General features: G+C 63.6%; 44 protein-coding genes (2 of these 44 only partly in view). 24 read left to right on the top strand and 20 right to left on the bottom strand.

The window, feature by feature from the left end; all coding sequences use genetic code 11:
- On the top strand, nt 1-88 hold the 3' portion of the coding sequence (locus AB5Y53_RS11030; RefSeq protein WP_368181991.1) for an ATP-binding cassette domain-containing protein. 701 nt of this gene lie to the left of the window's left edge; only the last 88 of its 789 coding nucleotides appear in the window; the start codon falls outside the window, past its left edge; its stop codon occupies nt 86-88.
- Nucleotides 88-729 carry an ATP-binding cassette domain-containing protein gene (locus AB5Y53_RS11025; RefSeq protein WP_368181990.1) on the top strand — a complete coding sequence of 214 codons (642 nt, stop codon included), beginning with the start codon at nt 88-90 and terminating at the stop codon, nt 727-729. Before AB5Y53_RS11030 ends, AB5Y53_RS11025 begins: the two co-directional genes overlap by 1 nt.
- Before the next feature lie 341 nt (nt 730-1,070).
- Here AB5Y53_RS11025 and hypB read toward each other — a convergent pair whose 3' ends face one another.
- Nucleotides 1,071-1,895: a hydrogenase nickel incorporation protein HypB gene (gene hypB / locus AB5Y53_RS11020; protein WP_368182014.1), complete on the bottom strand. Its 825-nt coding sequence runs from the start codon at nt 1,893-1,895 to the stop codon at nt 1,071-1,073.
- Here hypB and AB5Y53_RS11015 point away from each other — a divergent pair.
- Complete coding sequence (locus AB5Y53_RS11015; protein WP_368181989.1) at nt 1,776-2,156, top strand: hypothetical protein; 381 nt, start codon at nt 1,776-1,778, stop codon at nt 2,154-2,156. The genes hypB and AB5Y53_RS11015 overlap by 120 nt on opposite strands.
- On the opposite strand, the gene hypA is transcribed toward AB5Y53_RS11015, so the two are convergent.
- The 7 genes from hypA to AB5Y53_RS10980 all read right to left on the bottom strand — a co-directional run bounded on the left by hypA (nt 2,134) and on the right by AB5Y53_RS10980 (nt 11,346).
- Nucleotides 2,134-2,475 carry a hydrogenase maturation nickel metallochaperone HypA gene (gene hypA / locus AB5Y53_RS11010; RefSeq protein ID WP_368181987.1) on the bottom strand — a complete coding sequence of 114 codons (342 nt, stop codon included), beginning with the start codon at nt 2,473-2,475 and terminating at the stop codon, nt 2,134-2,136. The two genes, AB5Y53_RS11015 and hypA, sit on opposite strands and share 23 nt — an antisense overlap.
- 66 nt (nt 2,476-2,541) lie before the next feature.
- A complete protein-coding gene (hypE, locus tag AB5Y53_RS11005) occupies nt 2,542-3,546 on the bottom strand; it encodes a hydrogenase expression/formation protein HypE (protein ID WP_368181985.1) in 1,005 nt (334 codons plus the stop codon).
- Complete coding sequence (gene hypD, locus AB5Y53_RS11000) at nt 3,543-4,661, bottom strand: hydrogenase formation protein HypD (protein WP_368181984.1); 1,119 nt, start codon at nt 4,659-4,661, stop codon at nt 3,543-3,545. The genes hypE and hypD overlap by 4 nt, the downstream gene beginning before the upstream one ends.
- Nucleotides 4,655-4,906 carry a HypC/HybG/HupF family hydrogenase formation chaperone gene (locus tag AB5Y53_RS10995; protein ID WP_069652611.1) on the bottom strand — a complete coding sequence of 84 codons (252 nt, stop codon included), beginning with the start codon at nt 4,904-4,906 and terminating at the stop codon, nt 4,655-4,657. Before AB5Y53_RS10995 ends, hypD begins: the two co-directional genes overlap by 7 nt.
- Before the next feature lie 5 nt (nt 4,907-4,911).
- Nucleotides 4,912-7,323, bottom strand: a complete 2,412-nt coding sequence (hypF, locus tag AB5Y53_RS10990; RefSeq protein ID WP_368181983.1) for a carbamoyltransferase HypF — start codon at nt 7,321-7,323, stop codon at nt 4,912-4,914.
- A 478-nt stretch (nt 7,324-7,801) separates the two neighbouring features.
- Nucleotides 7,802-9,670 carry a low affinity potassium transporter Kup gene (kup, locus tag AB5Y53_RS10985; RefSeq protein ID WP_368181982.1) on the bottom strand — a complete coding sequence of 623 codons (1,869 nt, stop codon included), beginning with the start codon at nt 9,668-9,670 and terminating at the stop codon, nt 7,802-7,804.
- 596 nt (nt 9,671-10,266) lie between these two features.
- The gene (locus AB5Y53_RS10980) at nt 10,267-11,346 is read right to left on the bottom strand and encodes a phospholipase D family protein (protein ID WP_368181980.1); all 1,080 of its coding nucleotides are present in this window, start codon (nt 11,344-11,346) and stop codon (nt 10,267-10,269) included.
- 651 nt (nt 11,347-11,997) lie between these two features.
- On the opposite strand from AB5Y53_RS10980, the gene recR reads away from it, so the two are divergent.
- The 9 genes from recR to AB5Y53_RS10935 all read left to right on the top strand — a co-directional run bounded on the left by recR (nt 11,998) and on the right by AB5Y53_RS10935 (nt 21,790).
- Complete coding sequence (gene recR / locus AB5Y53_RS10975) at nt 11,998-12,600, top strand: recombination mediator RecR (RefSeq protein WP_010674419.1); 603 nt, start codon at nt 11,998-12,000, stop codon at nt 12,598-12,600.
- 443 nt (nt 12,601-13,043) lie between these two features.
- On the top strand, nt 13,044-14,957 hold the full coding sequence (gene htpG, locus AB5Y53_RS10970; protein WP_368181978.1) for a molecular chaperone HtpG: 1,914 nt from the start codon (nt 13,044-13,046) through the stop codon (nt 14,955-14,957).
- Nucleotides 14,958-15,195: 238 nt separating this feature from the next.
- Nucleotides 15,196-15,840: an adenylate kinase gene (gene adk, locus AB5Y53_RS10965; RefSeq protein WP_010674422.1), complete on the top strand. Its 645-nt coding sequence runs from the start codon at nt 15,196-15,198 to the stop codon at nt 15,838-15,840.
- Nucleotides 15,841-15,959: 119 nt separating this feature from the next.
- Complete coding sequence (gene hemH, locus AB5Y53_RS10960) at nt 15,960-16,934, top strand: ferrochelatase (protein WP_368181977.1); 975 nt, start codon at nt 15,960-15,962, stop codon at nt 16,932-16,934.
- A 64-nt stretch (nt 16,935-16,998) separates the two neighbouring features.
- Nucleotides 16,999-17,391 (top strand): MAPEG family protein, encoded by a 393-nt coding sequence (locus AB5Y53_RS10955; protein ID WP_104455791.1) that lies wholly within the window; start codon nt 16,999-17,001, stop codon nt 17,389-17,391.
- A 175-nt stretch (nt 17,392-17,566) separates the two neighbouring features.
- Nucleotides 17,567-18,871 carry an inosine/guanosine kinase gene (locus tag AB5Y53_RS10950; RefSeq protein ID WP_010674425.1) on the top strand — a complete coding sequence of 435 codons (1,305 nt, stop codon included), beginning with the start codon at nt 17,567-17,569 and terminating at the stop codon, nt 18,869-18,871.
- A gap of 162 nt (nt 18,872-19,033) precedes the next feature.
- Nucleotides 19,034-20,662 carry a methyl-accepting chemotaxis protein gene (locus tag AB5Y53_RS10945; RefSeq protein WP_039038910.1) on the top strand — a complete coding sequence of 543 codons (1,629 nt, stop codon included), beginning with the start codon at nt 19,034-19,036 and terminating at the stop codon, nt 20,660-20,662.
- Nucleotides 20,663-20,785: 123 nt separating this feature from the next.
- Nucleotides 20,786-21,148, top strand: a complete 363-nt coding sequence (locus AB5Y53_RS10940; RefSeq protein ID WP_010674427.1) for a DUF2750 domain-containing protein — start codon at nt 20,786-20,788, stop codon at nt 21,146-21,148.
- 147 nt (nt 21,149-21,295) lie between these two features.
- On the top strand, nt 21,296-21,790 hold the full coding sequence (locus AB5Y53_RS10935; RefSeq protein WP_010674428.1) for a hypothetical protein: 495 nt from the start codon (nt 21,296-21,298) through the stop codon (nt 21,788-21,790).
- Here the strand turns inward: AB5Y53_RS10935 and AB5Y53_RS10930 are convergent.
- Entirely contained in the window at nt 21,753-23,390 is a 1,638-nt protein-coding gene (locus tag AB5Y53_RS10930; RefSeq protein WP_368181976.1) for an EAL domain-containing protein, read from the bottom strand. The genes AB5Y53_RS10935 and AB5Y53_RS10930 overlap by 38 nt on opposite strands.
- 188 nt (nt 23,391-23,578) lie before the next feature.
- Here AB5Y53_RS10930 and glgC point away from each other — a divergent pair, with 188 nt between their 5' ends.
- Nucleotides 23,579-24,853, top strand: coding sequence for a glucose-1-phosphate adenylyltransferase (gene glgC, locus AB5Y53_RS10925; RefSeq protein WP_039038908.1), 1,275 nt, complete (start codon nt 23,579-23,581; stop codon nt 24,851-24,853).
- A 58-nt stretch (nt 24,854-24,911) separates the two neighbouring features.
- Here glgC and AB5Y53_RS10920 read toward each other — a convergent pair whose 3' ends face one another.
- Together AB5Y53_RS10920 and AB5Y53_RS10915 are read right to left on the bottom strand one after the other, a co-directional pair.
- Nucleotides 24,912-26,912 carry a hypothetical protein gene (locus tag AB5Y53_RS10920; RefSeq protein ID WP_368181974.1) on the bottom strand — a complete coding sequence of 667 codons (2,001 nt, stop codon included), beginning with the start codon at nt 26,910-26,912 and terminating at the stop codon, nt 24,912-24,914.
- A gap of 146 nt (nt 26,913-27,058) precedes the next feature.
- Complete coding sequence (locus AB5Y53_RS10915) at nt 27,059-27,610, bottom strand: lipoprotein (RefSeq protein WP_069784839.1); 552 nt, start codon at nt 27,608-27,610, stop codon at nt 27,059-27,061.
- Nucleotides 27,611-27,930: 320 nt separating this feature from the next.
- Here AB5Y53_RS10915 and AB5Y53_RS10910 point away from each other — a divergent pair, with 320 nt between their 5' ends.
- The 7 genes from AB5Y53_RS10910 (at nt 27,931) to amoH (ending at nt 43,490) form a co-directional block, all read left to right on the top strand.
- A complete protein-coding gene (locus AB5Y53_RS10910; RefSeq protein ID WP_368181973.1) occupies nt 27,931-29,118 on the top strand; it encodes an isochorismate synthase MenF in 1,188 nt (395 codons plus the stop codon).
- Between the two features lie 76 nt (nt 29,119-29,194).
- Complete coding sequence (amoE, locus tag AB5Y53_RS10905; protein WP_368181972.1) at nt 29,195-30,862, top strand: amonabactin biosynthesis (2,3-dihydroxybenzoyl)adenylate synthase AmoE; 1,668 nt, start codon at nt 29,195-29,197, stop codon at nt 30,860-30,862.
- Between the two features lie 23 nt (nt 30,863-30,885).
- The gene (amoB, locus tag AB5Y53_RS10900; RefSeq protein ID WP_368181970.1) at nt 30,886-31,797 is read left to right on the top strand and encodes an amonabactin biosynthesis bifunctional protein AmoB; all 912 of its coding nucleotides are present in this window, start codon (nt 30,886-30,888) and stop codon (nt 31,795-31,797) included.
- Nucleotides 31,794-34,895 (top strand): amonabactin biosynthesis non-ribosomal peptide synthetase AmoF, encoded by a 3,102-nt coding sequence (gene amoF / locus AB5Y53_RS10895; RefSeq protein WP_368181969.1) that lies wholly within the window; start codon nt 31,794-31,796, stop codon nt 34,893-34,895. Before amoB ends, amoF begins: the two co-directional genes overlap by 4 nt.
- Nucleotides 34,896-34,915: 20 nt before the next feature.
- A complete protein-coding gene (amoA, locus tag AB5Y53_RS10890; RefSeq protein WP_368181967.1) occupies nt 34,916-35,665 on the top strand; it encodes an amonabactin biosynthesis protein AmoA in 750 nt (249 codons plus the stop codon).
- Nucleotides 35,666-35,679: 14 nt separating this feature from the next.
- Nucleotides 35,680-41,949 carry an amonabactin biosynthesis non-ribosomal peptide synthetase AmoG gene (gene amoG / locus AB5Y53_RS10885; RefSeq protein WP_368181965.1) on the top strand — a complete coding sequence of 2,090 codons (6,270 nt, stop codon included), beginning with the start codon at nt 35,680-35,682 and terminating at the stop codon, nt 41,947-41,949.
- Complete coding sequence (gene amoH / locus AB5Y53_RS10880) at nt 41,946-43,490, top strand: amonabactin biosynthesis glycine adenylation protein AmoH (protein WP_368181964.1); 1,545 nt, start codon at nt 41,946-41,948, stop codon at nt 43,488-43,490. Before amoG ends, amoH begins: the two co-directional genes overlap by 4 nt.
- Nucleotides 43,491-43,574: 84 nt before the next feature.
- On the opposite strand, the gene AB5Y53_RS10875 is transcribed toward amoH, so the two are convergent.
- On the bottom strand, nt 43,575-44,513 hold the full coding sequence (locus AB5Y53_RS10875; RefSeq protein WP_322131550.1) for an iron-siderophore ABC transporter substrate-binding protein: 939 nt from the start codon (nt 44,511-44,513) through the stop codon (nt 43,575-43,577).
- Between the two features lie 185 nt (nt 44,514-44,698).
- On the opposite strand from AB5Y53_RS10875, the gene AB5Y53_RS10870 reads away from it, so the two are divergent.
- On the top strand, nt 44,699-45,430 hold the full coding sequence (locus tag AB5Y53_RS10870) for a 4'-phosphopantetheinyl transferase (RefSeq protein WP_368181963.1): 732 nt from the start codon (nt 44,699-44,701) through the stop codon (nt 45,428-45,430).
- Between the two features lie 90 nt (nt 45,431-45,520).
- Here the strand turns inward: AB5Y53_RS10870 and AB5Y53_RS10865 are convergent, their stop codons facing one another.
- The 5 genes from AB5Y53_RS10865 to AB5Y53_RS10845 all read right to left on the bottom strand — a co-directional run bounded on the left by AB5Y53_RS10865 (nt 45,521) and on the right by AB5Y53_RS10845 (nt 51,809).
- Complete coding sequence (locus AB5Y53_RS10865) at nt 45,521-46,339, bottom strand: amonabactin ABC transporter ATP-binding protein (protein WP_010674442.1); 819 nt, start codon at nt 46,337-46,339, stop codon at nt 45,521-45,523.
- A gap of 43 nt (nt 46,340-46,382) precedes the next feature.
- The gene (locus AB5Y53_RS10860; RefSeq protein ID WP_368181962.1) at nt 46,383-47,432 is read right to left on the bottom strand and encodes an amonabactin ABC transporter permease subunit 1; all 1,050 of its coding nucleotides are present in this window, start codon (nt 47,430-47,432) and stop codon (nt 46,383-46,385) included.
- Between the two features lie 12 nt (nt 47,433-47,444).
- On the bottom strand, nt 47,445-48,461 hold the full coding sequence (locus tag AB5Y53_RS10855) for an amonabactin ABC transporter permease subunit 2 (RefSeq protein ID WP_010674444.1): 1,017 nt from the start codon (nt 48,459-48,461) through the stop codon (nt 47,445-47,447).
- Between the two features lie 78 nt (nt 48,462-48,539).
- A complete protein-coding gene (locus tag AB5Y53_RS10850; RefSeq protein WP_042017256.1) occupies nt 48,540-50,513 on the bottom strand; it encodes a siderophore amonabactin TonB-dependent receptor in 1,974 nt (657 codons plus the stop codon).
- 60 nt (nt 50,514-50,573) lie between these two features.
- A complete protein-coding gene (locus tag AB5Y53_RS10845) occupies nt 50,574-51,809 on the bottom strand; it encodes an MFS transporter (RefSeq protein ID WP_368181961.1) in 1,236 nt (411 codons plus the stop codon).
- A gap of 215 nt (nt 51,810-52,024) precedes the next feature.
- Between AB5Y53_RS10845 and AB5Y53_RS10840 the strand changes: the two genes are divergently transcribed.
- Complete coding sequence (locus AB5Y53_RS10840) at nt 52,025-52,774, top strand: hypothetical protein (protein ID WP_103259986.1); 750 nt, start codon at nt 52,025-52,027, stop codon at nt 52,772-52,774.
- Nucleotides 52,775-52,783: 9 nt separating this feature from the next.
- On the opposite strand, the gene AB5Y53_RS10835 is transcribed toward AB5Y53_RS10840, so the two are convergent.
- The 3 genes from AB5Y53_RS10835 to AB5Y53_RS10825 all read right to left on the bottom strand — a co-directional run bounded on the left by AB5Y53_RS10835 (nt 52,784) and on the right by AB5Y53_RS10825 (nt 56,396).
- The gene (locus tag AB5Y53_RS10835; RefSeq protein ID WP_043155869.1) at nt 52,784-53,245 is read right to left on the bottom strand and encodes a DUF2919 domain-containing protein; all 462 of its coding nucleotides are present in this window, start codon (nt 53,243-53,245) and stop codon (nt 52,784-52,786) included.
- Between the two features lie 144 nt (nt 53,246-53,389).
- Nucleotides 53,390-54,337, bottom strand: a complete 948-nt coding sequence (gene corA, locus AB5Y53_RS10830) for a magnesium/cobalt transporter CorA (protein ID WP_005301617.1) — start codon at nt 54,335-54,337, stop codon at nt 53,390-53,392.
- A gap of 415 nt (nt 54,338-54,752) precedes the next feature.
- The gene (locus tag AB5Y53_RS10825) at nt 54,753-56,396 is read right to left on the bottom strand and encodes an electron transfer flavoprotein-ubiquinone oxidoreductase (protein ID WP_368181960.1); all 1,644 of its coding nucleotides are present in this window, start codon (nt 56,394-56,396) and stop codon (nt 54,753-54,755) included.
- Nucleotides 56,397-56,522: 126 nt separating this feature from the next.
- On the opposite strand from AB5Y53_RS10825, the gene AB5Y53_RS10820 reads away from it, so the two are divergent.
- Both AB5Y53_RS10820 and AB5Y53_RS10815 read left to right on the top strand, forming a co-directional pair.
- Nucleotides 56,523-57,272 (top strand): electron transfer flavoprotein subunit beta/FixA family protein, encoded by a 750-nt coding sequence (locus AB5Y53_RS10820; protein ID WP_368181959.1) that lies wholly within the window; start codon nt 56,523-56,525, stop codon nt 57,270-57,272.
- Between the two features lie 103 nt (nt 57,273-57,375).
- Nucleotides 57,376-57,671: the 5' portion of an electron transfer flavoprotein subunit alpha/FixB family protein gene (locus AB5Y53_RS10815; protein ID WP_368181958.1), read on the top strand. Its footprint extends 634 nt past the window's final position; only the first 296 of its 930 coding nucleotides appear in the window; the start codon lies at nt 57,376-57,378; the stop codon falls past the right edge of the window.

Genomic DNA, 57,671 nt, shown 5'->3' with positions numbered 1-57,671 from the left:
CCAGGGGCAGGGGAGCGAGATGCTCAGAGCCCACTGGCAGGCGCTGCCGGAGTTCAACGCGCTCTTCTCTGTGCCGGAGGTTTCCTGATGCTGGAAGTACGAAATCTCACTATCGTCCAGGGGGAACGTCCCCTCTGGCAGGGGTTATCGCTGACGGTGAAAGCGGGCGAGCGGCTCGGCATCTCTGCCCCCAGCGGTTATGGCAAAACCACCCTGGGGCGGGTATTGGCGAGTTGGCAACCGGTTGGGGCCGGCGGGCAGATCCTGCTGGATGGGCTGCCGGTGCCTGAACAGGTAAAAGGTTATAACCCCATCCAGCTGGTGCCCCAGCACCCGGAGCTCACCTTCAATCCCTATCGCACCACAGGGCTGGCGCTGTGGGATGTATGGCGCCCCGATGAGGCCATGCTGGCCCGCTTTATGGTCAAGCCTGAATGGCTCGGCCGTAAACCCGGCCAGCTCTCCGGTGGCGAGCTGGCCCGCATCGCGTTGCTGCGCGCCCTCGATCCTCGCACCCGACTGCTGATTGCCGACGAAGTGACTGCCCAGCTGGATCCGCAGATTCAGCGCCAGCTCTGGCGGGAGTTGATGGTTGAATGCGAGCAGCGCGGGCTTGGCATGCTTGTCTTCAGTCACCAGCAGGCATTATTGCGCCAGATCTGCCACCGGGTGCTGCGCTTTGGTGAGGAGACGGCTGAGCAGGAGGCGATGGCCCGTAGCGTGGCCTGAGGATTGGCTTCCCCCTCATCCCCAGCCCTTCTCCCGCAAGGGGAGAAGGGAGCAGAAGGTGCCATCTCACCACGCTCGGGGTTTAGGGTTTGGAGAACCTAGGGGTTTGAAAATATGGCTGGTTGTTATGCTCGGAGCGCCCCCTGAGGGGTTTGAGGGCGTCGTATAGTCGCGGCATCCACGAACCGGTCCCCTCTCCCTGGGGAGAGGGCCAGGGTGAGGGGACGCTGGCTACTCCGAACAGATAGCACGGCCGACAAGGTTCATAGACAAAAGAGAGGGAGGCATCAGCCTCCCTCTCTTTTATCTACCGTTATCAGCGGCGTTTAACCGGTTCTGGTTCAGGCCGTGGCCAGCCAGTTCAGCCAGGCATCCATCCCTTCGCCTGTGGTGGCGCTGACCTGGATCACCTGGATATAGGGGTTGACCCGTTTGGCGTTCTCGATACAGCGGGCGACATCGAAGCTGACATAGGGCAGCAGATCAGTCTTGTTGATCACCATCAGCTGGGCGGCGGCAAACATGTCCGGGTATTTCAGCGGCTTCTCTTCCCCCTCGGTAACGGAGAGGATCGCCACCTTGTACTTCTCGCCAAGATCGAAGCTGGCGGGGCAGACCAGATTGCCCACGTTCTCGATAAAGAGGATGCCTCCTTCATTGGCGGGCAGCTGGTGGCAGGCGTCGTGGACCATTTTGGCGTCCAGATGGCAGCCCTTGCCGGTGTTGATCTGCACGGCAGGCACACCGGTGGCACGGATGCGATCCGCATCGGCGCTGGTCTGCTGATCCCCTTCGATCACGGCGCAGGGGCGCTTGTCGGCCAGCTGGCGCAGGGTTTCGCACAGCAGGGTGGTTTTGCCTGAACCCGGGCTAGATACCAGATTGAGCACCAGCTGGTCGGCAGCTGTGAAGTGCTCGCGGTTGTGGGCGGCCAGCGCATTGTTCTTGGCCAGCACATCCATCTCGATGGCGATCAGCTGGCGCTGCCCCATGCCGGGCACCGACAGTCCCGCTTCCCCTTTGCCATAGTGCAGATCACCCTGCTGATGGTCATGGTCATGGTCATGGCTGTGATCATGGGGATGCGCGTGGGAATGGTCGTGGTCATGAGAGTGGGCATGATCATGGTGGTGCTCATGGGGGTGATCATGACCCTCATGGCTTATGGGAGCCCGCACCCCGTGGTAGTGGTGATGGACATCTCCCTGATGGTGATAGTGGTGGTGAATGATCAGGGTGCGCGGCGCACTCTGTTCGTTGGCATGATGGTGATGGGCGTCATGAGCATGATGATGGTCGTGCTCATGACCATGTTCATGGTGATGTTCATGTTCGTGATGATGCTCATGATCGTGCTCATGGCCGGCGATCCGCGCCTGGCCGCATCCGCATACGCTACACATATCAACTTACCTCGATGTCGGTGATGCGCAGGCTATCACCCTGCGCGACTCGTAATTTGTATCCGCCACACCCGGGGCAGGCTTGCCCGCGCTCGGTGAGGGTGACCGTCTGGTTGCAGTCGTAACACCAGGCTTCTGCCGTCTGGTGCTGAAAATGCAGCTGGGCGCCTTGGGCCACGGTGCCCTTGGCGGCCGCCTCGAAACAGAAGGCAATGGTGTCCGGGTCGACGCAGGAGAAGCTGCCGACCTCGAGCCAGAGGGCGGTCACCTTGGTAAAGCCCCGCTGGGTGGCCTGTTCGGCCGCCAGATCGATGGCGGCCATGGCCAGAGACATTTCGTGCATGGTGGCTCCTTAACCGATAGGGGGAGGAGTGACTCCCCCCTGTAATTGACGGAATGGCATGGCCGCTCAACAGATCCGCGGCAGCAGTTCTCCTTGCGGCAACTCCAGATAGCGGCGGCTGCCCCAGGGGTTGTTCAAGATCACCTTGTGGCGATCGCTTGCCTGCACCACGCCGATCTGGCTGGCGCTGGGGTTGAACTGCCGCAAGATGCCCAGCGCGTCCTGCGCCTGTTCGGCAGGCAGGGCCAGCACCATGGTCCCCTCGTTGGCGAGATCATGGGGCTCGAAACCGTAGAGTTCGCACAGGCCCCGCACCGGATCGCACACCGGAATGGCGGACTCCTCCAGTTCGATGGTCACCTGGGAGGCGCAACTCCATTCGTTGAGCACGGCGGCGAGGCCGCCACGGGTGGCATCGCGCAGGGCGTGAGGGGTAATGCCTGCCTGCAACAGCGCTTCAACCTGTGGCCAGAGGGTGGTGCAGTCGCTCTTGAGATCCGATCCCAGTTGCAGGGCGTCACGGGCCATCAGGATGCAGGCGCCATGGCTGCCGATATCCCGCGACACCAGGATGGCGTCACCGGCTTTGAGGCTCCGTACCGAGATGCCCCGGCTCTGTTCGGGCAGCGGGAAGGTGCCGACCCCGCTGGTGTTGATGAAGATCTTGTCGGCCGCCCCCTTGGGCACCACCTTGGTATCGCCGCAGACGATGCGGGCGCCGCTCTTGGCAAGTTCAGTCGCCATCGACTCGACGATGCGGGCGAGATCGGCGTAGGGAAAGCCCTCCTCGATGATAAAGCTGCAGCTCAGATACTCGGGCTTGGCTCCCATCATGGCGAGATCATTGACCGTACCGGCGATGGCCAGCTTGCCGATATCGCCCCCCTCGAAGAAGAGCGGCGAGACGGTAAAGCTGTCGGTGGTGAAGGCGACGGGGCCGCTGACCGGCAACAGGGCGGCATCTTCACCGCGCAACAGGATCTCGTTGCCAAAGTGGCGAAAGAAGAGCTGGTTGATCAGCTGGTTCATCTCCACGCCGCCACCGCCGTGGCTAAGTTGGATTTCTCTCATCGTTCCTGGATCCCCATATATCGGTAGTAGGCATTGCAGGCCCCTTCGGAGCTGACCATGCAACTGCCCATGGGCTGGGTCGGGGTGCAGCCCCGGCCAAAGACGTTGCACTGGTTCGGTTTGGCCAGCCCGCGCAGGATATCGGCGCACTGGCACGCCTTGTGGTCATCGATGGGAGTCTGATTGAGTTGAAAGTGGCGCTCCGCATCGCGTTTGGCGAAGACATCCCGCAGGCGCAGGGCGGAGGCGTTGATATCCCCAAGGCCCCGCCAGCGAAAGTGCTCGCGGGTCTCGAAAAAGCGCTCGACGAGCCGCTGAGCGGTTTTATTGCCACTGGCGGTGACCGCGCGGCTGTACTGCACCTCCAGGGCGTAGCGACCCTCCACCTTCTGGCGCACCATCATCAAGAGCGCCTCCATCACGTCCACCGGCTCGAAACCACTCACCACCACCGGCACCTGATAACGTTCGACGATGGGCAGGTAGATATCGGCGCCAGTGATGACGCTGACGTGGGAGGGGCCGATAAAGGCGTTCACCTTGGCCACCCCGTCGGCCATCACCGCATGAATGGCGGGGGGCACCAGCACATGGTTGATATGAAACAGCAGGTTCTCAATCCCTTGCTCTTCCGCAGCAGCCAAGAGCGCCGCTGTCATCGGGGTGGAGGTCTCGAAGCCGATGGCGAAGAAGACCACGGTTTTGTCCGGATTCTCTTTGGCGATACGCAGGGCGTCGAGGGGGTCATAGATGGGGCGGATATCGCTCCCCTTGGCGCGCTGCTGGGCCAGCGTACCCTTGGAGCCCGGCACCCGGATCATGTCCCCCAGGGTGACCAGAATGACGCTGGGCTGGCGGGCCAGCTCGATGGCCTGATCGATGCGCTCTTTGGGCATGATGCAGACCGGGCAGCCGGGGCCGTGGACAAACTCGATGCTGGCCGGCAGCAACTGGTGCAGGCCGTACTTCATGATGGTGTGGGTATGGCCGCCGCACACCTCCATCACCCGCAGCGGCTCGGGCAGATCTTTGGCCAGTTCGGTGATCTGGGCGGCGAGGGCGCGGATCACCTCGGGCTGGCGAAAGCCCTGAAAGAGATCATTCAAGGTCAGCATGGCAAGATATCCTGTTTGGGCATCAGGGCCACCATCTGGCGGAAGCTCTCGAGGCTGGCCTGCGCCTCCTCGTCGTCAATCTTGCTCATCACAAAGCCGATATGGAGCAACACATAGTCGCCAATGTTGAGAGGCTCTTCGAGCAGCATGCAGCTGACGCGCCGCTGCACCCCCAGGGTGTCGACGGTGACGCAGTTATCTTCGGGGTGCAGCTGCACCACCTGAGAGGGGATGGATAGACACATGAATTTCAGGACTCCGACAAGGTGGCACAACCGGTTGTGACAGGCTGGTGCGTGGCAAGATGGTGGATGGCAAACCAGAGCTGACCGGCGGCGATGCCACCGTCATTGAGCGGCAGGGTTTCGCTGGTCAATACCTGCCGGCCGGCCGCTTCGAGAGCGGGCACCAGCTGGTCCATCAGCACCCGGTTTTGAAAAACGCCGCCCCCGAGTACCACCGGATAGCCGGGGACGCGCTCGGCCAGGGCGATGACCAGATTGCTGATGGCGCGGATAAAGCCGGCGGCCAGGCTGGCGGTGGAGGTGCCTTTTCTCTGCTCGCTGACAAGGGTATGGATGAGCTCTGCCCACTCGATCTGCAGTGGCCCTTCCGCTGATTGGCTGAGGTCAAAGGCGAGGGGGAAGGGTTGTTCGTCGGGGGCCAGCTGCAAGGTGGCCGCTTCCAGCAGGAGCCCCGCTTCGCCCTCGTAATCGGGGGTGTCGATCACACCCAAGAGCGCCGCCACCGCATCGAACAGCCGACCGATGGAGCTGGTGTAGGGGGCGTTTCGACCTAGCTGCCAGAGCTGGTGCAGGTTGCTGATCCGCTTAAGGGGCAGTTGCTTGATCGCCGGTATATCGAGGGCGCTGATCTCCTCCACGCCATAGGATTCAAACAGCAGCCCCAGCAGCTGGCGCACCGGCTCGCGGATGGCGGCCTCGCCGCCGATCAGCTTGAAGGGTTTGAGGTGGGCAACGCGAGTAAAGCTCTGAACGTCTGCGAGCAGCAGCTCGCCCCCCCAGAGGGTGCCGTCATCCCCAAGGCCGGTGCCATCGAAGGCAACACCCAGCACCGGGCCTGTGATGTCATGCTCGGCCATCACCCCCAGCAGGTGGGCGTGATGGTGCTGCACCTCGAGGTGGGTTGCACCCTGATGGCGGCAATAGTCCCTGGCCCACTGGTGGCTGAGGTAGCCCGGGTGGCGATCCGATACCAGCAACTCGGGGTTGAGATCGTAGAGATCGCGAAAGGTCGCCAGGGTCTGCTCGAAGTGCTCCTGCATCGGCAGGCTGTGCAGATCGCCGATATAGGGGCTGTAGATGCGTTGGCGACCGAAGGCGAGCGCCAGCTGGTTCTTCTGCTGCGCCCCGACCGCCAGGAGCGGCACCCTGACAGCCTCTTGCAGGCTGGGGGTACAGGGGGCGTAGCCCCGGGCGAGGCGCAACGTCTGGCGCCGCCCGCCTGCCCACTGCACCAGACTGTCGTCGCAGGGGTGCAGGATGGGGCGGTTGTGATCCAGGATGCCGTCAATCTCGCTGCCGAGTTCCCTGACCACCGCCTCGCATTCGATGAGGATCGGGCTGCCGCGACCATTGGCGCTGGTGGCCACCAGCGGCATGGCGCAGGCATCCAGCAGCAACTGGTGCAGCGGGGTATAGGGGAGCATGACGCCAAGGTAGGGGATGCCGGGGGCGATCCCCTCGGCCAGCGGCGCGGCTGACGGTCCAGATTCTGAGTGCCGATCATCATTTTTGCGCTTGCGCAGCAGAGTAATGGGTCTGGCCTGAGAGGCGAGCAGCGTCCACTCTGCCTCGCAGCCGGTGACATGCAGTTTGGCCTCGGCAAGGGATCCCATCATCACCGCCAGCGGCTTGCGCGCACGCCGCTTGAGCATTCGTAATCTGGCAACACTCTGTTCATTGCGGGCATCACACATCAGGTGATAACCCCCCATCCCCTTGACCGCAATCAGAGCTCCCGCTTGCAGGACGCGGGCGGCGGCGTGCAGGGCCTCTTCGCGTTCGGCCAGCGCATTTCCATTGCCGCTGAGCCAGCTGAGACGGGGCCCGCACTCGGGGCAGCTCACCGGCTGGGCGTGGTAGCGTCTGTCCAGCGGGTTTTCATAGGCCGCCGCACAGCGCGGGCACATGGCAAAGCCCGCCATGGCGGTATGGGGTCTGTCGTAGGGGAGGCGGCGGATGATGGTGTAGCGCGGGCCGCAGTGGGTGCAGTTGGTAAAGGGGTAGTGGTGGTGGCGATCGTTGGGATTGGCCACATCCCGGGCGCACGCCTCGCACATCCCCTGATCAGGCGAGATGGCGACCGTGGCGGCGCTCTGCTGCTGGCTCGCTTTAATTCGAAACTGGCCATGAAATTGGCCATCGAAGTCGGGATCATGAGCAAGGGGCAGTTCCTGCTCGCTGAAATGATCGATACGGCTCAAGGGCGGCGCCAGTTCCCGCAGTTCGCGGGCAAAGCTGGCGAGCTGCTCGGGCGATCCTTCGGCGCCAATGGTGACGCCGTTGGCATCGTTCAACACATAACCGGCAAGGCCGTGGCGCAGTGCCAGCCCATAGACGAAGGGGCGAAAGCCGACCCCCTGCACGATGCCGTCGATATGAAATTCCCGGCGCAGTCGAAGGCGTGTCGACGTGGTCATGGCGCCATCCAAAGAGGGGCCAGCGCCCCTCCCTGATAACCGGGGGGCAGGGAACCCTCCCTCATGACAGGGAGGCTGGGGAGGGCCGACAGGGTCGGCCATCCGGCGATCATCCTGGGGGATGTCATGCGATATCGAACTCCCATCTGCTGGCCTGCCGCCACGGCATGGGCCATCGGGTGCAACGAACGGGGGGCAACGGGCTGCGTCGCGATAGAAGGGGCGTAGCCTGGGCAGGGGAGGGAAGCGGGCCTCTCATCCTGCCGCGGGGGCCAAGTTTACCGGGGCCCTGGTCCCCAATACCTTGATCTCGCCCCGGTTTGAGTGCCAGATGCGGCGCTTCTTTGCGATCCTGTGAGGGGCGCCACGTCCCCCGGCGGCTCGAGATCCCGGGCGGAAGAGAGAGGCGCTCAGCAATGAAAGAGGGAGGCGGTTGCCTCCCTCTTGCGTGCCATGACCTTGGGCCCGGCGCCCGCCATCAGATATCCACCTGGGATCCCAGCTCGATGACCCGGTTGGGCGGGATCTCGAACTGATCCGGCGCCCGCAGGGCGTTGCGCTGCAGCAGCATAAAGAGCTTGCCGCGCAGATAGAGGTACCAGGGGCGCTCCTTCATGATGAGGGACTCGTGGGCCATGAAGAAGGAGGTCTCCATCATACGGCAGCTCAGCCCCTCGGCGTTGCAGCGGTGGAAGATCTCCTCCATGTTCGGGGTCTCGCGCCAGCCGTAACTCGCCACCACCCGCCAGAAGGTGGGGGAGAGCTGCTCGATGCAGACCCGGCGCACGTTGTGGACACAGGGCACATCCTCCACCTTCAGGGTGAGCAGGATGACGCGCTCGTGCAGCACCTTGTTGTGCTTGAGGTTGTGCAAGAGCGCATGGGGGATGACGTTGACCACCCGCGACAGATAGACGGCGGTGCCCGCCACCCGGGTCGGCGGGGATTTTTCGAGCGACGCTATCATGGGCTCCAGGGAGTTGCCGTGCTCGTTCAGGCGGCGAATAAGCTGGAAGCGCTCGCTCTTCCAGCTGGTCATCAGGGTGAACATGACGGCCCCCAGGGTGAGCGGCAGCCAACCGCCGGAGAAGATCTTGGCGAGGTTGGCGGCAAAGAGCGGTACGTCGATGGCGAGCAGCAGGGCGAAGAGGGTGGCTACCAGCGGCTTGCGCCAGTGCCAGCTGTGGCGGGCCACCGAGCAGGAGAGGATGGAGGTGAGCACCATGGTGCCGGTCACGGCGATGCCATAGGCCGCCGCCAGGTTGCTGGAGTGCTCGAAGCTCATGATGACGATCACCACAGAGAGATAGAGCAGCCAGTTGATGACCGGAATATAGATCTGGCCGGACTCCTGCTCGGAGGTGTGCACGATGCGGATGGGTGAGAGATAACCGAGCCGCACCGCCTGCCGGGTGAGGGAGAAGACCCCGGAGATCACGGCCTGCGAGGCGATCACCGTCGCCAGGGTCGCCAAGAGCAGCAGCGGCAGCAGCGCCCATTTCGGGGCGAGCAGGAAGAAGGGGTTGGTGATGGCCTCGGGATGGGCCAGCAGCAGCGCCCCCTGGCCGAAGTAGTTGAGCACCAGGGAGGGCAACACCACCATAAACCAGGCGCGCCGGATCGGACTCTTGCCAAAATGGCCCATGTCGGCGTAGAGCGCTTCCACCCCTGTGATGGCCAGCACCACGGCGCCGAGAGCAAAGAAGGAGGCGGTCTGGTACTTGGCAAAAAAGCGCAGCGCCCAGATGGGGTTGAGCGCCCCCAGCACCTCGGGGTGCTGGAGGATGCTGCGAAGGCCCAATGTCGCCAGGGTCAGGAACCAGATCAGCATGATGGGGGCAAACAGCTTGCCCACGGCGGCGGTGCCGTGTTTCTGGATGGCAAACAGCAGGGTCAGCACCAGCACCGAGAGCGGCACTATGTAGGCGTCCAGGGAAGGCGCCACTATCTTCAGGCCCTCGATGGCCGACATCACCGACATGGCCGGGGTGATCACCACCTCGCCATAGAAGAAGCTGCCGCCGACGAGCCCCAGGATGATCAGCACCGGCGTCCATTTTTCCGGGGTGTTGCGGGTCGCGAGCGACATCAGGGTGAGTATGCCCCCTTCGCCCGCGTTGTCCGCCCGCATCACGAAGGCGAGATACTTGACCGAGACCACCAGGATCAGCAGCCAGAAGATCAGGGAGAGAAAGCCCTGGATGGAGGCGGGCTCCACCCCGAAACCGAACTGGCCGGAGAGGCACTCGCGCAGGGTATAGAGCGGGCTGGTGCCGATGTCGCCATAGACCACGCCGATCGCCGCCAGCATGACGCCGGAGAGGGCGGGTTTGTTAGTACAGTTCATGAAATTATCTTGTCTGATTGCCGGTGGCATGGCTGCAAACACAGGGGCCCCGCACTACCGGGAGTTCACGGATAGTCGTTCGGGAGGAGCTTCAGGATTGCGATGGGAGCGGGGGTTAGCTGGATATAAATAGGAGGCTCATCATGGACACAGTCTGTTTATCTGCGATTCAGCTTATGATGACACAGAGTCTGTGGGAGTATGTTCAGGTATAAATAATCAAAAAAGACTTTTGAACGAGGTTATTAATTACTCCTTGATTGAAATAGGCCCCCGTGCAGCGAGCAAGTGTTTGTTTTTGCTAAGCAGCCATTTTTAGCCAGTTTTTTCAATCAAACGGGTTGAAAAACGGGCGATAAAATGTTGACCAATAAATTATCGGCAGGAGCGACAGAGAGGGAAGGCTTGGGTAGCAATGGAGTCTTTATTTCATCGGCTGGATGGAGAATGGTCGGGAAGAGAAGTGACCGCAGTAAAGACAGCCACTATAAAGTGAGGGCATAAATAGAGGGTGGGAATGTAGGGGGCAATGAACGAAGTGAAATGCACCATTATTAGCGGTGAAATAAAATTCACTTATTACACTCCCAAAAACATCAATTATTATACTCTTCAATCTTAGATATCAAGAATTTTGCAAATACTTCAGAAAGCTGAACCTTATCACTACCCATGTTAATAGTTCCAAGAGTTAATCCTCCAGCGTAAGTTACAGACTTTCCTGGGTATTTATCATGGAATTCGGATAACATGTCTTGTCTTCTTAAATTATACTCCCACCATTTTCTTCCAAAATTAACGCTGTTGTTTCTCCCCTCTAGGTACCATGGCCAGCGTTCCATCCATGGATTAATTTTAACCTGAGAGTCAGTTACACTTTGCAAGCCGCTAGTAACTTTAAAATAGGACAATAATGATCCAGCTCCGATAGCTGTTGTAATGATGACATCACCTTTCTTTATTCCTTTGGGTTTCTTTTTTGAAAAGTGTAAATTTTGATGTAAATCTGAAAAATCACGTCTGTCATCCAACGTGATTGGGGAATTTTTATGGCCGATAGGTTTCAGATAGTATTTTGTTTCGTAGTTATTTGAATCGGAATCTGAGTATACAGAGCTTAATATATCATAGCTAATACTATCTTTTTCTATCCAATGAGGATTGTTTCCTAAATACACATCTGCAAATTGGCATGCTCGTTCAACTTGGAAACGAGTGACATCGGGGTATTCAATCAAATCGAATACTTGGTTCAATGCGTCTTCTATTAGGCTAGCATCTTTAACAAGCACTCCCCATTCATGGTTGTTAAATATACCGTTAGTGGTGAAGTTTCCTGATGTTAGTATTAGTTCTTTATTTATGCCAAGTGAAAAATATAATTTACCATGTAGACTGTTATCAATATGTACTTTGCAGGTAATATTCGGATGTTTCTCATCGAAAAAACTATAGAAGTCTCTTAGTTGAAATGGTTTTTTTATTTGTTCGATATCTCTTGGCTTGAACGTGGTTATTAATTCTATTTTTTTGGTTGATGAAAAATCAAAATGGTTGAGAAATGACTTCATGTCATCTGCAAGATATGGCGAAACGATAATAACTCGGTCACCACAGTTTTGAATGATACGTTTTAGATGCTCCGCTTGAAGATTATTTGTATTTGATAACAGCAATTTTCGTTTCCTTATTAAATATTTTTAATGGTTGTATATTATGAAGAAAGGAAGTAATGATGGTGTCCAATTTTTACTATTGCTCCTAAGTTCATTCCCACAGCCCGCGCATTTAGTCTGCACTGCAAAATCTTGCCGTTCCCTAGTAACGGCCTCAACGGAGCTGGTTGTCGCGTGAGTCATACTAATCGGCCAGTGAAAAAACAGAAGGGGGAGCCGTTGAAAACCGGCGCAACGTCATAAATCGGGACCTCAAGAGGGCATTTATTGTTTGGTTTTGTTAAACGATAACTAGTTATCGAATAGAAAAACCAAACAATGTGGGCCTGGTTTCTGGCCGTGCTGGCTTGTCTGGAGGCTGGTGGGGAGTGAGTTGGGGCAATCTGGGAGGGTTTCCCGGTTTCCCCGGAATTGGTTTGGCAATCATGGTGTGATCTGGGTTGTGGGGATAGGGGAGGTTGCCGCTCAGTGCAGTGCCCTGACCGGGGTGATGTTGGGCCGTCAGGCACTGTGGCGGGATCGGCCATTGGCGCCCGGGGTCGGCTCGGGTATAGTCCTGCGCCAACAAGATAGGTTCGGATGGAGGCGTCGGCGCCGCTGCAGGCAAGCGGGCCGACTCCTCCCTTTGGCGCGGCTTTAAAGGAAATTCCCATGAAATTCAGTCCCCTGCTCGATGAGATGATGAAGGCGCTGCAGGTCTTGCCGGGCGTGGGCCCGAAATCGGCCCAGCGCATGGCGTTCACCCTGCTGGAGCGCGAGCGCAGCGGCGGTCTGCGTCTGGCCTCCCTGCTCAATCGGGCGCTGACCGAAATAGGTCATTGCAGCCACTGCCGCACCTTCACCGAGAACGATCGCTGCGAGATCTGCGCCAATCCCAAGCGCGAGGAGAACGGCCTGCTCTGCGTGGTGGAGAGCCCGGCGGACGTGGCGGCCATCGAGCAGACCGGCCAGTTCTCCGGCCGTTACTTCGTGCTGATGGGCCACCTGTCGCCCCTTGACGGTATCGGCCCCGAGGAGCTGGGGCTCGATATCCTGGAGCGCCGCCTGCAAGAGGAGCAGATCAAGGAGCTGATCCTCGCCACCAACCCCACCATCGAGGGGGATGCCACCGCCTGGTACATCGCCGACATGGCACGCACCGCCGGGGTGGAGGTGAGCCGCATCGCCCATGGCGTGCCGGTGGGCGGGGAGCTGGAGCTGGTGGATGGCACCACGCTCTCCCACTCCCTGATGGGGCGCCAGCGCCTGAGCTAAAGACGCCACGGACCCCACCCCGGCCCTCCCCTTGGCAGGGGAGCAACCAATCCCACCCATTCCTCCCCGTGGCTGGGGAGAGTGCAACAGATCCCGCCCCATGCTTCCCCTTGGCTGGGGAGGGATCAACCAATCCCCCCCTCCCTTGTCAGAGGAGGGAGCAATGGACCCCACCCCAGCCCTCCCCTTGGTAGGGGAGAGCAAGGCTGACCCCGCCATTGGCTCCACGCTCGATCCCAATCTGACCCTCCTCGCCAGACAGGGGACGACGGTGCACCTCCCTCTTATGAAGGGGGAGGCCGGGAGGGGTTGCATGTGTGGGCCAAGCGAGGGGCCGGTGTGCAAATTTGCTCTCAAGTTTGCACGCAAGCCCCTTGATATTTGAAAGGCCAACCCCATCTAGCTTGGGAATCTGTTCAACCCGACGTTTTGAGGACTGGTCGATGACCCAAAGTGTTCACGCCGAAACCCACGGCTTTCAGACTGAAGTCAAACAACTGCTGAGCCTGATGGCTCACAGCCTCTACTCCAACAAAGAAGTATTCCTGCGCGAGCTGATTTCCAACGCCTCCGATGCGGCGGACAAGCTGCGCTTCAAGGCGCTTTCCGATGCCTCTTTGTTCGAAAACGACGGCCAGTTGCGCGTGCGCCTGGTGGTGGACAAAGAGAACAAGACCCTGACCATTTCGGACAACGGCATCGGCATGACCCGTGACCAGGTGATCGAGCACCTGGGCACCATCGCCAAGTCCGGCACCGCCGAGTTCTTCAAGCACCTCTCCGGTGACCAGGGCAAGGATTCCCAGCTGATCGGCCAGTTCGGGGTGGGCTTCTACTCCGCCTTCATCGTGGCCGACAAGGTGACCGTGGTCTCCCGCGCCGCCGGCACCGCGCCGGAGCAGGGCGTGCAGTGGGAATCACAAGGGGAAGGCTCCTTCACCGTGGCTGACGTGACCAAAGCCGGTCGCGGTACCGACGTCATCCTGCACCTGCGCAGCGATGAAGAGGAGTTCCTGGACGACTGGCGCCTGCGCTCCGTGGTCAGCAAATATTCCGACCACATCAGCGTGCCGGTGGAGATGTTCAAGGAGGGCACGCCGGATCGGGAAGAAGACGGTGAAACCATCGTCGGCACCCCGGGGGAGTGGGAGCAGGTCAACCGCGCCACCGCGCTCTGGACCCGCAACCCGAAGGACATCAAGGACGAGGAGTACCAGGAGTTCTACAAGCACGTCGCCCACGACTTCGAAGATCCGCTCCTGTGGGGTCACAACCGGGTGGAAGGGGCCCAGGAGTACACCAGCCTGCTCTACATCCCGGCCCGCGCGCCGTTCGATCTCTACAACCGCGAACAGAAGCACGGCCTGAAACTCTATGTGCAGCGCGTCTTCATCATGGACGACGCCGAGCAGTTCATGCCGACCTACCTGCGCTTCGTGAAAGGGGTGCTGGACTCCAATGATCTGCCGCTCAACGTCAGCCGTGAAATTCTGCAGGACAACAAGGTGACCGCCTCCCTGCGCAAGGCCTGCTCCAAGCGCGTGCTCACCATGCTCAACAAGCTGGCGAAAGACGATGCCGAGAAGTACGCCAAGTTCTGGAGCGAGTTCGGCAATGTGCTCAAAGAGGGCCCGGCCGAGGATTACGCCAACCGGGAAGAGATCGCGAAGCTCTTGCGCTTTGCCAGCACCGCTGGTGAGGGCGAAGCCCAGACCGTGTCGCTCGAGGATTACGTTGGCCGCATGAAGGAAGGTCAGCAGAAGATTTACTACATCACCGCCGACTCTTATGCCGCTGCCAAGAACAGCCCGCACCTCGAGATCTTCCGCAAGAAGGGCGTCGAAGTGCTGCTGATGTGGGAGAGGGTGGACGAGTGGCTGATGAGCCACCTGGCCGAGTTCGACGGCAAGCAGCTGGTCTCCGTCACCCGTGGCGAACTGGATCTCGGGGATCTGGAAGACGACGCCTCCAAGCAGGCGCAGGAGGAAGCTGAAAAAGCCAACGTCGGTCTGGTGGAGCGGGTCAAGAAGAGCCTCGGGGAGGCGGTGAAAGAGGTGCGCGTCACCCACCGTCTGACCGACTCGCCGTCCTGCATCGTCACCGACGCCCACGGTATGAGCACCCAGATGATCAAGCTGATGCGCGCCGCCGGTCAGCCGGTGCCGGAGCAGAAGTACATCCTGGAGCTCAACCCCGACCATGCCCTGGTGAAGAAGCTTGGCACCATCGAGGATGAGAGCCTGTTTGGCGAGTGGGTCTCCCTCCTGCACGAGCAGGCCCAGCTGGCGGAGCAGGGCGGCCTCAATGATCCGGCGAGCTTCGTCTCCCGTATCAACCGTCTGCTACTCCAGGCGTGATGTGATTGTGATTGGCCCACTGCATGACAGTGGGCTTTTTTTTGGCCGTTCCCCTCTGGTGCGCTGCTGCATTTTCAATCATTTTTCGTGGTCGTCGTCTGCGTCTTTGGTCGCAGAGACGGGGCGGGAGTGTGGTGATAATCTGGCCACTCACACGGGGCGAGCTTGTTAATACGGGCGAAAACGTGTAGTTTTTTGCCTTCTCAAGAATTGAATAACCAATCAACTAGGAGCGTGTATGCGCATTGTTCTGTTGGGAGCTCCGGGCGCCGGCAAGGGTACCCAGGCTCAGTTCATCATGGAAAAACACGGTATTCCGCAGATCTCCACCGGCGACATGCTGCGTGCGGCGATCAAGGCGGGTACCGAGCTGGGCCTCAAGGCCAAAGCCGTGATGGACGCAGGTCAGCTCGTCTCCGACGACATCATCATCGGCCTGGTCAAAGAACGCATCGCGCAACCGGATTGCGCCAACGGCTTCCTGCTGGACGGCTTCCCACGCACCATTCCCCAGGCGCAAGCCATGAAGGATGCCGGTGTGACCGTGGACTTCGTGCTGGAATTCGACGTGCCGGACGAAGAGATTGTCAAGCGCATGAGCGGCCGCCGCGTGCACTCCGGCTCCGGCCGTACCTACCACGTGGTGTTCAACCCGCCGAAAGTGGAAGGCAAGGATGACGTGACCGGCGAGGATCTGGTGATTCGTGCCGACGACGAAGAGACCACAGTGCGCAAGCGTCTGGATGTCTACCATCAGCAGACCGCGCCGCTCATCGGTTTCTACGGCAAGGAAGCGGAAGCGGGCAACACCCGTTACGTCAAGATCGACGGCACCCAGCCGGTGGATCTGGTCAGCCAGCAACTGGCCGCCATTCTCGGTTAAGCCATTCAGGGCCGGCAGGACGCAGCCGTTCGCCGGCTGGCTACGAGGGTGAGAAAAGGGTCCATACCGGGCCCTTTCTTGCATTCCATTCCCACGACACAGAACGACAGGATGCTAACGTGACCACGAAAACAGGGATCTTGCTGGTCAATCTGGGTACCCCGGCCGCGCCGACCACGGCGGCGGTCAAGGCGTTTCTCAGCCAGTTTCTGCACGATCAGCGGGTCGTCGACCTGCCGCGCTACCTCTGGTGCCCCTTGCTTCACTTCATCATCCTGCCGACCCGCTCCCCCAAGGTGGCCAAGCTCTATCAGCAGGTGTGGACCGAGCAGGGCTCCCCCCTGATGGTCATCAGCCAGCAGCAGCGCGCGGCCCTGGAGCACGAGCTCAAGCGGGAAGGGGTCGAGGTGCCGGTGGCGCTCGCCATGACCTACGGCTCCCCGTCGCTGGCCGATGGCTGGCAGGCCCTCAAGGCCCAGGGGGTCAACCGGGTGATCCTGCTGCCGCTCTATCCCCAGTATTCGGTCAGTACCACCGCCTCGGTATTCGACGCCTGGGCCAGGGCGATGAAAACCGAGCGCAATCTGCCGGTGGTGCGGCTCATTCGTGATTACCATGCTCACCCCGAATATATCCAGGCGCTGGCCATGAGCGTGCGTCGCCACTGGGAACAGCACGGCCAGGGGGAGCATCTGCTGATGTCCTTCCACGGCATTCCCGAGCGCTACGAGCGGGAAGGGGATCCCTATGGTCATCAGTGCAGGCGCACCGCCGCCCTGCTGGCGGAGGCGCTGGGGCTGGCCCCGGAGCAGTGGACCGCGAGCTTCCAGTCCCGCTTTGGCAAAGAGGAGTGGCTCAAGCCCTACACGGACCTGACCGTGGGCGAATTGCCCTCTCGCGGCGTCAAGCGGCTCGATGTCATCTGCCCGGCCTTCTCGGCGGATTGCCTCGAGACCCTGGAGGAGATCCAGGTGCAGAACCGGGAGATCTTCATGGCCGCCGGTGGCGAGCAGTTTGAATACATCCCGGCCCTCAACAGCGATCAGGCCCATATCCGCATGATGGTTTCCCTCATCTGTCGCGAGCTGGCATGATGGCCGTTCTCATCCGGTGCCCGACGTGGCGGACGTTCGGATTCAACGATAAAGGAGTGTCCTGATGATGCATATCACGCTGATTTACGCCGGCCTGCTCGGGCTCTTGTTCCTGCTGCTCTCCTTCTGGGTGGTCAAGCGCCGCGCCCAGTTCAGGGTGATGATAGGGGAGGGGGAAGCCCCCGAGATGCTGGCCGCGATCCGCGCCCACGGCAACTTTGCCGAGTACGTGCCCCTCACCCTGCTGCTGATGGCCCTGTGCGAACTGGCGGGGGTCGGGGCGCTCTGGCTGCACCTGGGCGGTGTGCTGCTGCTGGTGGGTCGCATCCTGCATGCCATCGGCATCCAGATCCCCAGGGCTCCCAACATGCCGCGCCTCTTCGGCACCCTCTTCTTCTGGCTGTCGCTGGGGATGTTCTCGGTGCTGGCCCTGGTGCAGGGGCTCTCGGCAAGCTGAATGTCATCCCGCAACACCACCCCGCCACGGGGTGGTTTTTTATGGCAGGCAAGTCAAACGTTTTCCTCGCAAACCCTTGTCTATACTGACCTCAAAATTCAATCGTGCGACTTTTCGGCGTGGTGGATTGTGTTAAAATCCCGCCCCTCTTTTCCCCAGAGCACAGAAGATTGCCATGAAATTTCCCGGTCAGCGCAAGTCCAAACACTACTTCCCGGTCGACAGACGTGATCCCCTGATCCCGCAGAACTCCCAGCTCACCGAACTGGGCAAGGCCTATGTAGTGGGCATCGATCAGACTCTGGTGGATATCGAAGCCCATGTGGACGAAGACTTCCTGAACCGGTACGGCCTGAGCAAGGGCCACTCCATGCTCATCTCCGATGAGGTGGCGGAGCTGGTCTACGACGAGCTCAAGGCCAACAACATGGTGGTGAGCGAATTTGCCGGTGGCACCATCGGCAACACCATGCACAACTACTCCGTGCTGGCGGACTCCCACTCCATCCTGCTTGGCGTCATGAGCCAGGACATCCGCATCGGCAGCTATGCCTATCGCTATCTGTGCAACACCTCCTCCCGGGTCAACCTCGACTACCTGCAGCCGGTGGACGGCCCGGTCGGGCGCTGCTTCACCTTCATCACCGAAGGGGGAGAGCGCAGCTTTGGCATCAACGCCGGCAAGATGGATCACCTGGATGTGGACCACATCCCCGAGACCATCATCAAGGAGGCCTCGGCCCTGGTGATCACCGCCTACTTGGTGCGCGGCGCCGACGGCACCCCCATGAAGGAGGCCGCCATGGCCGCGGTGCGCTATGCCCGCGAGGCCGGGGTGCCCGTGGTGCTGACCCTGGGCACCCGCTTCGTCATCGACGAGAATCCCCAGTGGTGGCGCGATTTCATCAGCGAGAACGTGACCGTGCTCGCCATGAACGAGGACGAGGCGGAGGCCCTGACCGGGATAAAGGATCCCCTCGGCGCGGCCGACAAGGCGCTGGACTGGGCGGACATGGTGCTCTGCACCGCCGGCCCCATCGGCCTCTACATGGCGAGCTACACCGACGAGGACTACAAGCGCGAGACCACCCACACCCTGCTGCCCGGCGTCATCCCCGAATTCAACATGTACGAGTTCAGCCGCCCCATGGCCCGGGACAAGTGCCGCAAGCCTGCGCGTATCTACTCCCACATCTCCCCCTACATGGGCGGCCCGGAGAAGATCAAGAACACCAACGGGGCAGGGGACGGGGCGCTGTCCGCCGTGCTGCACGACATGGTGGCGAACGCCTACCACCGCATGAACGTGCCGAACTCCGCCAAGCATCTCTCGGAATTCCTGACCTACTCCTCTCTGGCCCAGGTGTGCAAGTACGCCAACCGGGTGAGCTACGAGGTGCTGGCCCAGAGCAGCCCGCGCCTCTCCCGCGGGTTGCCGGAGAAGGAAGACAGCTTGGAAGAGGTGTACTGGGAGCGGTGATACCTCTTCCTGTCGACCACGAGAAAGGGTGCCACTGGGCACCCTTTCTTGTTTTTGGGGCTGGATCATGTTTTTGGCATCGCTTTTGCTGACATCGTGGACAGCCCGCGTCGCGGCGGCATACCTTGTGTTAAGGATATGTAGCTGCTGCGGGGCGAGGGTATGTTGAGACAATGGAGTATCGGTCGGCGTCTGTCGCTGGTGACCCTGATGGTGCTGGCGCTGCTGGGACTGCTGCTGTTCTTCTGCCTGCAGATCTATCAGCAGGGGCTGATGGGGGAGAAGAGCCGCCAGACCCAGGCTCAGGTAGAGACCGCCTACAGCCTGGTGGCGGGGCTGGAAGCCAGGGTACGCAAGGGGGAGCTGGACGAGGCGAGCGCCAAGGCCGAGGCGCTGGCGCTGATCAAGGGGTTGCGTTACGGCAACGATGACTACTTCTGGATCAACGACAGCCACCCCACCATGGTGATGCACCCCATGAAACCCGAGCTGGACGGCAAGGATCTCTCCGGGGTGGAGGACAAGCAGGGGCTCAGGCTGTTCGTCGCCTTCGCCGATCTGGCGCGGGCCCAGGGCGCGGGGGAGGTGGCCTACTACTGGCCCAAGCCGGGGGTGGACGAGCCGGTACGCAAGATCTCCTACATCAAGCGCTTCGCCCCCTGGGACTGGATCATCGGTACCGGCGTCTATGTGGACGACGTCGAGGCCCAGTACCGGGAGGTGCTGCACACCCTGCTGGGGATCGGGCTGGTGCTGGCCCTCCTGCTGTTTGCCGTGGTCGGCCTCATTGTGCGCAGCATCGTCGTGCCCCTCTCCCGCTCGGTCTCGGCCCTTGGCAACATCGCCAGGGGGGAGGGGGATCTGCGGGTACGTCTGCCGGAGTCGGGGCGTGACGAGCTGAGCCAGCTCAGCATCAACTTCAACCTCTTCGCCAGCCAGATGGCGCAGCTGGTGGCCCGCAGCCAGCAGATAGCGGATCAGAACCGGGTGCATGCCCACCAGCTGGCCGAGGTGGTGGAGCGTACCGGCGCCATCGTCACCGGCCAGGAGCAGGATACCCTGCGGGTGGCCAGCGCCATGGAGCAGATGACGGTGAGCAGCCGCGAAGTGGGCCAGCACGCGGCCCAGGCCGCCGACGCGGCGGACTCGGCCCTCAATCTGGCCCAGCATGGCCGCGAGGTGGTGGTCCAGACCCGGGAGTCCATCAGCCAGCTGGCGGACGAAATGGTGGAGACGGTGCAGGCGGTGAGCCGCCTCGAGCAGGAGACTCAGCAGATTGGCTCCGTGCTCGACGTCATTCGCGGGGTGGCGGAGCAGACCAACCTGCTGGCCCTCAACGCCGCCATTGAAGCGGCACGGGCCGGGGAGCAGGGGCGCGGCTTTGCGGTGGTCGCCGACGAGGTGCGTACCTTGGCGACCCGCACTCACAGCTCCACCGACGAGATCCGGCAGATGATCCAGCGGCTGCAGGAGGGGGCCGGCAAGGTGGTCAGCGGCATCAGCCAGTTACAGCAGCTCTCCCGCGCGACGGCGGACAGGGCCGGCGATGCGGATGTCGCCATCAATGCCATCGATGGATCCGTCCACACCATTACTGCCATGAATGGGCAGATTGCCACGGCGGCGGCGGAGCAGAGCCGGGCGGCGGAGGAGATCAACCAGCGGCTGGTGGCCATCACCCAGTTGGCGGCGGATGCCCTGGCCCAGAACCGGCTGACCGAGCAGGCATCCGGGCAACTGGCGCTGGCCTGCGACGAGCTGGGGGCCCTGGTGGCGAAATATCGCATCTGACGGCCTTTATCCCCGCTTTTTCGGGATAAGGCTTGAGTCTGGGGGGCTTTTGGGACACCATCTGCCCCATTCTCGGCCAGCCCTGGCCGACAGCCTGCCATTGCTTTGCAAGAGAGAGACCCCATGAGCAAACTAACTGACAATCTTGACGCCAATTTCCAGCTGTTCATCGAAGAAGTCCGCGAGTCGGGTCAGGTGTGGGGTCTGCGCTACGGTGAAGACTGGGTGGTATGCCGCTCCGCCGAGTTCGAAGATGCGGACGTGATGCCGCTCTGGTCCGCTGAAGGGGATGCCCGCCTGCACTGCGTGGACGAGTGGGCGGATTACGAGCCGGAAGTGATCGAGCTCGAAGAGTTCCTGGACATCTGGATCAACGATCTGGACGAGGATGACGTGCTGGTCGGCCCGAACTGGAACGCCGATCTGGAAGGTCAGGAGCTCGAGCCCATCGAGCTGGCTAAGGCGCTGGTGGAACTGGACGCCTGAGTCTGCCGTCCTGCCGGATTGTGATGAACCGGCCCCCTTCGGGGGGCCGGTTTTTTTATGGCCGCCATGGGCCATGAAAAGGCGATTTGCCTTTGCACCCGTCCCGGGGATGGGTCATCATCAACCCTTTGCCGATCGGGAGGTGCCATGTTTGTCTTTGACGTGACCACGAAGGCGGGGGCGCAGGGGAGGATCCAGGTGCAGGCGCTGGACTGGAGCCAGAGCGGCCCGGTGAGCTTTCAGTGTGACAGCGACGAGCTGGCCCTGGTGCTGCTGAGCGGGTGCCGCTGCGATGCCGTGGGGTACTTCAATCTGCTGGGGGGCTGCAAGCCGCTTTACGTGGAGCAGTGGCTCACCTACTTGCAGGAGCGTGGCCAGTTGGAGAAGGTCACGGCCCGCCAGGAGAGCCCGTCCCAACCCGATTACCTGACCCGGGCCGGGCTGGCGGACGACGAGCTCAATGCCCTGCTCGGCCAGATCTACAAGGTGGCCGGGTTCAACCGCCTGCAGATCAACCGCTACCTCAAGCATCGCCACAACCCGACCATGCTGGCGACCCGTTACGATCAGAAGGAGCTGGAGCGCTATCGCCAGCTCAACGACATCATTCTGACCCTGTTGAAGCTGAAACCGTCTCCGTGAATATCCCCATCTGACCGATCTCCGGCCCCAGCTCCTGGGGCCGGGCGATGAGGTAGCCCTGCAAGCCGTCCACATACATGCTCTGCAGCATCTGCTTCTGGCCTATCTGTTCCACCCCTTCCGCGATCACCAGGCAGCCCATGCGATGGGAGACGTCGACGATCATCCGCACGAACTGCTGATTGGTGAGATCCTGCTCCAGCTCGGTGATGAGACCGGGGTCCAGCTTGATGTAGTCGGGTTTGAGCTCGCGAAACAGGCTGAAGGAGCCGATCCCCTTGCCGAAGTTGCAGATGGCCGAACGGCTGCCGTGGCGCCTGAGCAGCTCGAACAGCCGCCTGGACCCGGTCAGGTTGCGCTCCAGGTGCTCCTCGTCGAGCTCGAACACCAGGTTGGCCCCGATGTCGGGGTCTTTTTGCAACTGGTGATCCAGCCAGATGAGAAAGGCGCTGTTTTGCAGCAGGGAGCCCGGCAGATTGAGACCCCATCGGCTGTTGTGGCCTCCGAAGGCGCGGTATTGGCGGATGACGTGGCGGATCACCATCTGGGTCAGGCGCAGTACCATGTCCAGCCGCTGTGCCATGGCGAGCAGGGTATCACTTGGCAGCACGGTGCCGTCGCTGCTGCAAAAGCGGGGATAGATCTCGTGGTAGGCGAGCATGCCGCGATGCAGGGGCTGGATGGGCTGGCAGGTGAAGTTGATGCTCTCCTGCTCCAGCAGATCGGTCAGCACCTGGGTCCAGTGACGCTGACCCTGCACCTCGACCACCTCGTCGTTCTGCTGGATGGCCCAGCCATTGACCACCTCTGTCTGGGCGCGGGCCAGCGCGAGATCCGCCCGGGCCAGAATGGCCTCTATCTTCTGCTCGCTGCTCAAGCGGGTCATGCCAGAGTAGGCGGCGCTCTCGAGCTCGTGATCGTGCTGATAGCGATCGAAGGCGAGTTTCAGATCCCGTCCCAGCAGATGGGGCGGGATCTGGGCCAGGGGGGGCAGCAGGACGGCAAAATCGGCCCCCGAGATGCGATAGACCCGGTGGCCCGGGAAGCGGCTGACGGTGTGGCTGATGAGGGCGGCGATGTCCCGGATGTAGGCATCCCCGGACTGGAAGCCGCGCTGGGCGTTGAGGGTCCCGAGCTCGGTGGCGCGGATGAGCACCAGGATGGCGGTCTGGGTGTTTTCCTGTTGCAGCAGCTCGGTCAGATCGCGCCGGAAGGCGTGGCGGTTGCCAAGGCCCGTCATCTCGTCCCGGGTCGCCTGATTGTGCAATTCGGTGATCTGGCGGTGGGCATCGATCTCGGCCTCATTGAAGGACGCAAGGAGCTGGCGCAGAGCCGTTTGTGCCTGTACGCTGTCGAGCATGGCGGGATCCCGCTGCTGCAGCGCCAGCAGCCAGCGTTGCTCCTGCCTCGCCTTTTCTCCACGGCGCACGCTGTGGGTGAGAAAGAGCAGCAGGGCGAATCCCGTCAGGGTGGTCATCAGGACCAGCAGCAGGGTGAGCGGTGAGGCGGGGGGGGCGAGCAGCACTACCTGCAACAGCAGTATGGGAATGCAGACCAGTGCGCTGACCAGCAGCAGGTTTCCCTCATGTTTATTCAACATCGTTTCATCCTTGATGATGTTCATGATGTAGAAATTCTAACCAAGTCGCTGGCGCAAAACATGAGTACTCACGCAACTCCACGATAAAGCGCCGGCGGAATGCAACTAAATGTGAGTGAAAACACTTTCATGGTCTGTAAAAAAAGCGAAGATGGGTTGAAAACAGCCCCAACAGAGCAGAGGTAGATATGTTGCTAGAACCCGTAGACACCGCCAAAGCACGGCAACTATTGAATCAGAGTATGGCCTTGGTGCTCGCAGGGGGACGGGGCAGCCGCCTGAAGCAGTTGACCGATAACCGCGCCAAGCCCGCCGTCCACTTTGGCGGCAAATTCCGTATCATCGACTTCGTGCTCTCCAACTGCATCAACTCCGGCATCCGCCGGGTGGGTGTAGTGACCCAGTACAAGTCCCACAGTCTGTTGCGCCACCTGCAATCGGGCTGGTCTTTCCTGCGTTACCAGATGAACGAGTTCATCGACTTGCTGCCCGCCCAGCAGCGGGTGGACGAGGTGCACTGGTATCGCGGCACCGCAGACGCCATCTACCAGAACGTCGACATCATCCGTGACTACGGTCCCAAGTACATCGTGGTGCTGGCAGGGGATCACATCTACAAGATGGACTACGCCGCCATGCTGCTCGATCACGTGCGCCTCGGCGCCAAGGTGACGGTGGCCTGTATCGAGGTACCGCGCTGCGAGGCATCGGCCTTCGGCGTGATGGACATCGATGAGCAACGCAAGATCCGCGCCTTCGTGGAGAAACCGGCCAATCCGCCCGCCATGCCGGGCTGCGAGGATCGCTCGCTGGCCTCCATGGGCATCTACATCTTCGAGGCGGAGTACCTCTACCAGTTGCTGGAAGAGGACATCCACAACCAGGAGTCCAAGCACGACTTCGGCATGGACGTGATCCCGCGCATCGTGGGGGAGGGCAAGGCCTTTGCCCACCCGTTCAACATGTCCTGTGTCGGGGCCAAGGAGGGGCAAAAACCCTACTGGCGCGACGTGGGGACCCTGGATTCGTTCTGGGAGGCGAACATGGACCTTGCCTCCGTGGTGCCCGAGCTCGACATCTATGACGAGAACTGGCCCATCTGGACCAGCCAGAACATGTCGCCCCCGGCCAAGTTCGTGCAGGACAGAAACGGCCAGCACGGCATGACCATCAACTCCATGTTCGCGGGGGGCTCCATCGTGAGCGGCTCCTTCGTGCTCAACTCGGTGCTGTTCACCAACGTGCGGGTGCACTCCTTCTGTACCCTGGATCAGGCGGTGATCTTCCCCGGGGTCGAGATCGGGGCTGGTTGCCGCTTGCGCCGGGTGGTGGTGGACAAGGGGTGCAAGCTGCCAGACGGCCTGGTGGTGGGGGAGAACGCGGACGAGGATGCACGCCGCTTCTACCGCTCCGAGCAGGGCATCGTGCTGGTGACCAAGCCGATGCTGGCCAAGCTCGGCTAACTTCGTCGATACAGACAAAAAAAGGGAGCCCTGGGCTCCCTTTCTATTGGTGGTCGATTTATTTCTCGCTGACCAGGGCCTTGCCGGCCATCACCATGGCGGTGCCATGCTTGCCACCGGCGGCGGTCACTTGCGGGACACCATCTTCGTCGGTGTCGCTGCCGGCACCCTCGATGACGTTCTCGCCGGAGTCGCCGATCCACTCGGCCATCTGCATGCCGCCGTTGACGGTGCCGTGGAACCAGCTCACGTAGCGCTGGGTCAGCTGGGCCAGCTCCAGCTCGGGTGCCTTCTCGGCCCCTTCGTTGCGCAGGTTCAGCATGGCAGAGCGCAGGGCGCCGGAGATGGCGGCCTGGGTCCAGGGGGTGTATTCACCCTGCTTGCCGGCGAGCCAGGTTCCGGCCTTGGCATTGAAGTAGGCCTTGTCGGCGGCGATGAAGAGCTCGCGCGCCGCGGTGCGGTACTTGGCATCCGAGGTGGCCAGGAAGGCGGCGGCCAGGCCACGGATGGCGGCGAACTGCGCGTCGATGGACTGACCGGCGTCAAGCTTGCCGCCCAGGGTCAGACCGTCATGGACCAGGCCGTTCTTGCCCTTGAGGTTGGCGAGGATGAAATCGGCCTGCTTGCGGACCAGTGCGATCGCCTGCTCACCCTGTGGGGTCTTGAGGTTCAGCTCGCCATTGTCACCGGCGGCGTAACCCACCGGCAGCGCATCCTGGGCGCGCTGGAAGATCTGCAGGGCGACCAGGGCGTAGGCGGCGTCGAAGGTGGTGACGTGCCCGGCCTGTTTGCCAGCCTGCCAGCTGTCGACCAAGGTGCCAACCTTGGGCTCGAAGTGCAGGGCCAGCAGGTTTTTGAAGGTGAGGTTGGAGAGGTTCAGGGCCAGGGAGAAGGCATCGCTGCCCGCCACCGCCTTGCCCAGATCGTTGGTCTGGTTGGCAGCCGGAGCGGCGGCGAACGGGGCACCGTCAAACACGGCGTGGAAGGCCGGGTTCTGGTTGGTGTTGGCCGTGCGCTGATCGCTGAAGGCGTAGAACTCGGAGAGGGGCCACAGCAGCATCCAGGCGTCGCGCAACTGGGCGGTGCCGTCCACGACCTCCAGCTTGCCGATGGCACCGGCGTCGTTCTTGCTGATCTCGGTCACTTTCACCTGATGAGGGAAGTAGACAACCCCCTTGGCCGGATCGTACTGCGGGGTGATCTTGGCGCCCAGGGTCTTGCCGTCAAAGCCGAGCTGACCCTGCAGGATGGCCAGCTTGTCGATGGACTGCTCGGTCAGCATCATGCCGTTGAAGCCGTCGGCGGCAGAAACCCCCAGCTTGTGCTTGCCGTCCTGATCCATGGTGGCGGACGCGGCTTCCACCTCTTCATCGGTCTCGGCCACGTGCATGCCCCCCAGGAAGTCCTGGGACCACATCACTTCCTTGAGCAGGATGCCGCCCACGGCGGCCGGGACCAGCAGGTTGTCACTGCCGCTCCAGCGCAGGGTGGCGTAGTCGCGGAAGTAGGCGGGGACCTGGGTCTTGACGCTCTTCTCGTTGCCCTTGGCGGTCTTGATGGTGATCTGGTCACCGTTGACCGGGGTGGCGTTCACGGCCTGGGCGAACTCCGGGTTGGCGGAGGCGTAGGGCAGGGAGAGGGGATACATGCCCTGGGGAATTTCATCGGCGGGGAAGCCGACGGCCTCTGCCATGGCCAGTACCCGTTTGCCCAGGTCGGCCAGGGTGCCGCCACGCGCCTGGTTTTGCGGCCCGTTTACTAGATGGGGGCCCATGCCGGACTGGTAGTTGAGGGCGTACATTGCCTCTTCGGAGTATTCATAGGATTCGATGCCGGCGGCGAAGTCGAACGGGGTCGGCTCGTCGGCGCGGTTGGCGTCCAGCACATCCAGATCCAGACCAAGGGCCTCGGCCAGCGGCTCGCCGGAGAGCTCGAATTCGGTGTAGGCCAGCATGTTGGCGGCGGTGTTGAACGTCTTGTCCTCCACCTTGACGGCAGCCTGTGCGGCGCTGCTGAGGAGTGCGCAGGCGATCGCCTGCACCAGTACGGTTTTTCTCATGTCCTTCTCACCATATTGTTGATTTTATTATGACGCTTCTCATGAATCTAAATGAGAATGGTGTGCATTATGGGGCAAAGGGCGGGGCTTGAGAAGAAAAAAACCGCGCCCTGGTGGGGTGAAGAGGAGAGGCGCGGCGGCAGGCGTCACATCAGTTTGAAGGGGATGACCAGTCGGCCCGGCTCCACCTTGAGGGCTTCGACCTTCTCCTTGATCCGCGCCTCGTTCTGGCGGCTGCCATCGAGCCGGTAGACGGGGGTCTGGGAGAGGAACAGGGAGAGGGACTGGTTGAAGGTGGGCAAAAGCGGGGAGAGGGCGGTGCCCACGTCCGCTGGCTCGGTCTTGACAGAGATGAGCTCGAGATCGCGCAGATAGATGGCGCCCTGTTCGGCCACGTAGTCCGGGCGTGCCCGCAGGGAGAGGCGGATCTTCATCTGCTGGCTGCCCAGCGGGCTCGCCACCTGCAGCTCGCCGGCGGCATCCAGCTCGACCTTGTCGGCCTGGCTGCGGCCGATGCGGCTTTGCATGTCATCGAGTCGGATCTTGCTCGACATGATGCCGGGGATCCCCAGCTGTTTCTCGAAGGCGACTCGCTCCTTGAGGTACTGGTTGATCTCCCCTTCACTGACGCTGTACTGGGTCAGCGAGCAGGCCGCCAGCAGCAGGGCGAAGGGAAGCAGAAGCAGGTGTTTCAACATGGGAGGGTTCCATTTTCGGGGCTGTCACAAGAGGTGGCGCCATCTTAGAGGCAAAGCGGGTTGGCCGCCAGTGGGGCCGCCCTGACCGGTTTCTGTCGCATCCCCCATATGGGGATGGCAATCCGTTTTCATTCGAGTAGCTGTTTCCCTTAACCGCCAGCAGGCCCGCCCTGGCGTCATCCCCGACATACCCACAGACAAGCTCCTGTTTTAACGATGCAAAATCCCATTGACCCCGCGATTTCAAAGCGAGTATTTTACCGCCGCACAAAGTCAAATTGATAATCATTATCATTTTGAATCTTCTTTGAGGGTATGACGTGAAGACTCGAGTAATGGACAATTGCACATCTGCCGAGGCGAAGATGTCGCCTGATTTCTTGTTTACCTCGTGTCAGGGCACGATCAGTGCCACTGACCTGGGGCAACCCATCACCACCCCCGCCGGCGAGTGGCCCCTGCTGGCACAGCAGATAACCCTGGCCCTTGATGCCGCCAGGGCTGCCGGCCAGAGCAACCCCCTGCTCATCGGTGCTTTTGCGTTTGATCCGGCAGAGGCTTCCTGCCTCTATGTGCCCGGCCGCTATGAGCGGGGCGAGAAACTGGCCCCGACAGAGCCGTCATCGGTGACAGCGGCTGAGCAGGCCCCCGAGGCCAACCGGGTCATCTCGGTGCAGAGCACCCCGTCGGCCAGCGAATTCCAGGCCTCGGTCAGTGCGGCGCTGGATGCGTTTGCACAAGGCCGGCTCGCCAAGGTGGTGCTGTCGCGCAAACTCACCCTTACCCTGCACCAGCCTGCCGACCCTAAGCAGGTGATGGCCCGTTTGATGGCCCAGAATCCCCACGCCTTCCACTTCTCCCTGCCGCTCGGCCAGGGCCGCCGACTGCTCGGTGCCAGTCCGGAGCTGCTGCTGCGGGTCAGCGGGGGAGAGGTGTTCACCCACCCGCTGGCGGGCTCCGCCCGTCGGGCGAGCGAACCGGCGCAAGACGAAATGGTAGCAAGGGATCTGCTGGCTTCTCGCAAGGATCAGCATGAACACAAGTTGGTGATCGACGAGATCCGCCGGGTGCTGACCCCCCACTGCCGCGAGCTGGCGATCCCCGCTCATCCCTCGCTGATGAGCACGGATACCCTCTGGCATCTGGGCACTCCCATCGCCGGCCGGCTCAATGGCGGCGAGGCGTCGGTGCTCTCCTTGGCCTGCCAGCTTCATCCCACCCCGGCCCTGTGCGGCTATCCCACCGAACTCGCCCGCCAGTTCATCCGCGAGCAGGAGCCCTTCCGGCGAGCCCTGTTCAGCGGCATCGTCGGTTGGTGCGACAGCCAGGGCAACGGCGAGTGGGCTGTGGTGATCCGCTGCGGCGTGCTCGATGGCCATCAGGTCGAGCTGTTTGCTGGCGCCGGTATCGTCGCGGGCTCGGATCCCGCCATGGAGTGGGCCGAGACCGGCACCAAGCTGGGGACCATGCTCAAGGCACTGGGCCTGGATTTGGAGGTGGCGCAATGACGCAGCTTCAATATCTGGGCTGGCAGAGTGGACAGCCGAATCTGGAAGCCCTGGGCCTGAGTCCGGAGGTGGCGCAATGAGCCAACTCAACCGCTTCCTGCCCTATACCCGCTGGCCCGAAGAGCTGGCCCAGCAGTACCGCGCCAAGGGTTACTGGCGCGGCGAGCCGCTGACCGCCATGCTGGCGCGTCAGTGCGAGCTGGCACCTGACGCCGAGGCCATCCTCTGCGGCGAGCGCCGCTTCAGTTATCGTGAGCTGGACGCCGCCTCGAGCCGGCTGGCCGCGAATCTGGCCCACCACGGCCTGGGGGCAGGGGATACCGCGCTGGTGCAGCTTCCCAACGTGGCCGAGTTCTATCTGGTGTTCTTCGCCCTGCTCAAGGCCGGCATCGCGCCGGTCAACGCGCTCTTTAGCCACAACCGGCTGGAGCTCCTCTCTTATGCCGAGCAGATCCGGCCCCGCCTCTTTGTCGGCTCGCTGGCCCATCCGCTGTTTGCGAGCAAGGGTCGCGAGAGCGAGCTGCTGACAACCATCGGCGCCGAACTGGTGCTGCTGGATGGTGACGCGGGGGGGCTGGGGCTGACCCGCTGGCTTGGCGAGGGGGATGAGGGGGGCACCCCATCCGTCTCCTATGTCCCGACCCCGGCGGACGAGGTGGCCTTCTTCCAGCTCTCCGGTGGCAGCACCGGCACCCCCAAGCTTATCCCGCGTACTCATGACGACTATTACTACAGCGTGCGCCGCAGCAACGAAATTTGCGGTCTCGGCTCCCATACCCGCTATCTGTGCGCCCTGCCGGCGCCCCACAATTTCCCCCTGAGCTCCCCGGGCGCCCTGGGGGTATTCGAGGCGGGCGGTACAGTGGTGCTGGCGCCGGATCCCAGCCCCATCAGCTGTTTCCCGCTGATTGCCCGCCACCGGGTCAATCTCACCTCGCTGGTGCCGCCGGCGGTCTCGCTCTGGCTGCAGGCTGCGGAAGCGGATCCCACCGCACGCACTCAGCTCGAGAGCCTCGACTTGTTGCAAGTGGGCGGCGCCAAGCTGGGGGAGGCGGTGGCCAGCAAGATTGGGCCGCTGCTCGGTTGCCGGCTGCAGCAGGTGTTCGGCATGGCGGAGGGGCTGGTCAACTACACCCGGCTGGACGACCCCGACGAGAAGGTGATCCACACCCAGGGCCGCCCCATGAGCCCGGACGACGAGGTGCGCATCCTCGATGAGGCGGGCAACCCGGTTGCCCCCGGCGAGCCTGGTGCCCTGCACACCCGCGGCCCCTATACCTTCCGCGGCTACTACCAGAGCCCGGCCCACAACGCCAGGGTGTTCGATGCCGAGGGCTTCTACTGCTCCGGCGATCTGGTGGTACAGGATGCCGATGGTTACCTCACCGTGGTGGGGCGGCAGAAGGATCAGATCAACCGGGGCGGCGAGAAGATCGCGGCGGAAGAGGTGGAAAACCAGCTGCTGCACCATCCGGCCATTACCCATGCGGCCCTGGTCTCCATGCCCGACAGCGCCATGGGGGAGAAGAGCTGCGCCTTCATCGTCAGCACGGATCCCGCCTTGAAGCCGCTGGCCTTGCGCAAGTTTCTGCGTGAGCGCGGGGTGGCGGACTTCAAGCTGCCCGACCGTTTCGAAACCCTGGATGCCCTGCCCATGACGGCGGTGGGCAAGATTGACAAGCAGGGGCTGCGGGCGCGCATTGCGCACGCCATCGCCGCCAGCAAACCCCTGACAACAGCATAAAACTAAAAAGGAATCATGACGTTATGGCTATCCCAACCCTGAACAATTACGCCATGCCCAGCCAGTGGAAGGCCAACAAGGTCGACTGGTCTCTGGATCCCAAGCGCGCCGCCCTGCTGATCCACGACATGCAGGAGTACTTCACCGCCTTCTATGGCGAAAACAGCCCGTTGATCGCGGCGCTGACCGAGCGCCTGGCCGCCGTGCGCAAGCAGTGCAAGGCCCTCGGCATCCCGGTCTTCTACACCGCCCAGCCCAAGGATCAATCCCCTGAAGATCGCGCCCTGCTGAGCGACATGTGGGGCCCGGGGCTCAACAAGCGGCCAGAACAGCAGCAGGTGGTGGCAGCGCTGCGCCCGGAGCGGGACGACACCGTGCTGGTCAAGTGGCGTTACAGCGCCTTCCAGCGCTCCGAGCTGGAGCAGATGCTCAAAGCGCTGGGGCGGGATCAGCTGATCATCGGCGGCATCTACGGCCATATCGGCTGCATGATGACCGCCTGCGACGCCTTCATGCGCGACATCCAGCCCTTCTTCCTGGCGGACGGGGTGGCGGACTTCTCCCTGGCCGATCACCAGATGGCGCTCGACTATGTGGCGACCCGCTGCGGCAAGGTGATCCCCTGCGAGGAGGTGCTGGCCCTTGCCCCGGCTTCCGCTTCTGCTGCCCAACCCACCAACCCATTGCTGACGTATGAGGGACTCAAGGCGCGGCTGCTGAGCCACATCGACGAGGACGAAGGGGAGTTTGACCCCGACGAGAACCTCATCGACTACGGTCTGGATTCGGTGCGGATCATGGCCCTGCTCACCGAGTGGCGCGCCGCCGGGGTGGAGCTCGGCTTCGTGGATCTCGCCAAGCTGCCGACCCTCAATGGCTGGTGGCGCCTCATCGAGGCCAAGTTGGCAGCCCAGGCGCTGGAGGTGACCCCATGAATCGCTTCCCCTTGACCATCCCCCAGCAGGGGCTCTGGTCCGGACATCTGCTCAATGACGACAAGGCGATGTTCAACACCGCCGAGTGCATCGCCTTCGACGGCAAGGTCGAGGCGGCCGTGCTGGCCGCGGCCCTTGCCAAGGCAGTGGGGGAGTGCGAGGCACTCAAGGGCCACTTCGAAGACGATAAGGAGGCGGTCTGCTTCGTCCCGGCCGAGCTGCCCCTGGCCTATGAAGAGGTCTCCCTCGAGCGCGATGACGAGGCGCTGGCCCGCGCCTGGGCCTGGGCCGATCTGCGCCGCCCGTTCGAGCTGACCCAAGAGGCGCCCTGCCGCTTCGCCCTGTTGCGCGGCCCCGGCCGCGATTATCTCTACAGCTGCGTGCACCATATTGCGCTGGATGGCTTTGGCACCACCTTGCTGTTCCAGCGCATCGCCGAACTGTATGCAGAGGGGCTGGCCGGTGAGATGAACTCCCCATCCCCCTTCGGCTCGTTGGCGGAGGTGCTGGCAGAAGAGGCGAGCCGCGAGCAGAGCGGCAAGAACGCCGCCGCCCGCGCCTTCTGGCAGGAGCAGCTGCATGGCTGGCCCGAGGTGAAGTCCTTTGGCGAGACCCGCGCACCGATTGCCGCCGAATTTATCCGCGAGAGCCGCCCGCTGCCGGCGGCGCTCTGGCAATCCCTGACCGGCTTTGCCGACGAGCACAAACTGGGCTGGCCCGATCTGCTGCTGGCCGGTCTCTCTGCCCAGTTGTCCCTTGCCAGCGGTCAGGAAAAGACCCTGCTCGGCCTGATGATGATGAACCGCATCGGCTCGGCATCGTTGACCGTGCCCTGCATGCAGATGAACATTACCCCCCTTGCTCTGGAGCTCGAAGAGGGGCTGGATCTGGCGGGGGCTGCCGGGGCCGTGGCCAAGGCCAAGCGCGGGGTGCGCAAGCACCAGCACTACCGCTACGAGCTGTTGCGCCGCGACCTTGGCCTGGTGGGGGGCGACAAACGCCTGTTCGGCCCGCTGGTCAACATCATGCCGTTCGATCACGCTCGCCGCTTCGGGCCGTTATCTGCTCATATTCTCAACATCAGCGCCGGGCCGGTGGAGGAGCTCACCATCGAAGTGCAGGTCGGCGTCGATGGCCAGCCCAGACTGGATCTGGACGCCAACCCCGGCTGCTACCAGCAGGGGGATCTGGCGGCCATCGCCGATACCCTGTTTGCCCTGCTGGGGCGCTGGCTGGCCGAGCCCACCCTGAGCTTGGGCACCCTCAAGGCCGACTGGCTGGCCGAGCAGCGGGCCAGCGCCCTGATCGCCGACCATGCCCATGAAGTGATCAAGGTACGGCCGGTGCTGGAGGCGCTCTGCCACTTCGCCGCCCAGACCCCGGACAAGATTGCCTTGATTCAGAGCACGGAGCAGGGAGAGGCCCGCTTCAGCTACGAGGCGCTGCTGGCCAGATCCGAACAGATGGCGGCGGCCCTGCAGGCCGCAGGCGTCGCCCCCGGCGACAAGGTGGGGGTCATGCTGGCCCGCACCCCCCAGGCCATCTTCGCCCAGCTGGCGGTGCTGCTGGCGGGCGCCGTCTACGTGCCGCTCGACCCTGAGCAGCCGCTGGAGCGTCAGGGCCATATCCTGCGGCTGGGGGAGGTCAAGACCCTGATCACCCAGGCCGAGTACCGCCACAAGCTGGCCAGCCTGTTTGAGGGGCGCACCCTGCTGGCGGGGGATCTGGTGAGCGGTGATCGGCTCAACCAGCCGGCCGCCGGCCGCGCCGTCGCCTACCTGATGTTCACCTCGGGCTCGACCGGTCAGCCCAAAGGGGTGGCGGTGAGCCACGGCGCGCTGGATCACTTCGCCGCCGCCGCCCGCTGCCGTTATCACCTGGATGAAGAGGCGCGGATGCTGCAATTCGCCCCCTTCAACTTCGACGCCAGCATCGAGGAGGTGTTCGCTACCTTGAGCGCCGGCGCCACCCTGGTGCTGCGCACCGACGCCCTGCTCGAATCCATGCCCGCCTTTGCGGCCGGGGTGGAGCAGATGGGGATCACCCACCTCGACCTGCCCACCGCGTTCTGGAACGAATGGGTGGTGGCGCTGACGGCGGGTCAGGCCCACATTCCTGCCGGGCTTACCACCGTCATCATCGGCGGCGAGGCGGTCTACCCCGAGCAGCTGGCCCAGTGGCAGCGTCAGGGTCGCTCCGATGTGCGCCTGTTCAACACCTACGGTCCCACCGAAACGACCGTGGTGGTGACCACTCAGGAGCTGCAGCAGGAAGATCCGAGCCAGGCCCAGTTGCCCATCGGTCTGCCGCTGCCCGGCATGCAGGCGCTCATTCTGGGGGCGGGGGAGCAACCCGCCGAGGAAGGCGAGCTGGTGCTGCTCGGCCCGCAGCTGGCCAACGGCTATGTGGGGGGCGTACAAGGCAGCTTCGATACCTTGCGGGTTGGCGCGGAGCAAATGCCCGTCTATCGCACCGGCGATCGGGTGCGCTTGGTGGCCGGCCGGCTGGTCTACCTCGGTCGGCGCGACAACGAATTCAAGATAAGCGGCTATCGCATCCAGCCCGGCGAGGTGGAGGCCCAGCTGCTGGTCCTGCCCGGGGTGGACGAGGCCTGCGTGCAGGGGGTGAGCATCGGCAGCGTGCGTCGGCTGGTGGCCTTCGTGGCGGGGCCGGAGCGCGACAGCCGGGTCATCAAGGCGCAGCTGGCCAAGGTGCTGCCTGCCGCCATGATCCCCACCGACTATCGCCACTATGACCAGCTGCCCCGCACCGGCTCCAACAAGCTGGATCGCAAGGCCTTGCTGGCCGCCTACCAGGCGGGCGGCGAAGCCCTGACCCTGGGCAGCGAAACCGAGAACCGGGTTGGCGCCATTTGGCAGCAGATCCTGGGGCTCGCCACCATGGCGCCTGCCGACAACTTCTTCGAACTGGGGGGCCAGTCCCTGCAGACCATCCAGATAGTGAACCGGCTCGGCGCCGAGTTCGGGGTGCAGGTCAAGGTTTCCGACGTGTTCGATCACCCGCGCCTCGACGACTTCTGCCGTTTCCTCGACGGCCTGCTTTCCGAGGACGAAGAGAGCGTGGAGATGGTGTGGTGATGGATAAGGAGCAACAAGCAATGACCTTTGATTTCACTGGCAAGCGGGTCTGGGTGACCGGGGCCGGGCGCGGCATCGGCCGCGAGGTGGCGACGCAGTTCGTGGCGGCCGGTGCCAGTGTAGTAGGGCTGGATCTGGCGTTTCCCGAAGCCGATTACCCCTATGCCACCCGGCTGCTCGATATTGGCGACTCGAAGGCGGTCAACGCCTGCTGCGCAGCGCTGCTGGCGGACGGCGGGCTGGATGTGCTGGTGAACGGGGCCGGTGTGCTGCACCTCGGTCCTACCGAAACCTTAAGCGATGATGACTGGCACGACTGCATGACGGTCAACGCCAGCGGCGTCTTCTATCTGCTGCGGGCCCTGGTGCCCCACTTCAAGGGGCAGCAGCGCGGTGCCATCGTCACCATAGGCTCCAACGCCGCCCATGTGCCGCGCATGCAGATGGCGGCCTATTGCGCCTCCAAGGCGGCGGTCACCAGCCTGACCCAGACGGTGGGGCTGGAGCTGGCCCCCTTCGGCGTGCGCGCCAACCTGGTGTCGCCGGGCTCGACGGATACCCCCATGCTGCGCGGCATGCTGCCAAGCGAGGAGGCCATGGCCCGCACCATTGCCGGGTTGCCGGAGCAGTTCAAGCTCGGCATCCCCCTGCGCAAGGTAGCCACCCCGGCGGAGATCGCCCATACCGTCCTCTTCCTGGCCTCGGATCTGGCCAGCCACATCACGCTGCAGGATCTGGTCGTCGACGGCGGCGCCACCCTGAGTGCCTGAGGCTTGAGAAACAGATGAACAATATGATTTTGCTGTTGAAACAGCTGGAACGGCAGGGAGTGAAGCTGGCTTTGAACGACAAGGGCCAGCTTATCTCCCAGTCGAGCAAGGAGGCGGTGACACCGGCCATCGGCGCCACCATCAAGGCCCACAAGGATGAGCTGGTGCGCTGCCTGGCGGCCCGCGCCGCCTTCGAAGAACCTATCGCCACCGAGGGCGCCCGGCAGGGGCCGCTCTCCTCGTCCCAGAGCGGGCTCTGGTTTATCGAGCAGTACGAGGAGGCCTCCCACCTCTACAACATGCCGGTCTATTTTCGCGTCAAGGGAGAGCTGGACACGGCGGCGCTGGAGTTTGCTTTCGACCACCTGTTTGCCCGCCACCCCAGCATGCGCACCCGCTTCATCAAGGACGAGGCGGGCAGGGGGGCCCAGGAGATCCTGCCCCACACGCCCTTCACGCTGCAGATAGAGGATGTCAGCGCAGAGCCCATTGCTGAGCGGGAGGCCTATGTGGCTCGCCGGGTGCGCGAAGAAATAGGCCGCCCCTTCTCCCTGACCCAGGGGGATCTCAGTCGGGTGCACCTGATCCGGCTCGGCAGCCGCGAGCACGTGCTGCTGATCACCCAGCACCACATCATCTCCGACGGCTGGTCGGTCAAGAACATGTTCGCGGATCTCAAGCGCGCCTTTCTTGCCCATCAGAACCGCGAGCCCCTGCAGGTGAGCGAACTGCCGCTCACCTATATCGACTATGCCCGCTGGTTCAACTCGGACCGTTTTCTCGATTATCACGCCGAGTTCAAACCGTTCTGGGTTGATCGGCTCGGTGGCAGCCCCGAGGTGCACGGTCTGCCGCTCGACAAGCCGCGCCCGGCCCATCAGGACAGCGGCGGCGAGCTGGTCTTCTCCACCATCGAGAGCGACCTGTGGGAGAGTTTCAAGCGCCTCTGTCAGCGCCACAGCACCTCCAACTTCATCGGTCTGCACGCCCTGTTTGCCCTGCTGATGGTGCGCCAGAGCGGCGAGAAGGAAGTGGTGATCGGCACCCCGCTCGCCTATCGCGAGCGCCACGAGATCGAGTCCCTGGTGGGCTTTTTCGTCAACACCCTGGTGCTGCGCACTCAACTCAGCGGCAAGCCCAGCTTTGTCGACTATCTGCAGCAGTGCCGGGAGGAGGATCTGGCGGCCTTCGATCACCAGCTCTACCGCTTCGAGGCGCTGGCCGAGGCCATCGGCGCGGATCGCACCACCGCCATCAACCCCATCTTCCAGATCATGCTGGTCTATCAGGCCAAGGTGGACTTCAACGATCTCATCCCCGGCTGCCAGCTGGTGGAGGAGACCTCGCCGGTGCTGCCGGCCAAGACCGACATCTCGGTCAAGGTGACCGAGCTGATGGACTCCGTCAGGGTGGACTGGCTGTTCGCCACCGCCCTGTTCGAGCGAGAGACCATCCAGGCCTACGCCGATCGCCTGCTGCACCTGATGCGCGCCGTGGTGGCGGCCCCCGAGACCGACATCTGGCAGTTGCCGCTGGAGGCGGGCACCGACCGGGCTGCGCTGGCCGCCGAGCTTGCCGACCTGCCGCGGGATTACCCGAGCCGCGACACCCTGCTCTGTCATATCGAGCGGCGCGCTATTCAGTTGCCGGACGCGTTGGCGGTCAGCGACGGCGCGCAATCGTTGACCTATGGCGAGCTGGAGGTGCGAGCCAACCGGCTGGCCCACTGGTTGCAGGCTCGCGGCGTCACCCCGGGCGCCGCCATCGGCATCCAGGCCAGACGCGATGTGGCCTTCGTCATCGCCCTGCTCGCCTGCTGGAAGGCGGGGGCGGCCTATGTGCCCCTCGACCCTGCCTATCCCGCCGAGCGGCTGGCCCATATCCTCACTGATGCATCCATCAGCCTGGTGCTGGGGGGCGTGCCGGACCCGCGCCTTGGCGAGGCGCTGGCGGGCACGACGGCCGAATATCACGATCTGCACGGGCTGGCGCTGGACAAGATGCCAGCCAGCACGCCTGCACTGCCTCGGGACGCCGCCATGCTCGCCCAGATCATCTACACCTCCGGCAGCACCGGCCTGCCCAAGGGGGTCATGGTGGAGCAGGGCAGCCTGGTCAATCTGATGGCAGATCACGGTGAGCGCATCGCCCTTGATCATAACGGGGCCATGTTCAACTGCATGTCCCTCTCGTTCGATGCCGGCAACATGACCAGCTTGCTGCCGCTCTACTGCGGCGCGGCCCTGCACTTCGGCGAGCCGGGCGAGGGGGTGATCGGTGCCGCGATCGCTTGCGGTGCCAGCCACATGATCCTGCCCACGGCGTTGTTGGCAAATCTATTGCCCCCGGCGGATCTCGGCTCCCTCAAGGCCATCGGTTTTGGCGGCGAGGCGTGCCCGAGCACCCTGGTGGAGCGCTGGGGGGAGCGGGTGGCCCTCTTCAACATGTACGGCCCGACCGAGTGCACCGTCACCGCGCTCTGCGCGCGGCTCACCCCGGGAGAGCCCATCACAATCGGTCGCCCCGTCAACAACCTGAAGGCTCTGATCCTGGACGAGGCGGGCAACCTCTGCCCGGTGGGGGTCCCCGGCGAGCTCTGCCTGGCGGGGCTGGGGCTGGCCCGTGGCTACCTCAATCTGCCAGAGCGCACTCAGGAAGCCTTTATCGAGCTGACACTGGCGGCACGTACCCATCGCCTCTATCGCACCGGCGATCGGGCCCTGCTGCGCCGCGACGGCAACATCCAGTATCTGGGCCGGATAGACGAGCAGATCAAGCTGCGCGGCTATCGCATCGAGCCGGGTGAGATAGAGACCCGGCTTGCCGAATTGTGCCCGGCCATTCGCCAGATCAAGGTGGTGGTGCAGGAGGGGCGCCTGCTCGCTTACGCCTGTTTGCAGGCCGGGGCCAGGGAGCCTGACGGCGATGCCCTGCTGCAGCGGGCCGGCGAGTGCCTGCCCGAATACATGGTGCCGGCGCGCCTCTGCTGGTTGCCCGAGATGCCGCTCACCCCTAACGGCAAGCTGGACTTGCGCCGCCTGCCCGCCATCGTCTGGCAGCAGAGCAAGGGCGAGCCGCAAAACGAACTGGAGCAGACCGTGCTCGCCATCTGGCAAGGGGTGCTCAAGCAGCCGCTCGGGGTGGAGGATGACTTCTTCCGGTTGGGCGGTGACTCCATCCTCAGCATCCAGCTCACCACCCGGTTGCGGGATGCGGGGCTGCACTGCAGCGTGAAGGACGTGTTCGAAGCCAAGACGGTACGCCGCCTCTGCCGCCAGCTCGGCCAGCAGCAGGCGATCAGCCACAGGAGCGAGCAGGGCAGCCTGACCGGCGAGTTCCCGCTCCACCCCATTCAGCACTGGTTCTTCGAGCAGGGCTTTGCCAAGCCCGGTCACTGGAACCAGGGGGTGATCCTGCGCCTGCCGGCCGGGGTGGACGATGAGGACCTGCGAGGCTGGCTGAATGCCCTGCGCCAGCACCACGATGCCCTGCGCCTGGCGGTGACCCCGACTGGCCAGCGCTACCTGGCCGAACTGCCATTGCCGCCGCTGCCGACCCTGGATGCCGCCAATCTTGATGAGACCGAGCTGCAGGCCCGCCTGACCGAGCTGCAGGGAGAGCTCGACCCTGCCAGCGGCCACACCCTGGCCTGGGCCCGCCTGCGCAATCTCTCTCTGGAAGGTGAGCGGGAGGGCGATCGCGAGACGGTGGAGGGGCTCTTCCTCGCCTTCCATCACCTGGTGATCGATGCGGTCTCCTGGCGCATCCTGGCCGAGGATCTGGCACGGGTGAGCAGGGGCGAGCCGCTGCCCGCCAAGGGCAGCAGCTATCGCCAGTGGGGTGAAGGGCTGGCGGCCTACGCCAAACGGGAAGAGGATCAGCTTGGCTTCTGGCTGGCTCAGGGGGAAGGCAGCCAGGGTCACCTGCTGGAGGCGGCGCGTTCCGTCGATGGCCGCGCCGCCGCCAGCCTGCTGCAACTGAGTCAGGAGACCACGGCCCGTCTCATCGACTCCGCCAACCAGGCCTACTTCACCCGGGTGCCCGACCTGCTGCTGGCGGCCCTGACCCGTACCCTGAGCGAGCAGGGTTACGGCAGCCGTCACTGCGTGATGCTGGAAGGACACGGCCGCGAGGCCATCGATGCGGAACTGGACGTGAGCCGAACCCTGGGCTGGTTCACCAGCACCTACCCGCTGGCGCTGGCAGATGCCGGGGGGTGGGATGCGCTGGTGTGCGCCACCAAGGAGCAGCTGCGCGCCGTACCGGACAAGGGGGTGGGCTTCAACGCCTTGCGGCTGCACCACCCACGTGGCTGGGCACTGCCCGAAGCCCTGGTGGTCTTCAATTACCTGGGGGTCAGCCATCAGGGCGAGGCCGCTCAACCCTGGCAACCCCTGCCGCTGGCGCCGGGGGCACCTACATCCCCTGACAACCTGCCGCGGGAGCTGGTCAGTCTGCACGGGGGCGTCTACAACGGTCGCCTCACCTTGCGCCAGGTCGGCGCCCTCAACCAGCAAGGGAGCGACGCCTTGATGGCGCGGCTGGCGGACAACCTGACGGCGCTGGTGGAGCACTGCTGCAACCTAAAGGCTCCGCGCCATACCCCGAGCGACTTCCCGGGGCTTGGCCTATCCCAATCTGCGCTGGACCAGGTGCTGGCCGGGTGCGAAGTGGAGACCCTGCTGCCCATGACCTCCTTGCAGCAGAGCATGTTCCATCACAGGGCGTTGCTGCCCCGGGATCACGCCTATCACCTGCAGACCGAGATGGACTATCACCAGCCGCTGGACGTGGCGGTCTACCGTCAGGCCTGGCAGGGGCAGATCGCCCTTTGGCCGGCCCTTCGCAGCGAACTGGTACTGGCGGACGGGGTCGCGCTCCAGCGCATCCTCAAGCGCGCCGAGTTGCCATTCCACTATGAGGACTTGTCTGAAGTGGAACATGCAGAGGCACGGGTCCAGGCCTATCGCGAGCAGGATCTGGCCAGCCCGATCCCGCTCGAGCAGGCCCCCCTGCTGCGCCTTGCCTGCTTCAAATTGGCCCCCGATCACCACAAGGTGATCTTCAGCGCCCATCACGGCGTGCTGGATGGCTGGAGCGGCCCCGTGTTGCTGGGTTCCCTGCATCGCAGCTATCAGGCGCTGATGAACGGCCTGCTGCCACAAGCCGAGCCGGATACCGCCTGGCTCGAATTTGGCCGCCATATTGCGAGCCAAGCCCGCAGCGCCGACGCCTACTGGCAGGGGCGAGGCGAGCTCTTGGCAACGCCCAACGATCTCGCCTGCCTGTTCGGGGTGACGCTGGACGCAGGCTCAAGCGGGCGCCATACCCAGCAGCGACCGGCTGTGTGCGCCACGGCGCTGCCGGCCGAGGTGGCGACCCTGCTCGCCCATCGTGCTCGCGAGCTTGGCGTGACCGCGGGCCTGTTGGCCCAATATGCCTGGCACCGTCTGCTGGCACGCTGCTCTGGCGATGCCGTCACCCTGGTGGGCAACGTGACCCCGGGCCGGGATTACCCCATCGAGGGGATCACCGCGAGCGTCGGGCTCTATATCAACAGCCTGCCGTTGGCCCTGGCGTGGCGCACCGAGTTGACCCTGGCCGAGCATATCGCCCTGTTGCAGACCGACCTGATGGCACTCAATGAGCACGGCACCCAGTCGCTGGCGGCACTGACCAAAGGCCGGGCACGTCTGTTCCAGAGCCTGTTCGTGTTCGAGAACTACCCCATGCCGGCGGCCCCTGTCGCTCCCGAACCCCACCAGCTGGTGCCGCAGTTCGGTGCCGTGGTGGAGAAGGTGGAGCTGCCGCTCTCCTTGGTGGTCAGCAGCCGGGGTGAGACGCTCCAACTGCGCCTCGAGTTCGACGGCGAGCAGATCCCCGAGGCCCGGGCCGAGGCGGTGCTGGTTGACTGGCTGGCCGAGCTTGGCTGGCTGGCGCAGGCGGATCTGGGCCAGCCGGCCAGCGTGGTGGCGACGGCACAGCCCCCGGTGATGCCGCAGGTGGCCGCCACCAGAGCTGAACCCGGCCTGACGCAACCGCCAGCCGAGGCCCGCAAGCTGGTGGCCCTGTGGGAGCGCCAGTGCGGCGTGCCCGGCATCTGGCAGCAGACCCTGTGTGAGCTCGGGGTGGATTCGGTGCAGCAGCTCGCCCTGCTGGCGGCCCTCAACGAGGCGTTCGCGCAGGATCGGGCGCCGCTCACCCTGCAGATGCTCAAGGCCCATCCATCTCCCAGCCGGCTCTATCGGCACTGGCTGGTGCGCCAAACGGAGGTCGCGCTATGACAGTGACCATCAAGCATAAGGCTCCGCTCGTGCAAACCCGGCCTGCCCCCCGTGAGGGGGCGGCCAACCTGGGCGCGCGGCTGGCGGCCTATCTGGCCGCCACTCCGCTGGCCCCCGCCATCCGTATGGGCGGGGAGAGCATCAGTGAGGGCGGATCAGATGAGCAGTGGCTTAGCTATGGCGCGCTCAATGATCGGGTGGCCCAGATTGCCGCCCGCCTGCAGGGGCTGGCGGTGGGGGAGCGGGTCGGCCTCTATCTCTCCCGCAGCCCCGATCTGGTGGCCAGCCTGCTGGCCTGCCTGCGGCTCGGCCTCACCTTCGTGCCCCTTGAGCCGGATTTTCCGGTGGAGCGGCTGCAGGGGATCGCCCGTCAGGCGCGCCTGTCGGCGGTGATCTGCGACGGCGACAGACCGGCCCCCGCCTTCGGCTGTCCGCTGCGTACCCTCGATGGGCCGGCAGCGGCAGGGGCCGTCTCCTGGCCCCAGGTGGATGACGCCCTGGCTGCCTACATGATGTTCACCTCGGGCTCCACCGGCGAGCCCAAGGGGGTGGTCATCAGCCGGCGGGCCCTGCTCTGCTTCCTCGACGGGATCCGCGAGCGGCTCGGGCTTTCACCTGGCTGCCACTGGCTCTTTATCACCACCCCGGCCTTCGACATCTCCCTGCTGGAGATGCTGGGGCCGCTCTGGGGCGGTGGCCGGCTGACGGTGGCCGGCGGCGAGCACAACAAGGATCCCCTGGGGATGCAGGCCTTGCTCGAGGCCGACCCCTCCATCAACTGGCTGCAGGCGACCCCGGCCTGCTGGCGCATGCTGCTTAAAGCGGGCTGGCAGGGGCGCAATACCCTCACAGCCCTGTGCGGTGGCGAGGCGCTGGACTCAGGGTTGGCCGAGCAGCTCTGTGCCCGCACCCGGCGGCTGTGGAACTGCTATGGGCCGACCGAGGCCACCGTCTGGTCCCTGGTGAGCGAGGTGCGCTGGCCACCGGTCGATGGTCAGATCACCATCAGCCACAGCCTGCCCGGCTATCGGCACTGGGTGCTGGACGAGGCGGGGCAGCCGGTGGCAGAGGGGGAGTGCGGCGAGCTCTGCATCGAGAGCCCGGCCCTGTGCGAGGGGTACTGGCGCAAGCCGGCCTTGACCAGCGCCGCCTTCCTGCGCCTTGCCACCCATCGCCTCTATCGCACCGGTGATCGGGTGCGGCGGCTGGGGGCGGACCGCTTCCTCTATCTGGGGCGACGCGACGATCAGGTCAAGCTGCGCGGTTTTCGCATCGAGCTCGGCGAGGTTGAGGCGGGACTGCGCCGCCAGGTCGGGGTGCAGGAGGCGGCGGTGCGTCTGGTGGGTGAGGGGGACGAGGCCATGCTGGTGGGCTACGTGGAGGCGAAAAGCGGGGTGACCCTCAATCGCCTCGCCCTGCGCAAGGGGTTGCAGGCGACGCTGCCGCACTACATGGTGCCGGCGCGGCTCATCCTGCTGGATGCCCTGCCCAAGACCGGGAGCGGCAAGCTCGACAGAAAGGCGCTGCCATTGCCCGAGTAGGCGGCCTTGCCGGATGGTAAGAGCGATGGATAAAAAAGAAGCCCGCATCATGCGGGCTTCTTGTTGGCTGTAAACCGAGGGGGCTTAGTGAGCGATGGGGGCGGCATCCGGTTTGGTGAGCAGGCGCTCGACGTCGTCGATCACCTTGAGGGCCGCCTGGGGGCCGCCGGTGGAGGTCCAGAGTGACCCGTCCACGGCGCCGAAGCGCTTGCCCTTGATGGCGCCGAGTTGCTGGAAGGCCGGGGTCTGCTCGGCCTGCTTCATGGCATCCACCGCATCCCCGCTGGTGCTGAGGGTGCCGATCACCAGCCAGTCACCGTCCAGCAGGTTGAGGGATTCGAGGCTCAGGGCCGGGGAGTGGGGGCTCTTGTCGCCAATCTGGTGGGAGGGGCGGGTGAGCCCCATCTCGGTGACCACGCTGCTGGCAAAGGTGCCGCCGTGCATGTAGCTCGGCCCCTTGGGGTTCCAGCGCACTATGCTCATCTGTTCCCCCTGATGCTGGGCAAGCTTGCTGCGGGCCTCTGCCAGGCGGGCCTCATACCGGGTGAGGAACGCCTTGGCCTCGGCCCCCCGGTTCATCGCGTCGGCGCTGCGGTCGAACACGGTTTTCCAGGGCTCGCCCCAGTTGCCGGTGACGACGGTGGGGGCGATCTCCTTGAGCAGGGCCAGGAGCTCGGGCTTGGTCTGGCCGGTGAGGATGAGGTCCGGCTCCAGATCGATGAGGGTCTCCAGATTGGGGTTGTCCAGATCCCCGACCACGGCGATCTCCTTGCCCGCCTTGTCCAGCAGATAGCGGGGCAGGGTGGACTGGCCGCGTCCATTGACGGTGCCTACCGGCTGCACCCCCAGAGTCAGGGCGCTGTCGAGATCGAGTTCGCTCAACACGACGACCCGCCGGGGCGCATCGGGGACGCTCTGGGGCTGGCCGTTGGCATCGATGACCTGGCGGCTGCCCGCCTGGGCCTGGAAGCCCGTCAGGCTGGCCAGCATGAGCAAGGTGGCCAGCGGGGAGAAGATCTTCATGGTGACATCCTTATGGGTGAAATCGGTGGGCCGGAGTCTGTGGAAAGTGCCTGAGAGCCACCCGGCCAGCCCCGAATGGGCGGGGACATGCTACCACAAAGCAAGTGAGAAGCGTTGTCATTTGTATTTGTGGCATAACCTCGGCTTGCTTTGGTACCATCGCAGGCCCCTGTCAGGAGCCTTTCATGTTGCCTCGTTGTCCCTCACTCGATGGATCCTTTGTCCGTCAATCCGATACCCTGTGCCTGCCGGGCCTGGAGACGCTGCCTCTTCATCGGGTCTGTTTTGATCCCGCCGCCTTCTCGCCGGAGTGCTTTGGAGCCCAGGGCATCACCCTGCCTGCTTCATTGCAGGGGGCTGCCCCCAAGCGCCTCGGGGAGTTTCTGGCGGGGCGCCTCGCAGCCCGTGAGGCCCTGCGTCCCTTCGGTCTTGCAGGATGCAGCGTGGCCATCGGAGCGGCCCGGGAGCCGCTCTGGCCTGAAGGGGTGGAGGGGAGCATCAGCCACAGCCGGCTGGCGGGAGAGGGGGTGGCCCTGTGTGCGGTGCGCCCGGGCCAGGAGGGAATCGGGCTGGATCTGGAGGCCTGGCTCGATGGCGACCAAGGGGCGCAGCTCTGGCCCGGCATCATGGATGGGGAGGAGTGGGGACGGCTGGAGGCGGGGGCTCACGACGCCCAGCTGAGCCTGGCAGAGGGACTGACTCTGGTTTTTTCCGCCAAGGAGAGCCTCTTCAAGGGGCTCTATTCCCGGGTGGGGCGCTACTTTGACTTTCTCGATGCCCGCTGGCTCGCCATGACGGCGCAGACTCTCACCCTGGAGCTCAAATGCCCGCTGACACCGACCCTGCCCGCCGGCTGGCGCGCCACCCTGCACTGGCAAGCCCTGCCGGGGGGCGTGCTCACCGTCTTGCTGCTGTGAGCACGATGCCAGCGCCCGGATAACGCCAACGCAAAGCCCAGAGAAAGAAACCGCCATCAGGCGGTTTCTTTCTCTGGCACAGGGTATGGCTCAGGCCGACACGCCATGGTCGGCGCGCAGGCGAGGCACTTCGTCAGCGCGTCGGCGGGGCACGATGACAGGGGCCCCGTCGCCGGGGGCGTGCAGTATGTCCACATCGGTCTGGTAGAGGCGATCGATGAGGGGCTTGGTCACCACCTCCCGGGCCGGGCCCATGGCCTGGATGGCGCCATCCCCCAGGGCAATCAGCTCGTCGCAGTAGCGGGCGGCGGTGGCGAGATCGTGGATGACGATAAGCACCGTCTTGCCCTCGGCGGCGACCCGATGGATGGCTTCCATCACCTCGGTCTGGTGGCCGATGTCCAGCGCGCTGGTGGGCTCGTCCAGCAAGATGATGTCCGCATCCTGGGCCAGCACCATGGCGAGCCACACCCGCTGGGCCTGACCACCGGACAGCGAACTGGCACTCTGGTGCCAGATGGCATCGAGCTGCATCCGCTCCCGGGCCCAGTCCACCATGCGAGCATCTTCCTCGCTCCACTGATTGAACCAGCCCTGATGGGGATGGCGGCCGTATTGCACCAGCTGCTCCACCAAGATACCGGGGGGGACCAGGGGACGCTGGGGCAGATAGGCGAGTTCCCGAGCCAGGGCTTTGGCGCCATAGGCACCGAGTGGCTTCTCCTTGAGCAGGATCTCCCCGGACCGGGGCTGCTCCTGTCCCGCAAGGAGCTTGAGCAGCGTGGATTTGCCACCGCCGTTGGGGCCGACGATCCCCACCAGCTTGCCCCGGGGGAGGGAGAAGGAGATCTCCTTGAAGATGGTCTTTTGCGGGTAGCCGAACTGGAGTCGGTTCACGGTGAGCGTCATCGGGCGGCCCTCGGTCTGTATTGAAAATGGATGAATGCCATGGTCAGTCGGCCTTCTGGCGATCTTTGAGCAGGATGAAGAGCAGCAGCAGGCCGCCGAGAATGCGGGTCATGATGCCGGTAGCCACCTCGTGGGGGCTGGCCAGCACCCGCACCAGGGTGTCGCTGGCGAGCAGCATCAGGGCGCCGCACAGAGCGGCAATCCAGAGCGGCACGATGCGATCCCGGCTGAGCCAGGAGGCAAGGATGGGGGCCGCCATGGCGATGAAAACCACGGGGCCACCAATGGCGGTGCCAAGGGCTGCGACGATGATGGCCTGGGCCAGCACCCCGAGCTGGACCCGGTTCACGTTGACCCCGAGAGTACGGGCGGTGACCGGTCCCAGGCGCAGCACGCCGAGGGAGCGGGAGAGACAGACGCTCCAGGGACAGATGAGCAGGAGCAGCAGGCTTACCGGCAGCAAGGTGCCATAGCCCTGACCGACGAAGTTGCCCATGTTCCACAGATAGAGGCTGGTGAGGTGCACCAGGGACTGGGTGGACATGACGAACTGGCCGAGGGCGTTCATCAGCTCCGAGACCCCGATGCCGATCACCACGAACAGGTAGCCCTGCTCTCCCGGCTTGTTGCACAGGGCATAGAGCACGACGGCGGCAAACAGGGCGCCGAAGGGGGCGGCCCACCAGGGCCAGGTTCCCAGGGTCAGATAGAGGGAGAAGATGATGATGGCAAGGGATGCCCCCTCGTTGACCCCGATCATGTCCGGGGTGGCGAGGCGGTTTCGCACCAGGGTCTGCACCAGGCAGCCCGAGAGTCCCATGGCGGCGCCAGCCACCAGCACCGCCAACAGGCGCGGCAGTCGGATCTTGAAGACGGTCACCTGATCGAGTCGGCTTCCCTCCCCGAGCAGGGTCTGGATCACCCCCATCATGGTGATCTTGCCGGAACCCAGGGTGAGGGCCAGCAGGGAGAGCAGGGTGAGGGTGACCAGGAGCCCCAGGGTGATGAGCCAGGCGCGGCGGTGCAGCAACAGGGTGCGGCTGCCAAGGCGAAGGCAGAGGGTGCCGCTCGGGAGTGAGAGAGAGTTCTTCATGGGCGTGGCACCTTATTTGACGGCCAGCAGGGAGCGGAAACCGCCGCTGCGCACCACCAGGATGAGTACGGGCGCCCCGATGAGCGCCAGAATGACGCCGTTGGGCAGCTCGTAGGGCTGGATAAGCCAGCGGGCCAGCACATCGGCACCGAGCAGAAAGAGCACCCCGAACAGGGCGGAGAAGCGCACCTGGATGGCGAGGCGAACCGGCTCCACCAGGCGGGCGCAGTAGGCGGCGAGGAAGCCGACAAAGCCGATGGGACCGGCGATGGCGATGGCGCAGGCGGTGAAGAGCGTTGCGGCCAAGAGCACGCCGATCCGCACCCGGGTGGGGCGGATGCCGAGGGCCCTGGACTGGTGATCCCCCATCTGCATCAGGGTGAGAGGGCGACAGAGCGCCAGGGTCAGCAGCAGGGCGGCCAGGGCGAAGGGGACCACGGTGAGTACCGCTTCCAGACTGGAGGCGGCAAGGGACCCTAAGTTCCAGAAGCGGAACTGCTCCAGCACCACCCGGTTGGAGAGCAGCAGGAAGTTGGAAAGACCGCCGAAGGTGGCGGAGAGGGCGACCCCCACCAGGATGAGCTTGAGGGGGTTGGAGCGCCCCACCATGAGGCCGAGGCCCAGCACGATGAGGTTGCCGAGCAGGGCCCCCATGCCGGACCAGAGCAGATACCCGTAGGCGGATTCGACGCCAAACCAGGTGAGGCCGATCACCAGAGCAAAGACGGCGCCGGCATTGACCCCGAGCAGGCCGGGTTCGGCCAGGGGGTTGCGGGTGGCACTTTGCAGCATGGAGGCTGCCAGGGAGAGTGACGCCCCCACCACCAGGGCTGCCAGGGTACGGGGCAGGCGCAGGGTATGGACTATCATGGCGAGCTTTTCATCGGCCACGAAGGCGGGATCGCCCATCAGGAAACCGGCGACCTCGCGGCCACCATAGACACCGGCCCCGGTGGCCAGTGACAGACAAATCAGCAGGAAGAGGAGCAGCACGCCGAGCCAGAACAGCCGAGCTTGGTATCTGAGCACTCAATGACTCCTTGAATTCGGGGAGGCAGAAACGCAAAAAGGGAGCCCCGCGACCGGGGCTCCCGCATACAGGATGGATTACAGCTTGTAATCGACCCCTGCGTAGACGGTGCGACCTTCCAGGATGAAGTCGGCGTCGGTTGCCACCTCGTCACGCTGGGTGTTGGTGAGGTTGGTGATGCCGAGCTTGAAGTCCAGGGCCGGGGTGACGGTCCACTTGGTGTTCACGTCCAGTGTCTGGTAGTGCTTGGAGGTGAATGCCTGGGCGTTGCGGGCCGGCACCTTGATCACCTGGCTGCCGACATATTGCCAGGCCAGGTTGGCGCTGACCACGTCGCTCGCCTTCCAGTCCAGGCCGATGTTGCCGGTGTGATCCGGGGTCTTGGCCAGATCGTCACCCGTGCTCTTGTCTTCGGAGTCCAGCAGGGTCAGGTTGCCGGTCAGCTGCACGTTGTCCAGCACGTCGAACCAGCCGGTCAGCTCCAGCCCCTTGATGCGGGCCTTCTTGACGTTGAGGTAGGTCATGACGGTCGGACGGTAGCCCGGGCCCCACTGATCGCTCTGGATCAGATCCTCGATCTCGTTGTGGAAGCCGGTCACGCCTGCGCCGAAGCGATCGGCGTTGTAGGCGGTGCCAAGCTCGTAGCTGACGGAGGTTTCCGGCTTCAGATCCGGGTTGCCTATCACCTTGCAGGCGCCGCGGCAGGCGGTGGTGGCGAACCCTTCGCTAGACTGGGCCAGGGTCGGGGCCTTGAACGCCTTGCCGGCGCCGCCCTTGATCACCCACTCGTCACTCAGGGAGTAGAGGGCGTAGGCACGGGGGCTGAACTCGTTGCCATAGGTCTCGTGGTGATCCAGACGGCCGGAGAGCGTCAGGGCCAGATCCCCAAAGCCGAACTCGTCTTGCAGGTAGAGAGCGCTCTGGCTCGCATCCACGCTGCCGTTCTGGATGCTGCGGCTGTGCTCCAGCTCGGTCTTGCGGAACTCTGCACCTGAGGTCAGCAGGTGATCCCCGAGGTAGCCGCTCAACTGGCCATCCACCGTGTTGTTGGTCTGGGTGATGTCGGCGGCGCCACCGTTGAGCTGGGAGTCATCCATCAGATCGGTCTGCTCGAAGTAGTAACGAGCGCGGCTGTCGAAGTGTTCCCAACGGCCGTTATGGGTCAGCCCCAGACTCAGGCGATCGAGTTTTTGCACGTTGTGGGGGGTGGCCGGAGCGGTCGGGGCACGGGGCACATTGTTGAAGTAGCTGTCCATGTCGTTCTGGTTGTAACCCAGATCGAAGTCGATGTCCTGGTTGTCGGCCACCAGCCACTTCAGGCTGGAGAGCACGTTGACCACTTCCCGTTTCTCCAGGGCGTCGGCATCCGGGTTGTTGGACTGATCGCTCTTCCAGCGATCCCGCTGATAGCCTTCCACCACCACGCTGCCCAGCAGCTTGTTGTCGATGAGGGCGCCGGAGACGAAGGCGCTACCCTGGTTGGCATCCCCGCCATCCCCCTTGGTGGGCATGGTGTGGGTGTAGCCGACGGCCGCTTCGGTGTTCTCCTTGGCCTGGCGCAGGATCACGTTGACCACGCCGCCGAGGGCATCGGCCCCGTACAGGGAGGAGACGGGACCGCGGATCACTTCGATGCGCTCGATGGCGGCCATGGGGATGGAGCTTAAGTCGAAGTCGTTGCCAAAGGAGCTGCCCAGGGTCTCGCGGGCGTTGACCCGCTTGCCGTTGACCAGCAGCAGGGTGTAGTCACCGCCCATGCCGCGGATCTTGATCTCGTTGCGACCCGTGGGGTTGGTGCCGATGATGTTGACACCGGGCACGTGCTTGAGGGCATCGCCGATGTTGTTGACGTTCATCTTGTCCAGATCGGCGCGGGTGACCACGGAGACGCTGGCCGGGGCGGTCAGCTCGGTGTGCTTGGTCTGGGTGGCGGTGACCACCACCGTCTCGTTGGCCTTGACGGACTCGGCCTGGGCCAGGCCCGGTACGGCCAGCAGACCAAGGGAGAGCAGAATGGGGTTCAGTTTAAAGAGGCCGTGCTGCAACTGCATTGTCAAAAACTCCATGGATATAACTGAGGTTATGGGGTCCGGATTCTTCTGATCCGGTGCTCACTGACTTCCTTGTCTGGCGGTGCCAGAGGCAGGATTATTGTTATCTCTTGTGCGCTTCAGGCCCCGTATGAGGAACCAGATACCGGCGCAGGCCACCAGGGTGCACGCAATGTTGATCCAGGCCAGGGTGGGGAAACCGTGCAGGGCGCCCCCCTCGTCGGAGACCAGATATCTGGCGGAGAACAGGCTGCCTAGGCCCGCCGCCACATTGGTGACCGAGCCCTGGAAAGACATGAAGGCGGCGCGCTGATGGGGGGCCGGAATGGCCGCCGTGACCGCGAGGGTGGTGCTGGCGCGGGCGGAGCTCAGGGCCATGAAGAGGGTGAACAGCAGATAGAGAGGCAGGCCTGCTGGCAAGGCAAAGCCCACCAGGGTGATCAGGGCCAGGGCCAGGCTGGTGAGCAGGATGGCGCCCTGGGCGCGGCCCTGATCGATCCAGCCGCCGCACAGGCGCATGGTGGCCATGCTGGCAAGGCCGCCGCACAGATAGAGGCTGGCGATCTGCTCGCGCGGGAAACCCAGGTTGAACTGGAAGTAGTTGGCAAAGTGCGGAATGAGCAGGAAGTGGCCGAACATCTGCAGGCAGAGGATGAAGAGGGCTCCCTGGCAGAGCGGTGACCCCAGCAACTGGCGCATCCCCTGGCCTGCCGGGGCCCGGTTGACCGGCAGGGACGGCAGCCAGATGGCACACAGCAGGGCCAGCAGCAGGCCGCCTGCACCAAACAAGAGGAAGGGGCTCTGCCAGCCAGACCACTGGGCCAGCACGAGGGCCGCGGGCACGATCAGAATGGCGGCCAGGGAAAACGCCATGCCCACGTAGGCGAGACGGCGGCCCCGCTCGGCGGGCGGTACCAGATCCAGCACCGCCGCCATCAGGATGGCCCCCAGGGGGCCGGCCACGCAGCCGGACAGGATAAAGAGCAGCAGCAGGGTCTGGCTATCCTCGGCCAGGGCGCAAGCCATCAAGAGCAGGAAGCGCAGGACCAGCAGTACCAGCAGGGCGGGTTTGCGGTTGACCCGATCGAGCCAGGGGGCGGCCAGGAGGCCCAGCAGGGCGGCGCCCAGGGTGGCGCCGCCGCTGAAGTAACCTGTCTGCTCCGGCAGCATCCCCAGGCGGGTTACCAGTTCCGGGCCAAGGGGCATCACCATCATCATGCAGCCCATGGAGAGCATGTTGATGAGCAGCGCCAGGTGGATGGCGGCAGGGGTGGATGCGACGGATTCTGGCTTCATCAGAGGCTGACTCGAAAAAATGAGTCCGAATTGTATCCGAGGGCTTTTGTTGTGACAACAAATGATAACCATTTTTATTTGTATTGATTGGTATCTTAACGAGTCTTTATCTGGTGCCTCTGTGTGGGGTTGCATACCAGGCCCGTTGCAATCGGGGCGCCATGGACCATGATGGCAGGAAGCGAGAGGGTGGCGGTGAACGCCGGGAGGAGAAGATGCGCGCTGGATCAGGGTATTGGGGGCTGGGGTGCTGCCTGTTGTTGGCATTGCCCCTGAGGGCCGAAGTGAAGGTCATACCGGTATTCGAGGCGGATGCCGCGGTGCAGACGCTCAAGGAGATCTATCCGGATCTCGGGGTGAGCGCCATGGGCAACCAGCTGGTACTGAGCGGAACCCCCGCCCAGTTGCAGGAGGCCGAGCGGACCCTGGCGCAAGTGAACCAGCCGCCCCAAAGCCTGCTCATCGAGTGGCGGGTGGATGGCGCTTCCAGCCGTCAGCAGGCCGGAGTGGGGCTGGGCCTGGATGCCAAACGGCAGTGGTTGCTGGAGGGGGATGCCCGGCACTATGAACGCAGCCAGAGTGACAACTGGCAGGTGCGTGGCCTCTCCGGGCGGCCCGTGTTGTTGCAGATGGGGTCCTATCAGCCGGTCACCTTTTACCAGTGGCAGGGGGGAAGGGTGGTGGGCATGATGCCGCTGATGAACGGCCTCTACGCCACCGCGACCCTGATAGGGGACAGGGTGCAGGTGGCCCTCAGCAGTGAACAGGCAAGAGTGGAGCGGGGCAACATACACACCGGCCAGAGTGCCACCGAGGTGAGCGGCGCCCCGGGCCAGTGGCTGACGGTGGGGGAGCTTTCCACAACCCAAGGCAGCCGGGAGGCCGCGATCGCCAATCCATCAGGCATGGGCGGGGCCAGCGGCAGCGAACGCCAGACTCTGCAGATCCGGGTCACGCGCCAGTGAACCAGCCTGTCAGTGGGGTTGATCCAGAGCGTAATCCCGCAACTGGCGGCTTCTCAGCAGATACCAGAGCGCCCAGAGGCTGGCGATGAGCACCAGGGCGGTGGGCCAGTTGAACGACCACTGCTGCAGATTGAGGCTGTGCAGTTGCATCACCAGGCCGCTCGCGGTGGAGCAAAGCAGCAGGGCGCGGCTGTGGCGTCTGAGCCAGGCTCTGGCACTGTGGGTCTGGCGATGGGTGCCGCCGCAGGCGAGCAGCGCCAGCATGGCGGGCACGTCCGTCAGCAGGCTGATATAGAGGGTGAGTTTGTCCGGGTAGAAGAGGGTCAGGATGGCGCTGCCACTCTCCCGGGTGACCCCTGCCATCAGAAACAGCCAGACCGAGCGGGTCAGCAAGAGGGCGATGGGCCAGAACCAGAGCGGGGGGCGCAACTGGCCGTGATCGTCGTAACGGTGTTCGGGGTAGAGGGTCATGGTGGCCCGGTATCCATTCATGCAGTGCGAGTGATGAAGGGGATATGGGGCACAGGGCAGGCCATTGCAAGGCCTGCAACGGCCGGGAATTAATCGGGGGGCCAGGCCCCCCAATCCGCAGTCTTTAGTTGCCGGGTTCCGGCGTCACAGCCAGCCTTTTCGCTTGAAGAAGAGACCGGTGCCCAGCGATGACATCACCATCAGCACCAGGGAGAGGGGATAGCCGTATTCCCAGGCGAGCTCCGGCATGCGGCCGAAGTTCATGCCGTAGATGCTGGCGATGAGCGTCGGCGGCAGGAAGATCACCGCGGCTACCGAGAAGATCTTGATCACCTTGTTCTGCTCCAGATTGGTCACCCCCATGGAGGCCTCCAGCTGGAAGTTGATCTTGTCGAACAGGAACTGGGTATGGGGCAGCAGGGATTCCACGTCGTGCAGCATCTCGTCGATCCACTTGTTCTGCTCCCCCGTCATGCGCTGGCGCAGACTGCGTTTGAGGAAGCGCAGGGCGCGGCGGGTATCGTGCAGGGAGAGACGGATCTGGCCGTTGGCCTCTTCCTGGGCCATCAGCTCCTTGAGCATGGGGTTGATCTGGTCCGGCTCGAAGATCTGATCGGCCGTGTTCTCCAGGGTCTTGTACCCATCCTCGATCAGGTCTGAGAGATACTCCACCTTGAGGTTCTGCACCTCCAGCAGGATGTCGAGGGCGTCTTCGACCTCCAGCCTGTCCTGGCGCATGTAGTGGCGCAGCAGACGCACCAGGCCGATGTCGTCCTCGCGAATGCTGATCAGCAGGTTGTTGCGCAGGGTAAAAGAGACGTGCACACCCTTGGTGTCGCGACCGATGCGCTGGGGAAACAGGGAGTGGATGTGCAGACCGTCGGTGTCCCAGTAGAAGCGGGCGGATGCCTCGATGTCATCGAGCTCCTCCTTGTCCGGCACCTCCTCCAGGAACAGGCCCGTCAACCATTCTCGCTCCGCAGTGTCCGGCTTGTAGGCATCCAGCCAGACGGTGTTGTCGGGAACGATGTCATCCGGCCCGAGCGTGACTATGTCCAGCACCTTGTTGTTGAGAATGTAGGCGGTGATCATCTGTCCCCCCTTAAGAAGTCATGGGTAATCAGGGATGGTTGCACAGGTTCATGCGGCCTTAGATCGCACGGAAAGCGATCCCATGAAATAGCATAACGAGGCCGATGGACAACCTGAATGCGGCGAACTATACAGGGGCGGGACCCGCTTGTCAGGGCCTATTCATCAGGGGTTCAGCCTGTTCGCTCAAAAAATCGGCGAGGTCGGATCAGCCGTGGCGACCCCGATGCGGGCGATCCCGACGTCGCCTCCTTTGTTCGCCCTGGTGTGGGGGAGGGCCCGGGCTCACCGGCGGGAATGGCAGGTTGCTGGGCTCCCTGCGACAGCCCCCGGCCAAGCGCAGGAAACGGTCTCCGGGCGGTGTTCCGGGGCTGCATCTCCTTGTTATCTGCTCTGGTGTGCGTGGGCAAGCCTGTTACATATTGGGATAGTTGGGGCCCGAGCCGCCCTGGGGCGGCGTCCAGACGATATTCTGGCTGGGATCCTTGATGTCGCAGGTTTTGCAGTGAATGCAGTTGGCGGCGTTGATCTGCAGCCTTGGCCGGGTATCCCCATCAAGGATCTCGAACACCCCCGCCGGGCAGTAGCGCTGGGCGGGTTCGGCCCAGGTGGGCAGGTTGACCTCGACCGGAATGCGCGCGTCCTGAAGGGTCAGGTGACAGGGTTGATCCTCGTCGTGGCTGGTGCTGGCCAGATAGACGGAGGAGAGCTTGTCGAAGCTGAGCTTGCCGTCGGGTTTGGGGTAGTCGATGGGCTGGCAACGGCTGGCCAGGCGCAGCTGGCGGTAATCCGGCTCCTTGTCCAGCAGAGTAAAAGGAGAGGTCAAGGCAAAGAGTCGCTGCTCCAGCCAGTTGAAGGCGCCGCCGAGCCAGGGGCCGAAGCGGTGCAGGGCGGCCCCGACGTTGCGGGCCCTCTTCAGTTCCCGGGTCAGCCAGCTTTGCAGCAGCGCGTCCTGAAACTCGGCCAGATCCCGTCCCCCTTCATCCCCTCCTCGCAGTGCCATGGCGACCGTCGCGGCCGCCACCATGCCGGACTTCATGGCGGTGTGAATCCCCTTGATGCGGGAGAAGTCGAGGGTGCCCGCGTCACAACCGATGAGCAGACCGCCGGGAAAGTGCATGCGCGGCAATGAGTGCCAGCCCCCCTTGGTGATGGCCCGCGCGCCGTAGCTGATGCGCTCGCCCCCCTGCAACGTTGCCGCGATGAGGGGGTGGTGCTTGAGACGCTGGAATTCGTCAAAGGGGCTGAGCCAGGGATTCTGGTAGTTGAGATCGACGATAAGGCCGACCGCCACCTGATCCTGGGCCAGATGATAGAGATAGAAGCCCCCCTGACTCTTGTTGCCCTTTCCCTCCCCAAGGGGCCAGCCGCTGCCGTGCAGCACTCGGCCCGGTTTGCCTTGGCCGGGAGGGAGCTGCCACAGCTCCTTGAAGCCGATGGCGTAATGCTGCGGCTGGGCGGTATTTTCCAGATGGAATCGGGCGATCAGCTGTTTGCCGAGGTGGCCGCGCGCCCCTTCGGCAAACAGGGTATAGCGGCCATACAGGGCCATGCCGGGCACGTGATCCGGCTTGGGGTTGCCCTCCTTGTCGAGGCCAAGATCGCCGGTCACCACACCGCGTACCCGGCCCTCCTCCACGATGAGGGTGCTCGCCGCAAAGCCCGGGTAGATCTCGACACCGAGGGCCTCGGCCTGCTTGCCGAGCCAGCGGCAGAGGGTGCCGAGGCTGATGATGTGGCTGCCGTCGTTGTGCATGCGGGGTGGCACCGCCCAGTGGGGCAGCTGCAGGGAGCGGCTGTCACTTTGCAGCAGATGGACCTGATCATCCGTCACCGGCACGCCGAGGGGGGCCTCCTGCCAGCTCTCTGGCAGCAGCTCCCTGAGGGCGACGGGATCGAGCAGGGCGCCGGAGATCAGGTGGGCACCGATCTCGGCACCCTTCTCCAGCAGGCAGACCGAGAGGGCCGGTGCCTGCTGCTTCAATGCGATGGCGGCGCTCAGGCCTGCCGGGCCGCCACCGATGATGACGACATCAAATTCCATTGCTTCGCGTTCCATCTTGCCTCTGCGCTCGACTTGGCCTAGGGTAGTGCTGGTAGTTTACGTAAACGTAAACCACTTTGTCAGCAGAAAAGTGAGTGACGACAAGGTGGACCCACACAACAGGTATGAGGGATGACCGCCATGAAGCTGCTGGTCGCAGTCAAACGGGTCGTTGATTACAACGTCAGGATCCGGGTCAAGGGGGATGGCTCCGATGTGGAGCTCGCCAATGTGAAGATGGGCATCAACCCGTTTTGTGAAATCGCGGTGGAGGAGGGGGTCAGGCTGCGGGAAGCCAGCGTGGCATCCGAGCTGGTGGTGGTGACCTTCGGCCCCGAGGCGGCGGCCGAGCAGTTGCGCCATGCCCTGGCGCTGGGGGCGGATCGGGCGCTGCACTATGTTACCGGCGAGACCCTGACCCCGCTCACCGTGGCCCGGGCCCTGCAAACGGTGTGCGGGCAGGAGCAGCCCGACCTGGTGCTGCTCGGCAAACAGTCCATCGATTCCGACAACAACCAGGTGGGGCAGATGCTCGCCGCCCTCAATGACTGGCCGCTTGCCACCTTCGCCTCCGCCATCAGGCTGGTTGAGGGGGAATTGCAGGTGACCCGCGAGATAGACGGTGGCCTCGAGACCCTCGGGATGGCGCTGCCCGCCGTGGTGACCGTGGACTTGCGCCTCAACGAGCCGCGCTTCGCCTCCCTCCCCAACATCATGAAGGCCAAGCGCAAGCCGCTGGAGAGCCAGCCGTTCGCCGCCCTCGGGGTGGTGCCGGCCGACCAGACACGGCAGCTCGGGGTGATGGCGCCGCCGGTACGCAGCGCCGGCATCAGGGTGGGCTCGGTGGACGAGCTGCTGGACAAGCTCAAGCACGAAGCCCGGGTGCTCTGATGGGCAGGGGCATGAGAGGGATGCCTCCCGCAGGCGTGAGCGCCATGCATGGGGCAACGGCCCCGGGGAGCAAGGGATCAATGGATGACATGAAGGTGCTGCCATGAGCGTACTTGTGATTGCGGAACATCATCAGGGGCGGATCGCCGACAACCTGGCCCAGCTGGTCACGGCGGCGGGGCGCCTGGGGGGCGAGGTGCATCTCTTGCTGCTGGGACAGGGGCTGACGGAGGCGGGGGAACAGGCCGCCGCCCTCACGGGGGTAAACCGGGTGCTGCTGGCGGAACATCCCATGCTGGCGGAGGGGCTCAACGACGGGGTAGACAGACTGCTCGCCGAGGTGGCCAGGGACTACCAGCATTGCCTGATGGCGGCCAGCAGCCAGGGCAAGGATCTGCT

This window comes from Aeromonas sp. R7-5, assembly GCF_040908015.1.
Taxonomy (GTDB): Bacteria; Pseudomonadota; Gammaproteobacteria; order Enterobacterales; family Aeromonadaceae; genus Aeromonas; species Aeromonas caviae.
This window is presented reverse-complemented; position numbering and strand designations above follow the sequence as displayed.

Bases quoted from the DNA above. Each gene is read 5' to 3' on its own strand.
- AB5Y53_RS11025 (WP_368181990.1), top strand. From the start codon at position 88: ATGCTGGAAGTACGAAATCTCACTATCGTCCAGGGGGAACGTCCCCTC.
- AB5Y53_RS11015 (WP_368181989.1), top strand. From the start codon at position 1,776: ATGGTCATGGTCATGGTCATGGCTGTGATCATGGGGATGCGCGTGGGA.
- hypA (WP_368181987.1), bottom strand. From the start codon at position 2,475: ATGCACGAAATGTCTCTGGCCATGGCCGCCATCGATCTGGCGGCCGAA.
- hypE (WP_368181985.1), bottom strand. From the start codon at position 3,546: ATGAGAGAAATCCAACTTAGCCACGGCGGTGGCGGCGTGGAGATGAAC.
- hypD (WP_368181984.1), bottom strand. From the start codon at position 4,661: ATGCTGACCTTGAATGATCTCTTTCAGGGCTTTCGCCAGCCCGAGGTG.
- AB5Y53_RS10995 (WP_069652611.1), bottom strand. From the start codon at position 4,906: ATGTGTCTATCCATCCCCTCTCAGGTGGTGCAGCTGCACCCCGAAGAT.
- hypF (WP_368181983.1), bottom strand. From the start codon at position 7,323: ATGACCACGTCGACACGCCTTCGACTGCGCCGGGAATTTCATATCGAC.
- kup (WP_368181982.1), bottom strand. From the start codon at position 9,670: ATGAACTGTACTAACAAACCCGCCCTCTCCGGCGTCATGCTGGCGGCG.
- recR (WP_010674419.1), top strand. From the start codon at position 11,998: ATGAAATTCAGTCCCCTGCTCGATGAGATGATGAAGGCGCTGCAGGTC.
- htpG (WP_368181978.1), top strand. From the start codon at position 13,044: ATGACCCAAAGTGTTCACGCCGAAACCCACGGCTTTCAGACTGAAGTC.
- adk (WP_010674422.1), top strand. From the start codon at position 15,196: ATGCGCATTGTTCTGTTGGGAGCTCCGGGCGCCGGCAAGGGTACCCAG.
- AB5Y53_RS10955 (WP_104455791.1), top strand. From the start codon at position 16,999: ATGATGCATATCACGCTGATTTACGCCGGCCTGCTCGGGCTCTTGTTC.
- AB5Y53_RS10950 (WP_010674425.1), top strand. From the start codon at position 17,567: ATGAAATTTCCCGGTCAGCGCAAGTCCAAACACTACTTCCCGGTCGAC.
- AB5Y53_RS10945 (WP_039038910.1), top strand. From the start codon at position 19,034: ATGTTGAGACAATGGAGTATCGGTCGGCGTCTGTCGCTGGTGACCCTG.
- AB5Y53_RS10940 (WP_010674427.1), top strand. From the start codon at position 20,786: ATGAGCAAACTAACTGACAATCTTGACGCCAATTTCCAGCTGTTCATC.
- AB5Y53_RS10935 (WP_010674428.1), top strand. From the start codon at position 21,296: ATGTTTGTCTTTGACGTGACCACGAAGGCGGGGGCGCAGGGGAGGATC.
- AB5Y53_RS10930 (WP_368181976.1), bottom strand. From the start codon at position 23,390: ATGTTGAATAAACATGAGGGAAACCTGCTGCTGGTCAGCGCACTGGTC.
- glgC (WP_039038908.1), top strand. From the start codon at position 23,579: ATGTTGCTAGAACCCGTAGACACCGCCAAAGCACGGCAACTATTGAAT.
- AB5Y53_RS10920 (WP_368181974.1), bottom strand. From the start codon at position 26,912: ATGAGAAAAACCGTACTGGTGCAGGCGATCGCCTGCGCACTCCTCAGC.
- AB5Y53_RS10915 (WP_069784839.1), bottom strand. From the start codon at position 27,610: ATGTTGAAACACCTGCTTCTGCTTCCCTTCGCCCTGCTGCTGGCGGCC.
- amoE (WP_368181972.1), top strand. From the start codon at position 29,195: ATGAGCCAACTCAACCGCTTCCTGCCCTATACCCGCTGGCCCGAAGAG.
- amoB (WP_368181970.1), top strand. From the start codon at position 30,886: ATGGCTATCCCAACCCTGAACAATTACGCCATGCCCAGCCAGTGGAAG.
- amoF (WP_368181969.1), top strand. From the start codon at position 31,794: ATGAATCGCTTCCCCTTGACCATCCCCCAGCAGGGGCTCTGGTCCGGA.
- amoA (WP_368181967.1), top strand. From the start codon at position 34,916: ATGACCTTTGATTTCACTGGCAAGCGGGTCTGGGTGACCGGGGCCGGG.
- amoG (WP_368181965.1), top strand. From the start codon at position 35,680: ATGAACAATATGATTTTGCTGTTGAAACAGCTGGAACGGCAGGGAGTG.
- amoH (WP_368181964.1), top strand. From the start codon at position 41,946: ATGACAGTGACCATCAAGCATAAGGCTCCGCTCGTGCAAACCCGGCCT.
- AB5Y53_RS10875 (WP_322131550.1), bottom strand. From the start codon at position 44,513: ATGAAGATCTTCTCCCCGCTGGCCACCTTGCTCATGCTGGCCAGCCTG.
- AB5Y53_RS10870 (WP_368181963.1), top strand. From the start codon at position 44,699: ATGTTGCCTCGTTGTCCCTCACTCGATGGATCCTTTGTCCGTCAATCC.
- AB5Y53_RS10865 (WP_010674442.1), bottom strand. From the start codon at position 46,339: ATGACGCTCACCGTGAACCGACTCCAGTTCGGCTACCCGCAAAAGACC.
- AB5Y53_RS10860 (WP_368181962.1), bottom strand. From the start codon at position 47,432: ATGAAGAACTCTCTCTCACTCCCGAGCGGCACCCTCTGCCTTCGCCTT.
- AB5Y53_RS10850 (WP_042017256.1), bottom strand. From the start codon at position 50,513: ATGCAGTTGCAGCACGGCCTCTTTAAACTGAACCCCATTCTGCTCTCC.
- AB5Y53_RS10845 (WP_368181961.1), bottom strand. From the start codon at position 51,809: ATGAAGCCAGAATCCGTCGCATCCACCCCTGCCGCCATCCACCTGGCG.
- AB5Y53_RS10840 (WP_103259986.1), top strand. From the start codon at position 52,025: ATGCGCGCTGGATCAGGGTATTGGGGGCTGGGGTGCTGCCTGTTGTTG.
- AB5Y53_RS10835 (WP_043155869.1), bottom strand. From the start codon at position 53,245: ATGACCCTCTACCCCGAACACCGTTACGACGATCACGGCCAGTTGCGC.
- corA (WP_005301617.1), bottom strand. From the start codon at position 54,337: ATGATCACCGCCTACATTCTCAACAACAAGGTGCTGGACATAGTCACG.
- AB5Y53_RS10825 (WP_368181960.1), bottom strand. From the start codon at position 56,396: ATGGAACGCGAAGCAATGGAATTTGATGTCGTCATCATCGGTGGCGGC.
- AB5Y53_RS10820 (WP_368181959.1), top strand. From the start codon at position 56,523: ATGAAGCTGCTGGTCGCAGTCAAACGGGTCGTTGATTACAACGTCAGG.